Below are 56,133 nucleotides of genomic sequence, written 5' to 3'. Positions count from 1 at the left end.
CTTTTTCTCCGATATTCAGGCCGAATCGCGTGCGCAAGCGGTGCTCGAAAGAGTCCTGCGTGGTGAGCCCAGTGAGGCCAGTGCACTGATCAGCAAGCGTAATGGTCAACGGTTGTGGGTGCATATTTCGTCGACCCCGGTGTTCGATGCTCGAGGGAAGGTCGACAACATCGTCATTGTGCTGACTGACATCACCCGGTCAAAGCTGCACGAGGTGCTACAGGAGAAGGTGATAGGGGCGCTTTTGAAAGAGCAGTCTTTGGAAAGCGTATTGACCCTGATGTGTGAGGAGATCGAACGCATCGCGCCTGAAGTCATCGTTTCGATCCTGAGCGTGGACCCGGAGGGATTTCTGCACCCGCTGGCCAGTCCTGGCTTACCAACCGATTACTCGAGAGCGATCGAGGGGTTACCGATAGGTCCTGTTGCCGGGTCTTGCGGGACTGCGGCCTACAGGGGCGAACCGGTTCTGGTGACGGATATCATCCACGATCCGCTCTGGGCGGATTACAAGTCTCTGGCCGAGAAGTCAGGTATGCGAGCGTGCTGGTCTATTCCTGTGCGCAACGGTGCTGGACGGATCGCTGCCACTTTTGCACTCTATTTCAGGGAATGTCGTGGTCCCGATACCTTGCATGCTCACCTGGTGACGGCCGGAACGCACCTGTGCATGTTGGCGCTCGAGCGGGAAGAGGCGCGTGAGTCGATTCGAAGAATGGCGTTTTATGATGCGTTGACCGGCTTGCCCAATCGCAGTTTTTTGCTTGCACAAGCGGACCGGGCCATTGCCGAAGTTGCTCAGGAGCAGGCTGAACTGGCGGTACTGTTTGTCGACCTGGACCGCTTCAAGCAGGTCAATGATGCGCTGGGGCATGCATCGGGTGACGAGTTGCTGCAAGTCATGGCGCAACGGCTACGCAGCGTGCTCCGGGAGTCGGACGTTGTCGGGCGGTTATCCGGCGATGAGTTCGTTCTGGTGCTCCCAAGGATGAATGCCACGCAGGTCACGACCTTTCTCGAGCGGCTGAAGATGACCCTGAGTATTGCGGCCAATATAGCCGGCACCTCCGTGGTCCTGTCGGCCAGTATCGGTATAAGCATGTTTCCAGATGACGGGCAGGATATGGAAAACCTGCTGCATTGCGCCGATATTGCGATGTACCAGGCCAAGCGTACCGAACGTGGCAGCTTCAGCTTTTTTCTCGAAGAGATGAACAAGATCGCTCAGGGACGTTTGATACTTGAGACGGCGTTGCGTGTGACCCTGGCTGAGAATGGTCTTCAACTGGTTTATCAGCCGCAAGTCGATTTGAGGAGCGGGCGTCTTGTCGGTGTAGAGGCGCTGGCACGTTGGGAACACCCAACACTGGGCAGCATCTCGCCAACGCGATTCATACCCTTGGCCGAGGAGTGCGGGTTAATCAATGAGCTGAGCCAATGGGTGTTGCAAGAGGCCTGCGGGCAATTGGCGCAGTGGCGTCGGCAAGGATTCGCGGTCCCGTCGATGTCGATCAATCTGTCACCGATCAACTTTCACAATCTGAATCTGGTGGGGCTGATCGCCGAGCAACTGCACCGGTGTGAATTACAGCCCGCCGATTTGTGCGTGGAGGTGACGGAAGGCGTTTTGCTTTGCAACAGCCCTGGTTCAGAGCAAACCATCCAGGATCTGCATGCTTTGGGTGTGCGTCTGGCGATCGATGACTTTGGCACGGGTTATTCCAGCCTGGGGTACTTGCGGCGGTTGCCGATCAGTGAGCTGAAACTGGACAAGAGTTTTGTGGATGACCTGGAGCACGATGCTTCCTGCCGCGCATTAAGCGAGTCTGTCATCGGTATTGGTAAGGGGCTTTCCTTGCATGTTGTCGCTGAAGGCATTGAGCACGCTGCCCAGCGTGACATTCTCAGAGCGCAAGGTTATGAGGTCGGGCAGGGATATTTCTTCTCTGTCCCATTGTCTTCCGGGTCGTTCATGCAATGGATGCTGAGCGGCCCGAGCGGGCGATAAACGGTGTAGAAATAACCCTGGCCAGCCACGGCAGTCGATCAGGTCCTCATCCCAGGCATCTATACTCTTTGTCATGCATTCAGCCATGGGATCCCGATCCCGGGACCTATCCTGTTCACTCGCTGGTGATAAAGCCTTGGCATAGATTTACGAGGGCTCAACATGCGGATTTTGATAGGAGTTGCGGCCTTTTTATTCATTTCAGGGTGCATGACATCTCCAGTTCCAGCAGAAAAGGCCTCTCAGGTTCCAGGTGATCGGGTTTTTGCATTTCAGCAACCCATCGAGGGAGACAGCGGAACGATTTTTGTGACGCGTGATGGCGGTTTACTGGGTTCGGCCTGCTACATCGGTGTTTACGTGAACGGTGATTTTGTTGCGCGAGTGGGACCTGGTGAAGGAGCACGATTTTTCACTAAGCCCGGGGAAGTTTTTGTAGGCGCAGGAGAAGACCTGAAGGGTAACGGCTTGTGCTCGATAGGTATTTCCTTGCGCGAGGTCGTAACGACCATGGATGCCGGAGAGGTAAGGCATTTTCGAATTTACGGTGATGTGAGCGAGGGCATTTCAATAGCGCCAAGCTCTCATTGAAGTAGCGGCATGCTTCATCGCACCGAGCTTCTACCTTTAAAAAAGTGTGGTTATTTAAGGACTTAGGTGATTTTTTGTGTGAAAAAAAGATGTAAATATCTTGTTACATCTAGTGTGGTGAGCTATTATCACGACCGTGTTCACCTACCACGGTTTACGCATTTTTAAGCCCCAAGCGTCCATCAGCTGCTTGGGCTTTTTTTTGCCTGAAATTTGCCGCTGGCTGGTACTGGTTTTGAACATGGGTCGTTTCTAAACTTCTAATACGTATCGACCGCAGGGCGTACGAGAGGTGAGCCATGAAGACCGATCCGCAAGCACCAGGTACTAGAAAACCAGCTGAGCCAAGCCGTTCGGGTGACGCACGGCAGGACCGCGACGAGCTCCAGCCAGATAATCCGAAAAAGTGGAAGGATGTTCAAAGCGCGGTCGAGAGCGAGCTGGAAACACTGCACGATAAAGCCAGACCCCTCTAAGTGGCGCTCGCCAGCGAGTACAAGCCATGCATCTCACCGTCGGGTGAGATGCATCTTGCGAATCAGGCAATCAGATCTACTTTGCCGCTGGCCAGGCGATAGATGCCCCCGACGATTTTCAACTCGCCCTTGCTCAGCGCTTCAGTCAGTACGGGTGAGGCTTTCTTGAGGTTGTTTACCGCGTCTTTGACGTTTTGCACGGTCGCGTTCTCGAGTAGATCCCCCGGGTCCTTGAGTACTTTCTCAATAGTGGGCTTGAGTGCGTCTGTCAGTTTCTGGATCTGGCCGGGGAAGACCGCATGGTCCTTGACTGCCTTGATGCCGGCAGTGAGGGCGCCGCAGCTTTCATGCCCCAATACCAGAATCAGTGGCGCGCCGAGCGCCAGCACCGAATACTCCAGGCTTGCCAAGCCTTCTTCCGTGACGAAGTTGCCCGCGACACGCACTGCGAAAAGATCGCCGCGGGCCGTGTCAAACGCGTACTCGGGGGCGATGCGCGAATCAGCACAACTCAAAACTGCCACGAACGGGTTCTGACCAGAGACCAGGGCTTCACGCTCTGACTTGAAGTCATGTGTCTTGGAGGTGCCGTTGATGTACCGCTTATTGCCCGCGATCAGTCGTTGAAGGGCCGCGTCCGGGTTGATCGAGTTTTGTGGTTTTGGAGGTGGGGCCTTTTTCTCGGCGGCCTGGACGATGCTGTTAGGCAACACTCCACCAAGCAGCAGGGCGCCAGCCCCTAGTCCTGCAAGCCGGAGAAAACGACGACGGCCATCTGCGTCTGGCGCGGGGTTTGAATCACAGGATTCACACATAGTCTTGTGTACTCTGGGTTTGGGGGGAGTGGTTCGTTATCAAGGGGGCATTCTTGCATTTATCTCCAGCACTTCTTCGTTGGAGTCTAGATGCTTTGTAAAAGCCTGTTGCGGGCTTCGCGGCTTTACAAAGTGCGAAACAGACAGCACTTTGAGGTTAATTCGTTCGCGTTTGCCGAGGTCAGCTAACCTGTAAAGGTCAAGCAACACCCCGGCACACAATCCCCACGGACGGAATGCCATGTTTCCTCTTCTTCAGCTTTGCCAGATTGTGGAATCCGGTTTCTATCCACTCTCATGCACCTGCACGGTGAATCCCGACGGGTCGTTGAGGGTCAAAATTGTCGAACCAGAATCCGGACGGGTTGAACTGTTGATCACCGGCGTGTCGACGGCGACTCTGACCAGTGTCCGGGAGATCGCCAATTTTATCGGTGAGCTGCGTACTGAATTGAAAGCCGGGCGCAGAGCATTCGCAGACTGATGCAACGATCAAGTCAGGTCGCAGGCCGACGATCGGGCGTTTGGCCAATGATCGGGTGGCAGGCTTGATTCCCCGCGCAAGCGAGGTACCCACTCTGGGAGTTGCATCGAGTGCGCAAGAGGGTTATCAAGTCTTTTGCAGTGGAAACGATTTTCAGAGCGTCGCATCGAGTGATGCCGTGACGCGGAGGGAATTGCCATGTTACTCAACAAACCCGAACACGAACTGCGAAGCGATTTCCAGAACCTTGCATCTGATTTGCGATGGTCGGCGGTGGAGCTCAAAGCCATTGCCGAGCGGCTGAGACAGGCTGGTAATGAGGTCGATGCCCAGTCACTGCTGAAGACGTGTCAGGTGTTGGAGACCGCCGAAGAACGGCTGGCCATCTACGCGAGCGAAGTGAAGGCTCATAAAATACACCTTGAATAAGCATGGGCCGCCATTGCAGCCCGCTCAGGGCTGCCCGGTTGGCTTCTGCGGCATCATTGCGGGTTTTTCGGAGCAATGGAGATTTCCAGGCGTCTCGCATGAGGTTGCCGCAATAGAGTCGGGAGATATACCCAGTTGAAGGAAAGGTTATCGAGCCTTGCAGTTGTCACGTTAATGGCACTTGGCGGCATTTCGTTGCTGTTTGTCATTAAATACTGCATTGAGTACTTCATAGGATCCATCGCCGAGTCATGGATCGATCTCACGCTTGTCCTCTCGGGCTATATATTGTTCTTTCTCCTTGAGCCCATTCGAAAGTGGGGAAGTAAAAAATGGAGTAGAAGGGCGAGACGAAAAGGCACAGCGAGAGGGTGTCAGGGGCGTTGACAAGGTGCTGGCCTTCTTGGGGGGGCTGCGATCTTTCCGTAACCATGACAACCCTTTCACGAAGTCTTCACCCTGACCGGCCTAGATTGACCTGACTCCTTTGAGACATCCCCTTCAAGCCCGCCCGCATGCGGGCTTTTTTTCGTCCTCAATATCGTCCGAGCAATGGCTCGGCAACAACGGCAAGGCCCGCATGCGCAACGACTCATTGTCCAAGGTCTGCGGCAGCAAGGTATTTGCCCGCGACATCCGCGCCAAGGACATGCCGGGCTGGCCGCAGCAACAAGGCCACGCGATGTTGCTCAAAACCATTCGCGCCGATCGTATTTATGACGGTTTCGACCTGTCGTTGCTGGGAGCCGATCTGCAGCCGGATCGCATCGTCACCGCTGAAGACCTGGACAAGGACGGCATCGTTTTCCCTGAAGATCACGCGCCCGATCCGCTGCTGCCAACTGGCAAGGTGCCGATGTTCATCGGCCACCCGGTCCGGTGGCGCGCCTTATGGCGGCGGCCTGCTCAATGGCCACCTGCGCCAAGTTTGCTCGCCAACGATCTGGCCGTACGCGGCTGGACGCATCAGGACCTGAGCTCTTTCCTCAAGCACAGCATGAGCGCTCAAGGTACGATGTTCAACGAGATGTTCCCGGTGTTTCATAACAGCACCCAGAACCTCAATACGTTGCGCCTGGAAGATCCGCGCAACCTGTTGCGGCTGATCTGCTGATCGGCCAGATCGAGCAATTGAAGGCAGATGCTCCCGTTGAGCACAAGGCACACTGATATGCAGCATCTTGACCTGCAAGTAGTTCGGCGAGCGTTGGCCTGGTCCAGCGCTGGTCAGCGTGTATGGCTCTGCAGCGTGCTCGGCACCTACGGTTCGGCACCCCGTGCGCCGGGCTCGATGTTGGCGGTCAACGACAGCGGGCAATGGATTGGTTCGTTGTCGGGCGGCTGCGTCGAGGACGACTTTCTGGCGCGCATGGCCGAAGGGGCGTTTCTCGACGCCGTTTCGGTGGTGCGTTACGGCGAAGGCGATGACCCGCGCTCCCAGGTGAAACTGCCCTGCGGCGGGTTACTCGACGTGCTGGTGGAAAAGCTTGAACCTGAGTGCGAGGTGCAAGCCCATCTGCGCGAACTGGAGTCCGCGTTGCTCGGGCAGCGCCGCTTGATTCGTGAAGTGAATCTGGCCAGCGGCGCACGCAGCGTGCTGGTCGACCGTGAACACGGGCCGCGTATCGAACGGGAAATCGACCGGGTGCGTTTGCGCGTCGGTGCGGCCCAACGCTTGTTGCTCGCCGGTTATTCCAGCGTGGCCCAGGCGTGTGCCGAGTTCGCGGTGGGGCTGGGTTTTGAGGTGATTCTGTGCGACCCGCGTGAAGAGGTTCTCGATGGTGTGGTCCTTGAGAACGTGGAGATTCGTCGCGAGTTGCCATCGATGTTCATTGCCGATGGCGGCTGTCACAGCGATACCGCCGTGGTGGCGCTGACCCACGATCCGCGCATCGACGATCTGGCGATGATGGAAGCGGTGCGCACCGAGGCGTTTTACATCGGTGTGATGGGCTCGATGCAAACCTCGCAAAAGCGCTTTGAGCGTTTACGGCGTATCGGTGGTTTGGGCGAGGCTGAGCTGGCACGTATTCACGCGCCTATCGGGCTCAATCTGGGCAGCAAGACACCCGCGGAAATCGCCTTGGCGGTGCTCGCCGATATTCTGCGTATACGCAGCGGTATAGCTCGGGATCAGCTCTGAAAAACAGCATGTCAGTGCGCTGCCGATCCTCGGCGAGTCCCGACTTCAGCGAATGAGCCGGGACTTGCTTAGCGGAATCGAGGCAATGGCCGGTCGACAGGTTTGAGCGACGTCAGCGCATTCTGAATCAGCGGGGCATCTTTCTCGATGTCTTGCAGCCGGTCGCGGATTTTCATCGCGGTGGGGTGGCCGCCATGAATGTCGACCCAGTCGGCAATTTCCTTGCAGGCAGCCGCCAAACGCGCCTGACGCGAGTCGAGCAGAGTGAGGAGTGTGGTGATGGACTCTTTTTCGGACATGAGAAACACCTCCGTATCAGAGAAGCTTTTGATCGAGCAACAAAACGCTCGCCGGACGCGAGCGTTTGCCGATGAGGTCGCCGATCCTTCAGCTGGAATCAGTATAGACCCGCAATGCCAATGGCAGCGGAGCTACATGTAGCTTGCGTTTCAGACTTTACGCGAGACCCGCGAGCTGGCGGCATTGAGCCGTCGGCACTCCTTCATGGCATCTTCCATGTGCTCATAACCGTCGCCGATAAAACCGCCACCGGTACGCGTATCGGCGATCCGGTACCAGACCGCCGCAATCGGCTGCTGATGAGACACTTCACCTGCACGGCGACCCTGAACGGTGGTCTTGTTGCAACGTTTCACAACGAATATGTCTTCCATGGCGTCACCGACGCTCCAATTGTGTACACATCAACTATAGAAGCAAGTTGAAAAGCTGCAAAAGCGGTCTGTGCTGTTCGTCGCCTTACGCGAGGACCGCCACTGCCTTGATTTGCGCCCACAACTGCTGACCGGGGTGCAGTTGCAAGTGATCGCGGGAATAGCGAGTGATACGCGCGAGCAACGGTGTTCCGGCCGCGTCCAGGCGCACCAGTACGTGGGCGGCGTTGTCCGCGGATATTTCGCTGGTCACCGTCACTGGCAGGCGATTGAGGATGCTGCTGAGTTCACCGCCCTGAAGACTCAGGCTGACATCGCGAGCCTGGACTTTGACGCGCAACAACTTGCCAACGGCCATAGGCGAATGCGCGACCCGCACATTCAATTGGCTGCGGGGCAGTTGCAGGGTCAGCAGTTGATAATGGGCGTCGTAGTCCGTCACCTGACCCTCGATCACCACGCCGGCGTCGTCGCCCAAGGCCAGCGGCAGGTCGAGCCGCGCCAGCGTTTCGCCGACAGGCCCGCTGGCCAGGGCTTTGCCGTAGCTGAGCAGGACAATGTGGTCGGCCAGCCGAGCGACTTCATCCTGCGAATGACTGACGTACAACACCGGGATTTCCAGTTCGTCGTGGAGCCGTTCGAGGTACGGCAGGATTTCGCTTTTGCGCTGTGAGTCCAGCGCCGCCAGTGGCTCGTCCATCAACAGCAGTTTCGGGCTGGTGAGCAACGCGCGGGCGATACCGACCCGTTGGCGCTCGCCACCCGAGAGGTGTTGTGGATGACGGTCGAGCAAGTGGCTGATTCCCAGCAGTTCGGTGGCGTGGGTCATGTCGACCCGGCGTTGCTGGCGCGGAATGCGCCGCAGGCCAAACTCCAGGTTGGCCAGCACCGACAGATGAGGAAACAGGCTGGCTTCCTGAAACACGTAGCCCAGTGCCCGTTTGTGCGGGGCGACAAAGAGCTTTTTGCTGCTGTCTTGCCAGACTTCGTTGTTGATCTGGATAAAGCCTTGCTCGGCCTTTTCCAGGCCGGCGATGCAGCGCAGGCAGGTGGTTTTACCCGAACCGGAATGACCGTACAGCGCCGTCACGCCGCGACCGGGCAGGTACAGGTCGACGTCCAGGGAAAAATCCGGGTAGCTCAGTTGCAGGCGAACGTGAATCGTTGAGGTCATCGATCAGCTCCAGCCGGCTTTGGTTTTGCGGCTGGAGTACAGCGCCAGCAATACCAGGAACGAGAACACCAGCATCGCACCGGCCAGCCAGTGGGCCCGGGCGTATTCCATGGCTTCGACATGATCGTAGATCTGTACCGACACCACGCGGGTTTTGTCCGGGATATTGCCGCCGATCATCAGCACCACGCCGAACTCACCGACGGTATGGGCGAAGCCGAGAATGGCTGCGGTGATAAAGCCTGGCCTGGCCAGCGGCAAGATCACGCTGAAAAAAGTGTCCCAGGGATTGGCGCGCAAGGTGGCGGCCACTTCCAGTGGACGCGGACCAATCGCCGAGAAGGCGTTTTGCAGTGGCTGGACGACAAAGGGCATCGAGTAGATAACCGAACCGATCACCAGCCCTGCAAAACTGAACGTCAGCGTGCCCAGCCCCAGTGCTTGGGTGAACTGGCCGATGACCCCGTTAGGACCGAGGGTCAGCAGCAAATAGAAGCCGATCACTGTCGGCGGCAGCACCAGGGGCAGGGCGACGATGGCACCGATGGGCCCGCGCAACCAGGAGCGGGTACGCGACAGCCACAACGCAATCGGAGTGCCAATGACCAGCAGGATGGCCGTCGTCAGGGATGCCAGCTTGAGGGTCAGCCAGATGGCGGACAAATCGGCACTCGATAGGGTCATTTAGAGTTGGTAACCGTAGGACTTGATGACGGCAGCGGCTTTAGGCCCTTTGAGGTAAGCGACCAGTGCCTTGGCGGCGGGATTGTCTTTGCCTTTGTTGAGGATCACTGCGTCTTGTTTGATCGGGTCGTGCATGTCGGCTGGAACGATCCACGCCGAACCGCCGGTGACTTTGCCGTCTTTATAGATCTGCGACAAGGCGACGAAGCCTATTTCCGCATTGCCGGTGGAGACGAACTGGTAGGCCTGGGTAATGTTCTGGCCTTCGACGATCTTGCTCTTGACCTTGTCGGTCAGGCCCAGCCTGGCCAATACCTGGGTCGCAGCAAGGCCGTAAGGGGCGGCTTTCGGGTTGGCGATCGACAGGTGCTGATAGGTGTTGTCGCTTAGCACTTTACCTTTGGCATCAACGTAACCGTCCTTGGCCGACCACAGTGCCAGAGTGCCGATGGCGTAGGTGAAACGCGAACCTTTGACCGTGTCGCCTTCGCTCTCGAGTTTTTGTGGGGTGCTGTCGTCAGCCGACAGCAGCACTTCGAACGGCGCACCGTTTTTGATCTGGGTGTAGAACTGACCCGTTGCGCCATAGGCGGCGACCAGTTTGTGCCCGGTGTCTTTTTCGAAGTCGGCGGCAATGGCCTGGATCGGTGCGGTGAAATTGGCCGCGACCGCAACCTGGACTTCATCGGCGTGGGCTGAGCCAAACGCGAACACGGCGAGCAAGGATGCCAGGCAAGTGGGGGCAATACGTGAGGCACGAATAGTCATGAAGCGGCTCCGAGGTGCAAGTGAGTCGGGCAGTGTGTTGATATCAGTCGACTGCGCCGGGGCTGAGGCAAAACGCTATATATCGGAATATATAGCGAATGGGCGACGAACGGAACTCACGAGCTTTCTTTGAGCAAAAACTGTATACAACTTTCAGCGTTATCGGCGTGCCATCAAGGCCAACGCCTCGTCAGCCAGCCGCCGGGTCAACTCAGCGGTCGGTAATTCAATCCCAAGCCGTAGCGCTTGTCCTGCCCAGAGATTGCTGAAGTCCGCTTCATCCTTGGCACGCAGTGGCATCAGCGCACCGCCCGCCAACGGGAAGGCCGGTGCCTGCGGGCTGATCGGGCCGAGTTCGCGCATGACCCGGTTGAGAATGCCTCGCGCCGCACGCCCAGTGAAAATATTGGTCAGCGCCGTCTCGCTTTCCTTGGCGCTGCGCAAGGCCCGGTGATGGGAGGCGCTGACCTTGGCTTCCGGGGTAAACAGGTAGGCGGTGCCCGGTTGCACTGCCGAGGCACCCAAGGCGAAGGCGGCGACAATCCCGCGTGCGTCGCCGATCCCGCCAGCGGCGATCACCGGTACGCTGACGGCATCGACGATCTGTGGCACCAGCGCAAAGGTGCCGACCTGACTGTTCAGGTCATCGCTGAGAAACATCCCGCGATGGCCTCCGGCCTCGTAACCCATGGCGATAATCGCGTCGCAGCCATGCTGTTCCAGCCAGATCGCCTCATCGACGGTGGTAGCCGAAGACAGAACCTTCGCGCCGGTGGCTTTGACCCGATCGAGCAGGGATTTTTCCGGTAGGCCGAAGTGAAAACTCACCACCTCTGGACGGAACTCTTCGACCACCGCGCAGGCGGCGGCATCGAACGGCGCACGATTGGAAACCGGCGTCGGTGCGTCGAAGTCTGCACCCAATTCGCGGTAATAAGGCTCCAGCAGGTTTTTCCATTGCTGAGCGCGTTGTTCGTCGGCTACGGGTGGTTGATGGCAGAAGAAGTTCACGTTGAACGGGCGCTGGCTGTGTTGCCGGATGACCTTCAGCTCTTCGCGCAACTGTTCGACGCTGAGCATGGCCGCGGGCATTGAGCCCAGGGCGCCGGCATTGCTGGCCGCAATGACCATGGCTGATCCGGTAGCGCCGGCCATGGGAGCCTGGATGATCGGCAATTCAATGCCGAGCAGATCAAGAATACGGGTGTCAGGCCACTGGTTCATCGGAATGTCCTCTTCATGACAAGAGTGGGGTTTGTAGCAGGAGTCAGCGTCACAAGGCCAGTGGTCTTTAGGCGCAGATGCCGAGTTCGACAACGCGTATTCTAAGACTGGGTTTCACGCGCAAGCAGTTGACGCTTGCGCTCCACGCCCCAGCGATAGCCCGAGAGACCACCGTCACTGCGCACCACCCGGTGGCAGGGAATGGCCACCGCGAGGTTGTTGGCACCGCAGGCCTGGGCCACGGCACGGAAGGCTTTTGGCGCGCCGATGCGCTGGGCAATGTCGGCGTAGCTGGCGGTGCTGCCCGCCGGAATATCCCGCAGCGCCATCCACACCCGCTCCTGAAACGCCGTGCCGCGCACATCCAGCGGCAGGTCCAGGCCAAGCGCCGGGGCTTCGATGAAACCCACCACCTTGGCAATCAACTGCTCGAACTCATGGTCGGCGCCAATCAGGTTGGCCTGGCGGAACCGGTCTTGCAGGTCGCAGACCAGCGCATGGGGATCATCCCCCAACAGGATTGCGCACACCCCGCGTTGACTCTGTGCCACCAGAATCGCCCCTAATGAACATTGGCCGACGGCAAAGCGGATGTCGGTGTTCTGGCCGGCAGCGCGGTAGTCGCTGGGTTTCATGCCGAGCAGATGATCGGCGGACTCATAGAAACGGCTGTTGGAATTGAAGCCTGCCTCATACAGCGCGTCGGTCACCGAACCGGCGATTTCCAGGCGTTCACGAACCCTGCGCGAACGTTGTGCAGTGGCATAGCCCTTGGGCGTCAGGCCGGTGACAGCCTTGAACACCCGGTGAAAGTGGAACGCGCTCATTCGTGCGGTCTCTGCCAGTTCGTTCAAGCTGGGTAATGTCTCGGCAGCCTCGATCTGCCGACAGGCTGCGGCGACCAGTGCGGCGTGTTGCGCGGCGAGATGAGTCTGATCCGGTGCTGCGCGTTTGCTCGGGCGATAACCGGCAGCCTGAGCCTGTTCCTCGGTGTCGAAAAACTCGACGTTTTCCGGTTTCGGTAATCGCGCCAGGCTGCTGGGGCGGCAATAGATCCCGGTGGTTTTCACCGCGTAGACGAACTGACCGTCAGCGCGCGGGTCGCGCGCCAGCACTGCGGACCAACGGGGATCTTGCTCTATGGTGGGTTTGGCAGTGTTCATGGGACGTTACCGGTAAAAGGTTTAGTTCAGCCTAGAGAGTGTGGGCGGTGAAGACACTCCGGCGCTTGCGGTCAAATTCCGTGATTCATCCCGCCGTGCGGAAAGTGAAGTTGATCCGCTGTTCGCCCAGTTGTGGGTGATGACCCTCCTTGAGCGGCAGCACGCCGTGATAACGCAAGCGATCCACGCCGCCCCAGACCACGATGTCACCGTGAAACAGCGGCACTCGCAGGCGTTTGTCGCTACGCTCAAAGCCGCCGAACAGGAACATCGCCGGCAGGCCGAGAGACACCGAAACGATCGGTGGATCATAGGACCGCTCATCCTTGTCCTGATGCAACGACATTTTGGCGCCCGGCAGGTATCGGTTGATCAGGCAGGCATCGGGCTCAAAGTGATGGAAACCGGCTTCTCGTGCGGCGGCCTGTGCCATTTCCCGAAAGAGCTCGGGCATCGCCGGCCAAGGCTGGCCGCCGACGGGATCGATGCGGGTGTAGCGATAGCCACTGCGATCGGTGGTCCAGCCCAGCGTGCCGCAACTGCTCAAGCCGACAGACATGGTGAAACCGCCGGGGGTCACCATCTGCCGAAACGGTGCGGCCAGTAAAATCTTCTCCAGCAGCGGCAGCAATTGCTCCACCCAGGGCAGGGCGAAACCTCGGAGAACGAAAGACTGTTCGCCGATTTGTTCGTTCCTGACCGGTTGCCGGTCTTCATCGGCAAAAAGCTCGAAGGTCGCTGGAGGCATCGCTTTACTGCGCATCGTGAAAGATCACTCCAAGGGTGTGCCGTTTGCCGCTGTGCAGGCGACTGACACCATGGCGCAGGTTCACCCGGTAATCGCCGCGAACACCTTTGGCCGGGCGCTGATGCACGGCAAAGATCAGTGCGTCGCCTTTTTCCAGGCTCATTACCATGGGCCGTGATTGCATCCGTGGGCGCTGCTCGGTGAGCACGAATTCGCCGCCGGTAAAGTCTTCACCGGGAGCGGACAGCAGAGTCGCCACTTGCAGCGGGAACACATGCTCGCCATACAGATCCTGGTGCAAACAGTTGTAGTCCAGCGGACCATATTGCAGCAACAGCGGTGTAGGGCGCTCTTGTCCGGCGTCATGACAACATTGCAGGAAGGCTGCGTGCTCCGTGGGAAAGCGGCCGGGCAAGCCCATCCGTTCATTCCAGCGATTGGCCAGCGGAACAAGTCTTGAGTAGAGCGTGCTACGCAGGCAAGCAACGATATCTGGCAGCGGGTATCTGAAATACTGGTACTCGCCGCGCCCGAAACCATGCCGGGCCATTATCACTTGCGAGCGGAAAAGCGCAGGCTGAGCGTAGAGTGCGCTGAGGTCTGCACATTGTTCGGGGCTGAGCAGTCCTTTGATTGTCGCGCAGCCGTCCCGGTCTAGGTCTTGCTCCAGGGAAGGCCAATCCAGTGCATTGATACGCGAGATCAGAGGCTGTTCGCCCATTGCACGGACACCGTCGATATAACGCGCTACTGAGGTGTTGTGCGGCAAAGAAATGGACATGTCCGGCTCCTGAACTCAAGGTTGAGGTGTGCCAGTCTGGGGAGTACGAGGGTGGGCGACACTCCGGTGCTTGCGGTCGAACTCCGGAGTGGTTGTGTCAGGGGTTACAGCGCTTTGCTGACCTTTATATCGCTGATCCCGGACAAGTCACCGTGAATCGCTTCAAGTGCTGCTCTGGCTTCTTCTTCGGTGCCGGTTTCAAGCTGGGCGAACTCGAAACGGCGTTCTTCGTTGAGCTTGTATTTGATGACGTATTTAGTCGTTTGGGCCACGGTCGTACCTGTCTGTCGCAGTGCGGGCCGAGGTCTCAGCTGAGTTTCGAGCTGGACCGGCGGATGATTTTGATCGAGTGGGTCAGGGTCGGTTTGCGGGTCACACTGATCGGCCGGCGGTTGACCGTGTCGATGGTGATGTTCCAGAAACCGGTGCTTGGCGCGGTGATTTTCGCAGGGAAGGTGTCGAACGCGCCGCCGTGGTAGGTGTGGCGGCCGCCATTCTTGAAACTGCGAAAATTGGCGTCGTTCATCAGGCGGATGTTGCACATTTGGGAGCATTGAATGACGACGATGTCATCTTCATTGAGGTGCTCGCGCTGGTGGATAAATTTCATGGGGGCGCCTCCAGAAGGGCTTTTTCTACAAAATCAAAACGATAGCATGGGCGATGGCGCAGTTTATCAGCCCGAACGGTTTATTATTGGGCTACCGCGAGGCGCTTTGACAATTAAAAACAGCTATTCGGGTTTTTATGGGTGATAAAGCAGCGGTCTCCGGAGAAAAACAGTATTTGCGCTGTCGGAGGGTCTTTAAGGGAGGATTCGTATGAAGCGGGGTGTTTTGGTACTGGCGTTGGCGATGAGTGGTTGCGCGACTGTCTCGGACATTAGTCAGACGCTGCCGACCATGAATGTGATCTCGGGGAAAAAGCCTCAAGCGTATGCCGACTGCGTGGCCAAACATTTGGCCAGTACCCGAGGGGCTGTGCAAATGGAGCCCTACAACAAGGACGGTGTCCGGGTCATTGTTCCAGGAAAACTGTCTGCGAGTCCGTCTGCGGTGTTTGACATCGAAGAACGATCCAGCGGGAGTAGCATCAAGCTCCACGAAAGCATGTCCAATGTGCCAATTCGGCCTGGAGATGTGCAGGATGCGGCCAACAAATGCATTTCTGGCTCATAGTTTTTTTGGCGGTTCCCTCTCGCTCGCTGAATTTGAAATTGGCTGATTGACCGTATCGTCCGATAAACTGTCGTCAATCAGCAGGAGTGCCGTCCAGCTTCGGGCTTGGGCGGCACTGTCATTTCTGGAGTGGTCAATGAAGCGAGAGCAAGTAAGAGAGCGGCATGCAGAGGGGCACATCTCTGCGACGCATGTGATTCAAAACCCGGCAAACTCCGGGGAGTGGATTGTGTTCTTCAAGAAAAGTGCAGGGCGCAGCTATTTCCTGGTGGATGAAAACGACGAGGTCGAATCATTCGCTCGACTGGACGATTTGATTGAGACAGTACGCGGGCTCGGGATCAAATTTGCCGAAATTCACATGTGACGGCTCACAGCGTCTTGCCGGTTACTTGCACACCACTACGACGCTGCGGCTCTTGTAGTTGCCAACATCGACGCCCAGGGTCTTGTCGCTTTCCTTGGTGGCTGGCGTGCCATCGGTGCCAATGATCCGATAGCCGGTTCCAGCGCAGGAATCATCGGCCATTTGATAACATTTGGCCCAGGAGTTGGCTTCACCCGAGCAGTCGATCGACAGGCCTTGCTCGCCGTTATTCAGATAGGTTTTGGACGCAGTGGCGCAACCGCTCAAGGCCAACACCGCAATCAGAGCCAGGTATTTTTTCATGTGTGGGTCGTCAACGAGTGGAAAGGGTGTAAAGGGCACAAATCGCCCTGCAGCGAGATGCTATAGCGAACAACCATTTCGGTACAGACAAACACCAAAAAGCCCTGCACGTCGGCAGGGCTCTTTCGAGCAGTGGTGTTACTCAGGCTTGGCGCCGCGCCGCTTGGGTGCAGGCGGGGTGTCTTGAAGCACCGAGGCGACTTCAATTGCCAACGCTTCCGTAGGGAAAGGCCCGGCGATATTCTCGCCGCTGACGCTGTCGACCCACCATTGGCCATCTTTGGCCTGATTGATCAGGTAACCGTTTACGCTTTTTGCTGCCGACATCTATCTGCCTCGTTGGCTGGTTCAATCGCGCAATGATAACTGGAAAAGTGCCTGGGCGCGTTCACTGGTCTAAAGTGACGTCTTTGCGTTGTTCCGTACGCCTTGGCTTGGAGGCTAATCTGCGTCGTTGCGGAACTATCCGCCGGAATATTTCTCTATGATGGCATCGGTTAGCCAGTGCGGGGCATTGTAAGGTGCTCGCCGCCTGATTAGACTGCGCCGAAACTCGTACACACAGCCCTTTTAAGGACTTTTATGATCAAGAAATGCTTGTTCCCAGCAGCCGGTTACGGTACTCGCTTCCTGCCAGCGACTAAAGCCATGCCCAAAGAAATGCTGCCGGTGGTGAACAAGCCACTGATCCAGTACGGCGTTGAAGAAGCGCTGGACGCTGGTTTGACAGAAATCTCCATCGTGACCGGTCGTGGCAAACGGGCCCTGGAAGACCACTTCGACATCAGCTACGAGCTGGAAAACCAGATCAAAGGTACTGACAAAGAGAAGTACCTCGTCGGTATCCGCAAGCTGCTCGACGAGTGCTCGTTCTCCTACACCCGTCAAACCGAAATGAAAGGCTTGGGTCATGCAATTCTGACTGGTCGTCCATTGATCGGTGACGAACCGTTCGCGGTCGTGCTGGCGGACGACTTGTGCGTCAACCTGGAAGGCGACGGCGTACTGACCCAGATGGTCAAGCTGTACAAACAGTATCGTTGCACCATCGTCGCGATCCAGGAAGTCGACCCGCAGGAAACCAACAAATACGGCGTGATCGCAGGCGATTTGATCGGTGACGACCTGTACCGCGTCCGCAACATGGTCGAGAAGCCAAAGCCGGAAGATGCTCCATCCAACCTGGCAATCATCGGTCGTTACATCCTGACCCCGGACATCTTCAAGCTGATCGAAGAAACCGAGCCAGGCAAAGGCGGCGAGATCCAGATCACCGACGCCCTAATGAAGCAGGCGCAAGACGGTTGCGTGATTGCCTACAAGTTCAAAGGCACGCGTTTCGACTGCGGTGGCGCTGAAGGCTACATCGAAGCGACCAACTTCTGCTTCGAACACTTCTACAAGACGGGCAAGGCTTACTAAAAGCGCTTCGCTGTTTTGTTCTGGAAAGCCACCTTCGGGTGGCTTTTTCGTTTTCCGGCCCCATGTCATTCGCAGCACTGACCGAAAAAGCTGCAGCGGGTATGCTTGTGGCCTGCCGAGGAGATTGAAAAATGGCCTACGATTTTGACCTTTATGTAATTGGCGCCGGTTCCGGCGGTGTGCGTGCAGCGCGCTTCGCGGCAGGTTTTGGCGCGAAAGTCGCTGTGGCCGAGAGCCGCTATCTGGGCGGGACCTGCGTCAACGTTGGCTGCGTGCCGAAGAAGTTGTTGGTTTATGGGGCGCATTTCGCCGAAGACTTCGAGCAGTCGCAGGGCTTTGGCTGGTCGTTGGGCGAGGCGAATTTCGATTGGGCAACGCTGATCGCCAACAAGGATCGCGAGATCAATCGGCTGAACGGTATCTACCGCAATCTGCTGGTCGGCAGCGGCGTAACCTTGCATGAAGGTCACGCGAAAATCGTTGGCCCGCATGAGGTCGAGATCAACGGCGAGCGCCATACCGCCAAGCATATTCTGATTGCCACCGGCGGCTGGCCGCAGATCCCCGAGATTCCGGGGCACGAGCACGCCATCAGCTCCAACCAGGCGTTTTTCCTCAAAGAGCTGCCCAAGCGCGTTCTGGTGGTCGGTGGCGGCTATATCGCCGTAGAGTTCGCCGGGATTTTCCACGGGCTGGGCGCCGAAACCACCTTGCTGTATCGCGGTGAGCTGTTTCTGCGTGGCTTCGACGGCTCGGTGCGTAAGCATTTGCAAGAAGAGCTGACCAAGCGCGGGATGAGCCTGCAATTCAATGCCGACATCGAGCGCATCGATAAACAGGCCGACGGCAGTTTGAACGTGACCCTCAAGGATGGTCGCGAGTTGCAGGCAGATTGCGTGTTCTACGCCACGGGGCGTCGTTCAATGGTCGACAACCTGGGGTTGGAGAACACCAACGTCACGCTCGACAAGAAAGGCTTTGTCGAAGTCGACGAGCTGTATCAAACCGCTGAGTCATCGATCCTGGCGATTGGCGATGTGATCGGTCGCGTGCAATTGACGCCGGTAGCCTTGGCTGAAGGCATGGCAGTAGCGCGTCGGCTGTTCAAGCCTGAGCAGTATCGTCTGGTCGACTACAAGATGATTCCCACGGCGGTATTCAGCTTGCCGAACATCGGCACCGTTGGCCTGAGTGAAGAGCAGGCAAGGGACGAGGGTTATGAGGTGCAGATTTTCGAAAGCCGGTTCCGGCCGATGAAGCTGACCATGACCGAGTGCCAGGAGCGCACTCTGATGAAATTGGTGGTGGACGCCAAGACCGACAAGGTTTTGGGTTGCCACATGGTCGGTCCGGAAGCGGGCGAGATCGTTCAGGGCCTGGCGATTGCCTTGAAGGCTGGCGCCACCAAACGCGATTTCGACGAAACCATCGGCGTGCATCCTACCGCTGCCGAAGAGTTCGTTACCATGCGCACACCGGTAGCGGGCTAATCGTCCCCACTCTCTGAAGCGGTATCTGGCTCTGCGTTAATCGCGCAGGCCAGCCCGTTTCTCGGGATGGCCTGGATCGCTGAAAAGGCTGTTGGCGAATTGATACGGTTTTCTTCTATTGATAGTGCTGGCTAATAGCGAAAACCAATTAGCAGCATCAGGTTTGCCAATGAGCCATCCGTCGGTCGAGTGGGTAGGATTCACTCCATCAACTTCTCAACCCCTGACGGAGAGTCAACGATGCCTATCATCAACAGCCACGTAAAACCGTTCAACGCTACCGCATTCAAAAACGGCGCGTTCGTCGAAGTGTCGGACGCCGATCTGAAAGGCAAATGGTCCGTCGTGTTCTTCTACCCGGCCGACTTCACCTTCGTTTGCCCAACCGAGCTGGAAGACCTGGCTGACAACTACGATGCATTCCAGAAGCTCGGCGTAGAAATCTACAGCGTGTCGACCGACACCCACTTTGCCCACGCCGCATGGCACAACACTTCGCCTGCGATCGAAAAAATCAAGTACACCATGATTGGTGACCCGACCCACGTGATCTCCCGCAACTTCGACGTGCTGATCGAAGAAGTCGGCCTGGCAGACCGTGGCACCTTCGTGATCAACCCTGAAGGTCAGATCAAAATCGTTGAACTGAACGACGGCGGTGTAGGCCGTGACGCTTCCGAACTGCTGCGCAAAATCAAGGCTGCTCAGTACGTTGCCGCTCACCCGGGCGAAGTCTGCCCAGCCAAGTGGAAAGAAGGCGAGGCCACCCTGGCTCCGTCTCTGGACCTGGTCGGCAAGATCTGAGTCTGTGAGTCGATTGAGGGCGATGAGCTCTTAAACAAGTAAGCCGCACCGCCCTCAAAAACGCCCGGGCGAGATTCGCTCGGGCGTTGTTTTTTCTACTGTTTAAAAAATGGAAATCGCCCGTATGTTGGACGCTAATCTTAAAGCTCAGTTGAAGTCATACCTGGAACGGGTCACCCAGCCGATCGAGATCGTCGCCTCCCTCGACGACGGTGCGAAATCCCAGGAAATGCTCGCGTTACTCAAAGACGTTGCCAGTCTTTCCCAACAAATTACCTTGCTCGACAACGGTACCGATGCGCGCAAGCCATCGTTCTCGTTGAACCGCCCGGGAAGCGATATCAGCCTGCGTTTCGCCGGTATCCCCATGGGTCACGAATTCACTTCGCTGGTGCTGGCCTTGCTGCAAGTTGGCGGTCACCCTTCGAAGGCCAGCAGCGAGGTGATCGAACAGATCCGCTCGCTCAAAGGCGAGTTCAACTTCGAGACCTACTTCTCGCTGTCGTGCCAGAACTGTCCGGACGTGGTCCAGGCGCTGAATCTGATGGCGGTGCTGAACCCGAACATCCGTCACGTCGCCATTGACGGCGCGTTGTTCCAGGACGAAGTCACTGAACGTCAGATCATGGCTGTGCCAAGCATCTATCTGAACGGCGTGAACTTCGGTCAGGGCCGTATGGGGCTGGAAGAAATCATCGCCAAGATCGACACCAGCGCCGTCGAGCGTCAAGCCGAGAAGATCAGCGCCAAAGAAGCCTTTGACGTACTGGTCGTCGGCGGCGGCCCGGCCGGTGCTTCGGCAGCAATCTACGCCGCCCGTAAAGGCATTCGTACCGGCGTTGCAGCCGAGCGCTTTGGTGGTCAGGTGCTGGACACCATGGCGATCGAGAACTTCATCTCGGTACAGGAGACGCAAGGGCCGAAGCTCGCCGTTGCGCTGGAAGAACACGTCAAGCAATACGACGTCGACATCATGAACCTGCAACGGGCCGACAAGCTGCTGCCGGGCAAGAACGGTGAGCTGCACCAGATCAAGTTCGCCAGCGGTGCGTCACTGAAAGCCAGGACCGTAATCCTCGCGACCGGTGCTCGCTGGCGTGAAATGAACGTCCCGGGCGAGCAGCAATATCGCAACAAGGGCGTGGCGTACTGCCCGCACTGCGACGGCCCGCTGTTCAAAGGCAAGCGCGTTGCGGTGATTGGTGGTGGTAACTCGGGTGTCGAAGCGGCCATCGACCTGGCGGGTATCGTCGCCCATGTGACTTTGCTGGAGTTCGACGTGCAGTTGCGTGCCGATGCGGTGTTGCAGCGCAAGTTGCACAGCCTGCCCAACGTGACTGTCATCACCAGCGCGCAAACCACTGAAGTGACCGGCGACGGTCAGAAGGTCAACGGCTTGCGTTACAAGGATCGTCAGTCAGGCGAAGTGCTGAGCGTCGAACTGGAAGGGATCTTCGTGCAGATCGGTTTGTTGCCGAACACCGATTGGCTCAAGGGCACCGTCGAGCTGTCGCCGCGCGGCGAGATCATTGTCGATAACCGTGGCGAGACCTCGATACCGGGTGTGTTCGCTGCCGGCGATGTAACGACCGTGCCGTACAAGCAGATCGTGATTGCGGTAGGCGAGGGTGCCAAGGCATCGCTGAGCGCCTTCGATCACCTGATCCGCACGTCTGCCCCCGCGTAAGCAATTGCTGGCGTAAAAAACAAAAACCCATGAGTGATCGTGGGTTTTTTTGCACATGATCGTTCCCACGCTCCGCGTGGGAATGCAGCCCGGGACGCTCCGCGTCCCAAAAGCGTGACGCAGAGCGCCACAAGAGGCGTTACCACGCAGAGCGTGGGAACGATCAAACGATCAGCGTCGGTGATTTTTTACAGCGGTGCCGGCTGAATGATTTCAACCCAGTACGCGTCCGGGTCTTTGATGAACGCCAGGCTCTTCATGCGGCCATCGTTCAAGCGTTTCTGGAAATCGCAGCCCAGGGCTTCGAAACGCTCGCAAGCAGCGCGAATGTCGGGCACCGAAATGCAGATATGGCCGAAACCGCGAGGGTCGGTGTTGCCATTGTGGTAGGCGAAATCCGCATCGTTCTCGGTGCCGTGGTTGTGAGTCAGCTCAAGAATACCGGGAATCGATTTCATCCACTGGGTGCGTGCAGCGGCGTCGGCCGGGATCTGGTTCTTATCAACCAGCGCGAGGAAGTACAGGCTGAACTCTGCTTCCGGGAAGTCGCGTTTTTCCACCAGCGTAAAGCCGAGGATGCGTGTGTAGAAGTCCAGGGATTTGGTGATGTCCTTGACCCGCAACATGGTGTGGTTGAAGACAAATTGCTGTGTGGCGGTGTCAGGTTGGGCGGTAACGCCGGGGAAGGTGTTCAGTTCGTGCAGGCTCATGGGCCCTCCGGAAAATAAGTGGGGCAAACGGCGCTCAAGACAAGAGCTGTCCCTTGGCTTGCAGTTGATGAGGCTTGCTTGCAGTACGCCAATAATACGGGTGCATTGCGCCAAAGCAAAACCTTCAGCTATTGCCTGGCGGCGTGGCGGGGCTCAGACTTTAAGTTCGCCCCGTCAGTGTTGAGTGCAATGTTTCGACCGTATCGCTACCTGCTTGTTTTGACCTGCCTGTTTTCGGCTGTTGCCCGCGCCGAGACTGTGCTCCCCGAGATTACCTGGCCCAGCGGCTGGGCAGTGCAAGTGTTGCCACAAGAGGAGGCGACAACTCAGACACCGCCCAGGGTTTCAAGGCAGCGGGCGGTGAAAAACGATGCAAACGGTGATCCGGTCCTGGTAATGGAGTTGACCATGAGCCAGGTTGAGCCTGGGCATGAAGTCAATTTGCAAGGTGTGCTGCTGGAAATGCGCAAGTCCGTGCAAAAGGATTTTTTTCAGGGCGGCTATCAAAGTGTTTGCAACAAAATTCATCCCGCTACATTGAGCAGGCTGCAAGCGCTGGAAACCACCTGTACGGTCACTCAGAATGGACGACATGTGTTGTCGCAAACATTAGTCGCGGCGCTAGATGCCGATAAGGCCTATGTTTTTTCCTACGCAGGCCAAGCCGAGGCTTATGCCGCAAGTCAGGATGAAATACGCAATGCGCGAAACAGTTTGAGACTTTAGTAGTGCGCGATGTCTGCACGCTCGCCGTGCCGAGGGGTATTGTTTAATACCCAAAGGGATTAAGCAGAAAGTTGTACCGGATGCCTACGGTATTTGGCCGGCGTTTCCAACTGGATCGACGATCATCGTTGCATCAAGTATGGATGAGCATAAAAAAGCCCTGCACAGGCAGGGCTTTTGGAGGAACGCAGGAAAGCTTAAGCGCGCAGCCAGGAGTCAACGGTGCTCGCACCATATTGTTCCTTCCAGGCTTTCAGGCCGCGGTGATTGCCGCCCTTGGTTTCAATCAGTTCACCGGTGTGCGGGTTTTGATAAACCTTGACCACACGGGCGCGGCGGGTTTTCGGTGCGACGGCCTGATGCAGGCTGGATTTTGGATTCGGGTCGAGAATGGCGATGATATCGCGCAAGCTTTTGCCGTAGGTTTTCATCAGCCCCTGAAGCTTTTCTTCGAATTCGATTTCTTTCTTGAGCCCGGCGTCGTTCTTCAGCGATTCCAGCTGCGCGAGCTGTTCTTGAAGGGCCTTTTCAGCGGCACGAAATTCAGCGAGTCTGGACAATATCTTTACTCCAATAGTGTGTTTGGCTGATACCAACCGCCAACAAAGCTATAAGCCAAGAGCCTTGTAGCGACTCGGTGTTAATGGCTCACCTGTCAATCTTGTGCAGGCAAGAAAAATTGTAGTAGTTAATTCGCTCAGAGTAAATCACGTCTTTTTCATGATGTAACGCATGCTGCTGTTTGATGCAATTTGCTGCGCGGATCCATTTGTTGAGGATGTCCATGGAATGCGCAAAGTGGCTAATTAATGGCTGTTCAACGCAATAATGAAATCGGTACCCGGCATCGGTCGCCCAAATAGGTAGCCTTGCAGGAAGTTCACCCCATGACAGGCAAGATAATCACTCTGCTCGACAGTTTCGACACCTTCGGCAACGATACCAAGGTCCAGCTTGGCCGAGAGTTCGATGATGCTGTCGAGTATATGGCGGGACAAGGCATCGACACCGATCATCGCCACAAAGCTTTGATCGATCTTCAGAAAGTCCACATTGAACTGGCGCAAATACCCCAGGCTTGAATGCCCGGTGCCGAAGTCATCGATCGCAATCATCACCCCCAGCGCATGTAGCTGTTCAAACAATTGGAGGGTGATGGCGTTGGGTTCGATCAGCTCGCGCTCGGTCAACTCCAGAACCAGCGCAATCTTGTCAGGCGGGAAGGCCGCGAGAAATTCGCGGCAATCGTCTACCAGCGCAAGGTCACGGCAGTGGCTGGCGGTGATGTTGATGCCGATATGAAAGCGCTCATGGAACATAGGCGCATGTGGGGCGAGCAATGCTGCAGTCTGGCGCATCAACGAGCGGGTCATCGGCACGATCAATCCGGAATGCTCGGCGAATGGAATGAACAGGTCCGGACGTACCAGGCCTTCTTTTGGGTGTTGCCAGCGCATCAAGACCTCGACGCCTGCCCACTCTTTGCTGTCACCGTGAACCACTGGCTGGAAGTAAGGAATGAACTCATTGGCTTCCAGTGCCCGTTGCAGTTCGTGAGTCTGTGATGAGGAGCGCTTCTGCAGCCAATGACCAATGGCCCCGGCGATGACCCCAAAGAAAATCAGCAGACTGAACAGCGGTGGGTATTCGTTCTTCATATAGCGCCAGACTTCACCCACGGGAAAGCCGGCCTCGACCTCAAAGGCATACCGCGAAGACTCAAGATTGCTCCGGGCTACCGGTAATACAGGCAGGGCGCCCTCATGGACCTTGCCATCGGCCGACAGCCAGTGGGGCCCGACTTGCAGCAACAGCAGGGTCTTGCGGCCAATCAGCCGCAGGACATTGCTCAGGTGATAGCCATCAAGGGAGGTCAGGGCGCCTTGCCTGCCATTGCTGAGTCGATACACCAGCAATGCGGTGTCAGGCGTGACCGGGTTGCCGTTCATCAACCACAACGTGCCCCGGGTGTATTCGCCAGGATCAACCTCCGCCTGATAGTCGCCAAACAGCGAGCTGCAATACAGGTTGTTGTCCCACACCAGATTGGTTGAGCGCACAAAAGGTCGCCGCGTGACTTGTTCACGCAGGGCCAGTTTTACGTCAACGCAAGGTTGTCCGGCCAGAGGCAGCAGTTCTTCTGCTGCCTGCGCAGTGTTGTCGAGCATCAAATCGAATTGGCGCACCGCATCTTCGGCCGTTTGGCGGGTGCTGTGCTCCAGCACCTGTTCGGCTTGCATGTGCAGAATGACGAAGCCCAGCACCACCGGCACCAAGCCGATCAACAGCGTGATGAGGTTGCGAGTCCGTGGTGTGCGGCGGGCTTTGACGGTCAAGGGCATGTATGGAACCTGCGGCGACGAAGTACGGCTCTCAGATGGAGTAGGGCTCTCAAATGCAGGCAGGGTGACGGCTTGCCTCTCAAAAAGAGTACAGACAAGGGCCATGATAGATGGCGCACAGGCTTTGTGCTTTTCAACGGTAGTCCAGACTTTCGGCCAACTTGATAAACGCCAGGGTCGCTGGTGATGACTGGCGCTGGTGGAGTACTGCCAGGCCGACCTGACGTTTGACCAGCGGTGAAAGCGGCTTTTTCACGTAGCGCGGGTGTTCCGCGTTCGGCAGCGAAAGTTCGACCGCCAGTGAAAAGATCTCGAGTTGGGTGAGGGTCATGAGTATTTACTCATTTCACGATGATCAGACATTACGCAAAGAATACGTCATCCGACTTCCTTCGTTGCCGGCCGGTTTCTCGCTGACTCACTCAGCGCTGGGGCAGGGGTGGTCATTGTCAGTCGCAATCAGCCAGTGTTTGATGGCGGCGACGCGAACAGCTGGCCGCTGAGTGGGGCAATGTACCTGGGAGGCGGGGGCGATTCTGCTGGGGATCTACCTGTGCAACAAACCCCTTGCACCGGCGTCAAAAAGGGGGATTTTATAGAGAAGGCGGACAAACATGGTTACGCTGTGTAGAATCCGGTTACGCATATAAGAATAACGTCTTCTGGCAGCAGAAGCCTCGCCCGCAAGAGCCTTGGGTCGACAATGAAGATATTCGGGTTCCAATTGATCTACGGTGATTTTCTCGCCCGCAGTGTGCGGGGTATCTCCTGCGCGCCACCCGCCGGCCTCGGCAGTGCTTGTAACTAACGATCCGTTAATACTAGAAAGCATGATGAGGCGCCAACCATGGCAGATTTATACGAAAACCCAATGGGCCTGATGGGCTTTGAGTTCATCGAATTCGCATCACCGACCCCGAACACCCTTGAGCCGATCTTCGAGATCATGGGCTTCACCAAGGTCGCGACCCACCGCTCCAAAGACGTGCACCTGTATCGGCAGGGCCAGATCAACCTGATCCTCAATAACGAACCCCACAGCGTCGCCTCGTACTTCGCGGCTGAACACGGCCCGTCGGTGTGCGGCATGGCATTTCGGGTCAAGGATTCGCAAAAAGCCTACAAGCGTGCCCTGGAACTTGGCGCGCAGCCGATCCACATCGAAACCGGCCCGATGGAACTGCACCTTCCGGCGATCAAAGGCATCGGCGGCGCGCCGTTGTACCTGATCGATCGTTTTGGCGAAGGCAGCTCGATCTACGACATCGATTTCGTGTTCATCGAAGGCGTTGACCGCAACCCGGTCGGGGCCGGCCTGAAGATCATCGACCACCTGACCCACAACGTGTACCGCGGCCGTATGGCTTATTGGGCGAACTTCTACGAGAAGCTGTTCAACTTCCGCGAGATCCGTTACTTCGACATCAAGGGCGAATACACCGGCCTGACCTCCAAGGCCATGACCGCCCCGGATGGCATGATCCGCATCCCGCTGAACGAAGAATCGTCCAAGGGCGCCGGGCAGATCGAAGAGTTCCTGATGCAGTTCAACGGCGAGGGTATCCAGCACGTTGCCTTCCTCTCGGATGACCTGATCAAGACCTGGGATCACCTGAAAAAAATCGGCATGCGCTTCATGACCGCGCCGCCAGACACCTACTACGAGATGCTCGAGGGCCGTTTGCCGAACCACGGCGAGCCGGTCAACGAACTGCAAGCGCGGGGGATTCTGCTGGACGGTTCTTCCGAGGCGGGCGACAAGCGTCTGCTGCTGCAAATCTTCTCGGAAACCCTGATGGGCCCGGTGTTCTTCGAATTCATCCAGCGTAAAGGCGACGATGGTTTCGGCGAAGGCAACTTCAAGGCACTGTTCGAATCCATCGAACGCGACCAGGTTCGCCGTGGTGTGCTCTCGACTGAGTAATCTGCATCAGATGTGAAAAAGCCCGGTCGGCATTGCTGCTGACCGGGCTTTTTTTGCTTTTATGGCCGGCGATGCCGCATCAAATGCTTGAAGCCCTCAAACACCAGTACCAGCACCGCCAGCCAGATCGGAATGTAGGTCAGCCATTCTCCCGCCTTGATACTTTCTCCCAGCAGCAACGCAACCCCTAGCAACAGCACCGGTTCGACGTAGCTCAGCAGTCCGAACAGGCTGAACGGCAGCAAGCGGCTGGCGATGATGTACACCACCAGCGCCGAAGCGCTGATCACCCCGAGCAGCGGGATCAGCAGCGACAACCACGGGTGTTGATCGAATACTGCAAAGCCTTGTTCACCGCTGTGCACGAACCTGTACGCCACCGGCAGCATCAGCGCCATGTCCAGCCACAAGCCACCGAGGTTGTCCGACGCCAAGCGTCGGCGCAGCACGAAGTAGGTCGGGTAACCGATGGCCACCAACAAGGTCGCCCAGGAAAAACTGCCCACCTGATACAACTCGTTGAGCACGCCGAGGGTGGCGAAAAACGCGGCGACCTTTTGCAGGTACGAGAGCTGTTCGCCATAGGCGATGCGCCCGGTCAGCACCATGGTCAGTGGCAACAGGAAGTAGCCCAGCGAAACGTCAAGGCTGTGGCCGTTCAGCGGCGCCCACATGAACAACCAGAGTTGCACGCCGAGCAATGCCGAGGAAACCAGCAGGCCACCGAACAATGCCGGTTTTCTGCCCACCCGACGGAGGATCTCGACCACGCGCCGCCATTCGCCGGAAACCACCATGAACACGGTCATGCACGGCACGGTCAGCAGCATTCGCCAGCCGAAGATTTCCACGCCGCTCAGGGGCGACAGTAACGAGGTGTAGAAATACATGACGGCGAACAGCACCGAGGCTGACACCGATAGAGCAATACCTTTAGACAAACTGTCCTCGCGAGACATTGAGTGAGTGTGAAGCGGGTGCAAAGGATACGTGGTATTGGAGCCGATTGTTGTCCGACTGATCAACACAGGCCAATTGTGAGAGCAAGCTCGCTCTCACAATTGGCCTGTGTGTTCGGTTAGTTGGAGCGTGGTTTACGCCCAGAGACGAAATGGCTCACATCATTGAACCCCGGCGTCGACGAGTGCCCCGGCGTCACCAGTGAGTCAATGAAGGCTTCGTCTTCAGCCGTGATCTTCACCGCCAGGGCCTTGGTGTAGGCATCCCATTGGGCTTCGGTGCGCGGACCGACGATGGCCGAGCTGACGGCAGAATTGTTCAGCACCCAGGCGATCGCGAACTCGACGATACCGACGCCGCGCGCCTGGGTGTACGCTTGAATCTGCTGGGCAATGCGCAGCGACTCGACCCGCCATTCGGTTTCCAGAATGCGCTTGTCCTGACGACCGGCGCGGCTGTTGGCGTCCGGGGTGACGTCTGGCGCGTACTTGCCGCTCAACACGCCACGGGCCAATGGGCTGTAAGGCACCACGCCGAGGCCGTAGGCGTTGGCGGCGGTGATTTGTTCGGTTTCGGCCTGGCGATTGACGATGTTGTACAGCGGCTGGCTGATCACCGGTTTGTCGACGCCGAGTTTCTCGGCGACGCGGATCACCTCGCTGATACGCCAGCCACGGTAGTTGGACAGGCCCCAGTAACGGATCTTGCCTTGGCGAATCAGGTCGCCGATGGCCGACACCGTGACCTCCAGCGGCGTGTTGTGGTCTTCGCGGTGCAGGTAATAGATGTCCAGGTAATCGGTGCCCAGGCGGGACAGACTGGCATCGATGCCATTGAACAGGTGCTTGCGGCTCAGCCCGCTGCGATTCGGCACACCGTCCACCGGGCCAAAACCGACCTTGGAGGCCACCACCCATTCGTGACGGTGACCGGCAATCGCTTCGCCGACGATTTCCTCGGAGCGGCCGCCGGTGTATACGTCTGCCGTGTCGATGAAGTTGACGCCCTGATCCCAGGCCTTCTCGATGATCCGCAGCGAATCTTCGGTGCTGGTCTGTTCGCCGAACATCATGGTGCCGAGGGTCAACGTAGACACTTGCAGGCCGGAGTGGCCCAGTGTGCGGTAGGTCATGTGCGAAATCCTTTTACCGGTGGGAAAGGCTCAATCAAATACCAGAACAATCGCACGGGGCAAACGGAATTATCCGGCCAATGCTGAAATCAGTGTGGGAGCGAGCTTGCTCGCGATGGCGGCTTCACATACAACATTGATGTTGGCTGGAAGACCGCTATCGCGAGCAAGCTCGCTCTCACAGGGATTGGCGGTGATCAAACGCGCAACGTGCGCGTCATACGCAGCGCCAACAGGCTGCCACCGACAATCACCCCCGCCAGCAGGTACAACGCCGCATCGGTCGAGCCGGTGCTGTCCTTGACCCAACCGACCAGGTACGGGCTGAGGAAACCGGTCATCTGCCCCATGGAGTTGATCAATGCCAGGCCACCGGCAGCGGCGCCGGCGCTGAGCATGGAGGTCGGCACCGGCCGGAATATCGGCAGACCGGTGAGGGCGCCCATGGTGGCGATGGTCAGGCCAAGAATCGCAATGGCCGGGTTGGCAGCGGCGCTCTGTGACATGGCGGGACTCTCTTTATTATGATTTTTTGCGAGGCAAGGGTAACGTTGGTCGCTTGGAGAGTCTCGGTCACCCCTGAGCCGATGTCTTTGTGCCTGGGCACAGGGTTTACGCCAACAGCCTGTGCGGGTGAGCAATCAATCGCCGCACGTTCTCAAGGATTACGCCGCATGTTCGAACTCGATCACGACCTGGCGCAGGATATTGTCGACCGGGCGATGGCCATCCTGCCGTACAACGTCAATGTCATGGACAGCCAAGGGCTGATCCTCGGCAGTGGCGAGCCGGAGCGGATCAACACCCGGCACGAAGGTGCGCAACTGGTGCTGGCGAATGGGCGCGTGGTGGAAATTGATGCGCAGACCGCCGTGCACCTCAAAGGCGTGCAGCCGGGGATCAATTTGCCGTTGCTGCTCGATCAGCGTTTGATCGGCGTGTTGGGCATCACCGGCGAGCCCGAGCAACTGCGTACCTATGCGGAGTTGGTGCGCATGACTGCCGAGATGCTGGTTGGCCAGCGCAACCAGCAGGCCGAGCAGCAATGGCGTCGCCAGCGTTGCGATGACCTGTTGGCGTTGCTGCTCAGCGAGGCCGGGGATTCGCCACGGCTGATCGACGAAGCTCAGCAAATGGGCCTCAAGCCGCAGCTGTCGCGTACCCCTTATTTGTTTGAATTGGGCTTGGAACATGGCGCCGGGCAGACCGCCGAGGCCTTGAGTGCCTGGCTGATCTCGCGTTATCCCGACAGTTGGTGCGTGAGTTCCGCCAAGTCGTCGTTGCTATGGTGCCGGCCGACTACGCAAGCAGTGGACAACGAACGCTTGCTGGAAAAACTCGAAGGCCTGGGTTGGAACATTCTGCGCATCGCCGTGGGTGGCCAGGCCGACGGTTTGCAAGGCTTGCGCCGCTGCTATCGACGGGTCGGCGACTTGCTGGCCTACGGGCGCGATGTGCTGCCGAAAAGCCGTTTGCTGATGCTGAACCGCTATCGATTGCCGGTCATGCTCTGGCGTCATCGTAACGACGATGCACTGGACGAGTTACTCACGCCACTGCGCAAAGTCATCGCCAAGGACAGTAACGGTCAACTGTTGGCGACATTGCGCAGTTGGTGCGAACACGACGGCCAAAGCCAGGCCTGTGCCGATGCGTTGGGCATTCACCGCAACAGCCTGCGCTACCGCATGGAACGCATTGCCGAACTCAGCGGCGTTGATCCGCTGCGCCTCGATGGCATGCTCGCGCTGTACCTGGGCGTGCAACTGCTACCGCAAACCGAATAGCCCCCCAAAAAACCGTAGCAGCTGCCGAGCCCGCGAGGCTGCTGCTACGTCGGGCGCGCAGGTGTTTGTGAGAATGAACAATAAACCCCTGTTGCACTTGTGCAACGGACCGGCGTTATTGTTCATAGCAACTGGCAGCATGGGCTCCATTGGAACTGGAGAATTCACATGAAAATCGTCATCGCCCCCGATTCGTTCAAGGACAGTCTGAGTGCCGAAGCAGTGGCTAACGCCATTGCGCTCGGCTTGGCCGAGGTCTGGCCGGATGCGACGCTGGTCAAGTGCCCGATGGCTGACGGCGGGGAGGGGACGGTCGAGTCGATTCTTGCTGCCTGCGAAGGTGAGCTGCGCAGCGCCACCGTACAGGGGCCACTCGGCACCCAGGTCGACGCGCATTGGGGCTGGCTGCCCCACAATCACACCGCGATCATCGAAATGGCCGAAGCCAGCGGTTTGCAGTTGGTGCCGGTGGGCCAGCGCGATGCGTGCATCAGCAGCACCTTCGGCACGGGCGAACTGATCCGCGCGGCACTCGATGCGGGGGCGCAGCGGATCATCCTGGCCATCGGCGGCAGCGCCACCAACGATGCGGGTGCCGGTGCGTTGCAAGCGCTGGGTGTGCGATTGCTCGATGCCCAGGGGCAAATATTGAAACCGGGTGGCCTGGCGTTGGCGCAACTGGCGCAGATCGATCTGAGTGAAATGGACCCGCGTCTGGCCAGCGTGCGCTTCGAAATCGCCGCCGACGTCAACAATCCGTTGTGCGGCCCCCACGGTGCCTCAGCCATCTTCGGCCCGCAGAAAGGCGCCTCGGTCGAACAGGTTCAACAGCTGGATCAGGCCCTTGGGCATTTTGCCGGGCTCTGCGCCCACGCTCTGGGAAAAGACCTGCGTGACGAACCGGGCAGTGGCGCCGCGGGCGGTATGGGGTTTGCGGCCAAGGCGTTTCTGGGCGCGCAATTTCGTGCTGGCGTGGAAGTGATTGCCGATCTGGTCGGCCTGGAAGAGGCGGTACGTGATGCGGATCTGGTGATCACCGGCGAGGGCCGCTTCGACGCCCAGACCTTGCGCGGCAAAACCCCGTTTGGCGTGGCGCGTATCGCCCGGCAGCAGGGTGTGCCGGTGATCGTGATTGCCGGCACCCTCGGCGAGGGCTACCAGCAGATGTACGAACATGGCGTGAACGCGGCATTCGCTCTCGCGTCCGGGCCGATGACCCTGGAACAAGCCTGCGCCGACGCTCCGCGCCTGCTGCATGATCGCGCGCGGGACATCGGCCGTGTCTGGCGCATGGCGGCACGCAAGGGCTGATCAGAAATATATTTCGCTCAACCCTCCATAAAACCTAAAGCCCTGCCGATACAGGGTATAGGCGCACACACCCCTCAAATAAAAGTCGCCTACCTGCATGCGAGGAGCGACTTCCTGCCTGCCAGCGTTCACGGCAAGGATGCGCGAAGAATTCACTACTCCGTCCGAGAGTCATCCTATGTCCCTACGTAATATGAATATCGCACCTCGAGCATTCCTCGGATTTGCTTTCATTGCGTTGCTGGTGATCGTGCTCGGTGTCTTTGCCGTGAACCGCATGACGATCATTCGTCAGGCCTCCATCGACATGCAAACCAACCAGCTACCCAGCGTCGCTTTCCTTGGGACCATCACGGAAAACGTTCTGCGTATGCGCATTCTCTCGTTCCGCGTGCTGGTAAACCGCGACGCCGCCGGACTGCAAGACGCTGAAACTCGCATCAACGTACTCACTGACAAGGCCAGACAAGCTCAAAAGAGCTATGCAGCCTTGCCTGCCGATGGTGAGGAAGCGGCGCTTTCTAAAACCTTTGCCGCCACCCTGGACAGTTATCTGCAAGCCCAAAGCCAGATGATGGAGCTGTCGCGGCAGAACAAACTCGATGACCTGCGCAACCTGATCAATACGCGTATCAAGGACGGTACCGATCTGATGGGTGAGCAGTTGAACAAGCTGATCGCCATCAACAAGGCAGGTGCAACCCAGGCCGACGCTGTCGCAGGCGACCAATATTCTTTCGCCACCAACGGCATCATTGCGGTGTCGGTGTTTGCCGCATTGGTGACGGTGTTGCTGGCCTGGCTGCTGACCCGCAGCATCGTCACACCACTGAACCGCGCAGTCGCCGCTGCCGAGTCCATTGCTGGCGGTAACCTCACCAAACCTATCGTAATCGACGGCAACGACGAACCGGCGCGTCTGCTCGGGGCCTTGTCGACCATGCAAGCCAACCTGCGCAAAACCATCGAGCAAATCGCCGGTTCCGCGAATCAGCTGGGCGCTGCCGCAGAAGAACTCAGCGCCGTGACCTCGGAAGCGTCGCGCGGTCTGCAACAGCAAAACAACGAAATTGAACAGGCCGCGACCGCCGTCAATGAAATGACCGCCGCCGTGGAAGAGGTTGCACGCAACGCGGTGTCCACCTCCGAAGCGTCGAATCAATCAACCCAGGCCGCCCGTGAAGGTCGCGACCGCGTGGTGGAAACCGTCAACGCCATTCAGACCATGACCCATGACGTACAAAACACCTCGCTGATGATTGAAGGCCTGGCCACTCAGGGCCGCGATATCGGCAAGGTGCTGGACGTGATCCGGGCGATTGCCGAGCAGACCAACCTGCTGGCGCTTAACGCCGCCATCGAAGCGGCGCGTGCCGGTGAAGCCGGGCGCGGTTTTGCGGTGGTGGCAGACGAGGTCCGCGCCTTGGCGCATCGCACCGCGCAATCGACCCAGGAAATCGAAAAAATGGTCGCCGGGATTCAAAACGGCACCGGCGAAGCGGTCGACTCCATGCAGCAAAGCAACCAGCGCACGCACACTACGTTGGAGTTGGCCCGTGCAGCCGGCGTGGCGCTGGAGCAAATCACCCAGTCGATCCACCAGATCAACGAGCGCAACCTGGTGATCGCCAGCGCCTCGGAAGAACAGGCGCAGGTGTCGCGTGAAGTGGACCGCAACCTGGTGAACATCCGCGACCTGGCCACGCAATCGGCCGCCGGTGCCAACCAGACCAGCGCCGCCAGCCATGAGCTGTCGCGCCTGGCAGTTGATTTGAATGCGATGGTGGCGCGTTTCGTGATTTGAGATAGGGTTGAATGTGGAGTTCGCGCGACAGGAGAAGTACATGCGCTATTCAGCCTTGACCCAACGAATCGCTGGTGACGGAGCCGATGCCTGGCAGATTCACTACCGAGCGCTGGAGTTGCGCGAGCAGGGCGTCGATGTGCTGCTGCTGTCGGTCGGCGACCCGGATTTCGATACGCCGAAGCCGATCGTCCAGGCAGCCATCGACAGCTTGCTGGCTGGTGATACGCACTATTCGGAGGTGCGCGGCACCCGCTCGCTGCGCACCAGTATCGCCCGTCGTCACACCCGGCGCAGCGGTCAGGTGGTGGATGCCGATCATGTGCTGGTGCTGCCGGGCGCGCAGTGTGCGGTGTACTCGGTGGTGCAATGCCTGCTCGACCCGGGTGACGAAGTGCTGGTCGCCGAACCCATGTACGTGACTTACGAAGGTGTGTTCGGCGCCTGTGGGGCGAAGGTAGTGCCGATACCGGTACGGCCGGAGAACGGTTTTCGTGTTGACCCGGCGGACGTCGTTGCACGGATCACCCCCAAGACCCGGGCAATTTTGCTCAACAGTCCGAACAATCCTTCCGGGGCCAGCCTGTCGCTATCGATCTGGCAGGCCCTGGCGCGTTTGTGCATCCAGCATGACCTGTGGCTGATCAGCGATGAGGTCTACAGCGAACTGCTGTATGAAGGCCTGCACATCAGTCCGGCCAGCCTGCCGGGGATGGCCGAACGCACGGCGACCGTGAACAGCCTGTCGAAATCCCACGCCATGAGTGGCTGGCGAGTCGGTTGGGTGATCGGCCCGAAACCCTTGACTGAACACCTGGAAAACCTTTCGCTGTGCATGCTCTTTGGCATTCCCGACTTCGTGCAGAACGCAGCGCGTGTGGCACTGGAGGCTGATTTGCCGGAGCTTGTACTGATGCGCAACGAGTACCGTGCGCGGCGCGATCTGGTGTGTGCGCACTTGGGCGATTGCCCGGGCATCAACCCGGTGATCCCCGATGGCGGCATGTTCGTGATGGTCGATGTGCGCCAGACGGGAGTCGGTGCGCAGGCGTTCGCGGAAAAATTGCTGGAAGGTTACGCCGTGTCGGTGCTGGCCGGCGAAGCGTTCGGGCCCAGCGCGGCGGGGCATATCCGTATGGGTCTGGTACTGGACCAACAGCGGCTGGCCGAAGCCTGCCGCCGAATCGTGCGCTGTGCAGCAGAGCTGCTGAAGGCCCACCGTTAACAAATAAATCAAAAGATCGCAGTGCTGTCAGCGCCTGATGGCCTGCGTTGACCCGCGAACCACCAAGCGCGCCGCAAAATCCACGGTTCGCGCCGGCCCGTCATCGCCACGCAAGTGCTTGAGCAAACACTCGGCTCACGCCAATGTCCGCCGTTGGCTGGGCGAGAGCGGTAATACCGCTGCCCACCAGCGGGTACCAGCCCAGGTTGTCCAGGGCAATCAAACCGGTGTCTTCAAACAAACTGCAGCCCTGCTTGCGCCAAGCGTGGGTGCTCGCCAGTACGGCAATACCGTTGGCGCAAAACAGCGCGACCGCGCCAGGCGTAAGTGAACGTCAAGCTCATCGGAGAAGGAAATTGTGGGAAAAGTCGCATTAAACCGACAGACGGTCGTAAGACCTGTCAGATCTGACAGTAGCCGGTGTCGGGGATAGGGCGTTTAATTTTGAACAACGCTTGGTGAGTGACGACTCCAGAAGTCTTGCGAACGTAGTCATCCGCTTCGGTATTGCGCGGGCAATGAAATAGCGGGGGGGAAGAGTAACGTGTTCTTGGGCATGAATCGGCTTGAGCACAAAAATGGCTAATCAGTCTAATCAGTGATGGAGTACACGAAATGACGGCTAAACAAGATCTGGGCCTGCTGCGCCCTGGTAAACGGGAACTGGCGGAAAAATCCCGAGACGAACTTCGTTTTTTAAGATTGGATGATCCCGGTGTTTTTGCAGGTAAGACGACTATGGACGGTCTGCTTAACGGAAACCATGTGCCGAAAGCATTGCTCGATCTAACGGATATCACCATAAAGTTGGAGTCATATGACTCTGCTAACCCCCATGATGATGACTCGTATCAAATTCGCTTGCGTAATCCGGATACGGGTATCGCGACGACTGTCGGCAGTGGCGATCTCGGGCCAATTGCTGATCGTAAGTGGCCATTAGTGCTTACATTTCCTTCCAGTGAGTTATTGGACAATAAAATCGCTGAACCATCAACTGCGTGGGACGTGGGTGTAAGGGTTATAAATGGTGATACCGAAAATCCAACCGTTCCACAGTATTTGACGATTCGAGTCGACAGATTTGCACCCTACCAAAACAAGCAAACGGGTGATAAGAGTAATCCTGCAAGGGTTTCTTTTGTAAACCCGGCGCCCGGTAGTGATCTGGACAGCGAATGGTTGCTTGGAAATGATCACATCGAGATAGATGTTCCGACAACTTATGGGTTCTATAACCTCACTGACCAAGTAATAATTTATTTCGCCGATACCTATTCACAAACAGCGCCTCCGACAGCAGCGATTAAAGTGCCGTTGCTGTCGCACGGTCGGGTGCGAATTCCGGTAAAGGACATTCCAGAGGCATTGACTAATGGCACGTGGTATGCCTACTGCGCTATAGAAGACTACTCGGGGAATATCAGTCTGGTCTCTCTAGAACGTTCGATTACCGTGAGAATCCAGCCCGATGCCGTGCTGAGGCCCCCCAGGATCCCAAGCGCAATCAAGCCGGATGCCCTTGACCTGAAAGACCTTCAATCACACGTTTATGCCGAGGTTGATCGCCCGGTCAATGGCTTGGGTAACGATAAAGTCAGGCTTTATGTCGCCCTTAACACCCCCACGGCTACACCCATCCTGGTGGGTGAGAAGTTTCTGTCCAACCTGCGAGTAATACAGTTCGAACTGTTTTACGATCAACACCTCAAAACCTTGTTTGGTGCTTCTGATATCGACGTGGATGCGAAGGTGTACTACGAGTTCGTGCGCGGTATCGCTCCGCCACGTAAATCCCCTGAGCAAGATTTTTTGATTGATTTCAGCTATGCAGGGCCGGATACGGGTGACCTTCCGGATTTGACTAACAAAAACATGGTCAAGGTGACGGTTATCGGTAACTCCGGAGTAGCCAACGTAATTTCAGCAGAAGATCTCAAAGGGCCGATCTGGATCAGCACCCCGATGAAGGAAGCAGCTGACACCTGGACACCAGAAGGGAATGAAGAGTGCTTTCTGGTTTACGAAGGGAACAGATTCGGACCTATCGCTTTGCTGGGGGGCGAAACTGAAATCAAGCGGCAGATTCCCGCTAACATTATGGAAAAAGTCGGCCCTGGGTTTCACAACAACAACTACTGGGAAATTCAGTATGTCGACGGCCGGAACACCATGTCGTCGCAATTGCAGACGGTTGAAGTTGAAAAAACACGTATCACGTTCGAGGAACCCACATTCCCTCTCAATTCCAAAGGTGATGTCAATTGCCTGAGCCTGGAGGGTGATGAAGGAACGACCAATCTTTGGCTACCTGTGACGGTTGATATTATTAAGGCTTATATGCCGCCAACTACGATAATCACTGTGCACTCCTACTGTGCGAAAGATCTGCTTGGGCTAGAACCTATAGCAGGCACTGAGTTTTCGGAACCGTATGAGATTCAGGGGGCCGAACCGGACGACAAGTTTGTGATCAATGTCAAGCCGTATTTGACCAAAATCAAACCTGCTCAACCGACGCAAGACTCCGGGCAGGAGCCAGGAAGTATTAACGTGTGGTACGAAGTGCCCGTGGCGGGCGAGGTGATAGATTCTACTGTGAACCGGAAGAAAGTAACGCTGCTCTCTGACGATAAATACTGTGAAGGGTAGCGCGACCGTCGCAGTTGATTGATTCAATGCTTCTGAGGGCGGATAAAGCCGCCCTTTTTTTCAAGAGTGAAAAGACGAATTCCATAGAGGAAGAAGAATATTCCTACATACGATTGGCGATTGTATCCGTAGTCTGCCGGCTCTTCTTGGGTGGGCTCTTCCACCGAATCATTCAATCGTAAGGTTTGAAAAATACACTAGGTAGATATCTCATGATATTGCAGAAGTATCGGTTCCATTTGAAACCCATTGTCATTGCATTGGGCGCGCCTTCATTGGCCATGATTTCACTCGTGGCCGTCGATGCCGACGCACGGGATCTGGTGGAGGAGAACTGGACTGTTATTCCGTCAGAGGGTGCGCAAGCGTGGTCCCTGTCACGTAACTCGGTACTGAACGTCAATGGCTCCGAGGCGCTTGACATTAACGCCTTGCAATCGACGGTCAATGTCAACGGGGGGACTACTCGGCAAATTTCCGCTGAGAACGGCTCCCACGTAAATCTCGACAACGCCACAGTAAACGGCAATGGTGGTCGGGGCGCAGTGGAACTGGTCAACAGCACCGCGACCATTACCGATAGCACGATCTCCAGCATTAATACGGGCTTGCAAGTTGCCCACGATCAGGGCACCTCTACAGGCTCTACTGCCACCGTCACAGGGAGCCGCGTTACCGGGCAGACGCTCGGCGCGCGGGTCACCGCCTTCAGTACGCTCACGCTTTCGAACTCAACGGTTGAAGGGACCGGCGCTACGAGCACTGGACTGACTCTCTTTAGCGGCACCGCTTCAGCCAGCAACGGTTCTCACATCATCGGTGGCCAGAACGGTGTAATGGTCAAGGTTGAAGTGCCTGGCACAGGCAGCCAACTGGTGCTGGACAACTCGAGTGTGGAAGGCAAGACCGGCGCAGCAATCGTTGTAGACAATGCCGGAACGGGCGACACCACCACTGATATTCATGTCCTCAACGGCTCGACCCTCACGGGTGGCAATGGCACGATTCTGGACGTGCTCGGGGCGGCGTCGGTCAACATGAGCGTTGGTCATAGCGCACTGAACGGTAATGTTCAGGTGGCCGGCAACAGCACCGCCAACCTGAACTTCAACCACGCCTCGCTCACCGGTGACGTGATCGCCGAGTCAGGCAGCACGGCGAATGTTCGGTTACAACAAGGTTCTCTGTTGACCGGGCGCATGGAGAACGTCGCCGCCGTTGGCATCGATCATCAATCCGAATGGAACCTCACCGGCAACAGCCAGGTCGGTCACCTGGACATGCTGGACGGTGGCACCGTCCGGTTCGGTGCCGAGGATGCCTACTATCAACTGGATGTGAAGGACTTGTCGGGCACGGGCCTGTTTGTCATGGGCGTCAACTTCAACACGCACCAGAGCGATGTGTTGAACGTCACCGGCATCGCCAGCGGTAACCATCAACTGCTGGTCACCAGCAGCGGTGTCGATCCGGCCAGTGGCCAGCCGATCACCGTGGTGCACACGCAAGGTGGCGATGCCCGGTTTTCGCTGGCCAATGCCGATGGCGCGGTCGATCTGGGTACGTATTCCTACGGGTTGAGTCAGGATGCGGCCGGCAAAGACTGGTTCCTCGATCCGACCAAGCGTACGGTCAGCCCTTCCACTCAGGTCGTCAGCGCCTTGTTTGGCGCGCCGCTCACCGTGTTGTACGGCGAAGACGCTTCGTTGCGTACGCGCATTGGGGAAGTGCGTTTCAATACCCGGAAGTCGGGCCCCTGGAGCCGCGTGTACGGCAACAAGTACAACGTCGGCGGGGCGTTCGGCGATGGCTATCGGCAAACCCAGCAGGGCTTTGCGCTGGGTGTCGATGCACCTTTGGGCGACGGTCAATGGTTGCTGGGGGTAATGGCCGGCTACAGCCAGTCGGACCTCAGTCTGAGCCACGGTTCTTCCGGGACCGTCGACAGCTACTACCTGGGCAGCTACCTGACCTGGATGGATGATGCGAGCGGTTACTACGTCGATGGCACCGTCAAGCTCAACCGCTTCGAGAACAAGGCGGATGTTGCGATGAGTGATGGTACGAAGTCCAAGGGCGATTACGGTAATACCGGGGTGAGCGGCTCCGTAGAGTTCGGCCGCAACATCAAACTCAACGACGGCTATTTCGTCGAGCCCTTCACTCGCTGGTCGACCGGCTTCATTCAGGGCCAGGATTATGAGCTGGACAACGGTATGCAAGCCAAGGGCGACCGGACCTGGTCATTCGTGGGCAAGGCCGGGGTGACCGCAGGTCGTAATTTGCAGTTGGACAACGGTGGCACGCTGCAACCTTATGTCCGCGCGGCGCTGGCCCACGAGTTTTCCAAAGGCGATGAGTTCAAGGTCAACGACAATGCGTTCAGCCATGACCTCTCCGGGTCGCGCTTTGAAGTGGCAACGGGGGTTGCGATGAAGCTGACGGACCGCTGGAGTGCCCACGCCGAGGTCGAGTATATGAATGGCAGTAACATCGAAATGCCGATTGGCGGGACGGTAGGTGTTCAATTCAAGTGGTAATGGGTGAATAATTTTTTATCGCTGCCCCATCGTAAAAGCCCTGTTTCTATATGAAGCAGGGCTTTTTTGTTTATCGGTTTGTGCTGGTTAACAGGGTATCGAATTTACCATCCGCCACAGTGGAGACAGTCTTGACCTCTTTCTTTTCGATCTTCGCGTTAAAGTCGCCTGAGAAGTGGCTGCCTGCAACATCGAGTTGAAAATCTATATTGCCTGATTCTGCCAGCTGACTGGTCAGATCTTGTGGATCTGTGTAATCAACGAGCTCAATGGTGACGAAACCTTGTTTGTCCTCGCCAACCGGATGACTCCCGTTAGAGAGTGTCTGGGAAAACACGATCAAAAACACCCGCAGGCGTTTTTCATCGCTATCCTTTTCAGTGGCTTCTACTACCCAGGTTCTACCCCGATTCGGGCTTATGCTGCTGCGCAGACCTGTCACGCTGGCCTTGAATGGCTTGGCATCCTCCAACGTGACGTCGAAGTAGTCTTGTGTGCTGGTTTTTTTTGCGGCTACGTTCATGGTTGCTTTCTCCCTGGCAATTAACAAAGAATCCACAAATAGGTAACCATCGCTAACTTATGGATTAACGCATCAGAGCTCAGTAGAGTCATTCTGTAAACTGTCAGATGTACCAGTTTACAATTGGCGTTTTATAGGGTTGGTTAGTGGGAGGTTTTATAGGTGTGGAGTGTTATTTCAAAAACATATAACTGCTAGTTGAAAGGCATTACATCAACTGAACAACCCGGCGGCGATATTGATCGAAAAGCCAAGGATAGCGGTGTTGAACAAAAAACCGATCAGCGACTGGGCAAGCACGATCTTGCGCAAGCCACGGGTGGCGACCCCGACATCGGAAGTCTGCACCGCCACGCCGATGGTGAAGGAAAAGTACAGGAAGTCCCAATAGTTGGGGGTCAGCAGGCCTTCGGCAAAACGCAGCGCCGGCTCCTTGCCATCCCAGGTGTAGAACAGCCGGGCGTAATGCACGCTGAAGATCACCCCGACCAACAACCACGAACCGATCACCGTCATCCCGGTGAAGCCGTAATGCAATAGCCGTCGGCTGGTCTCCAGGTCCTTGCTGCCGGCCAGTTCCAGGGTGATGGTGGCGAGGCTGGCAATCGCCGCGATACAGACGATGAGCAGTACCATGCCGGCGTTTTCATCTTCGACTTCGGCGATGCGTTTTACATCATCGGCCCGTGAGCGGATGGTGAGCCAGAGCATCAGTACCAGATAGGTCCAGACGCCGGCATTCCAGCCAATAAGGATTTTGCTGATGATCGAACTGGCCGGAGCCAGAAGGCTGACCGCTACCCCCAGCAGGGCGGCGGCGGTCAGGCGAGGGTGGGTGCGCAGGAGGTGTGGCATGGTCACTCGACAGGACAGGTTTTAACCACCATAGCGCAACGCGGTCCATTGTGGCGAGGGAGCAAGCTGCCTCGCCACAAGGTTGCGCCTGGTTCAGGGTTTAGCTTGGCGTTTCCTGACCAGCCTCATCACCACTACAAAAAATACCGGCACAAACACCACCGCCAGGGTCGCGGTGATCATCCCGCCGATCACGCCGGTGCCGATCGCTTGCTGACTCGCCGAGCTGGCACCGGTGGCTATCGCCAGCGGCACCACGCCAAGGATGAACGCCAGCGAGGTCATGATGATCGGCCGCAGGCGCAAGCGTGCGGCTTGCACCGTGGCGTCGATCAGGTCATGGCCTTCGTCGTACAGGCTCTTGGCGAATTCGATGATCAGGATCGCGTTTTTCGCCGACAGACCAATGATGGTGATCAGTCCGACCTTGAAGAACACGTCGTTGGGCATCCCGCGCAAGGTCACGGCCAGCACCGCGCCGAGCACACCCAGAGGCACCACCAGCAGCACCGAAGTCGGGATCGACCAGCTCTCATACAGCGCCGCCAGACACAGGAACACGATCAACAATGACAGGCCGAGCAGCATCGGTGCCTGGCTGCCGGACAGCCGCTCCTGCAACGACAAACCGGTCCATTCCTGGCCCAATCCAGCCGGGCCTTGCGCGACCAGGCGCTCGATTTCCGCCATCGCTTCGCCGGTGCTGCGACCAGGCGCCGGCTCACCGGAAATGCTGATGGCCGGGTAACCGTTGTAACGCGTGAGCTGCGCCGGGCCCTGGGTCCATGTGGCCTGGACGAATGCTGACAACGGCACCATTTTTCCGGCGTTGTTGCGCACATGGATCTTCAGCAAATCGGCCACCTGGCTGCGTTGGTCGCCCTCGGCCTGAACCACCACCCGCTGCATCCGCCCCTGATTGGGGAAGTCGTTGATGTACGCCGACCCCACGGCGGTGGACAGCACGTTGCCGATATCGGCGAAGGAAACGCCCAAGGCATTGGCCTGTTTGCGGTCCACGATCAGTTGCACTTGTGGGGCTTCAGCCAGGGCGCTTTCGCGCACGTTCATCAGGATCGGGCTTTTTTCAGCCGCCGCCAGCAAGGCACTGCGCGCTTGCATCAACGCGGCATGACCCAGGCCACCGCGGTCTTGCAGGCGGAACTCGAAACCGCTCGACGTACCGAGGCCGTCAACCGGAGGCGGCAGTATCGAGAAGGCCACGGCGTCCTTGATCTGGCTCAGGGCAATGTTGGCGCGGTCGGCAATCGAGGCCGCCGAGTCATCGCTGCCGCGCTCAGACCAATCCTTGAGCGTGGTGAATGCCAGGGCAGCGTTCTGGCCGCTACCGGAGAAGCTGAAGCCGAGAATCACCGTGCTGTCGCCGACACCCGGTTCAGTGGCGTTGTGCGCTTCGATCTGCTCGACCACCTGCACCGTACGGTTCTTGCTGGCTCCCGGTGGCAGTTGAATGTCGGTGATGGTGTAGCCCTGGTCTTCGACCGGCAGGAAGGACGAGGGTAGGCGACTGAAACAAAACACCAGGCCGATCAACAGCACGCCATAGACCAGCAGATAACGACCACTGCGTTTCAGCGCGTAGACCACCCAGCGCTGATAACCCTCGGTCATCTGCTCGAAGCGCTGATTGAACCAGCCGAAGAAACCGCCCTTGGCGTGATGTTCACCTTTGGCAATCGGTTTGAGCAGCGTGGCGCAGAGTGCCGGGGTGAGTGTCAGGGCCAGGAACGCCGAAAACAGAATCGATGTGGCCATCGACAGCGAGAACTGCTGGTAGATCACCCCGACCGAGCCCGGCATGAACGCCATCGGGATAAACACCGCCACCAGCACCAGCGTAATACCGATGATCGCCCCGGTGATCTGGCTCATGGCTTTGCGCATTGCTTCTTTGGGCGACAGGCCTTCGTTGACCATGATCCGCTCGACGTTCTCGACCACGACGATAGCGTCGTCGACCAGAATGCCGATCGCCAGGACCATGCCGAACATGGTCAGTACGTTGATCGAGAAACCCAGCGCCAACATGGTCGCAAAGGTGCCCATCAACGCCACGGGCACCACCAACGTCGGGATCAGCGTGTAGCGGATGTTCTGCAGGAACAGGAACATCACCGCGAACACCAGCAGCATCGCCTCGCCGAGGGTGTAAACCACTTTGGTGATCGAGACTTTGACAAACGGCGAGGTGTCGTACGGAATCTTGTATTCGACGCCGGCCGGGAAGTAGCGCGCCAGTTCGTCCATCTTCTCGCGCACCAGCGTTGCGGTGCTCAAGGCGTTGGCGCCGGGCGACAGTTGCACGCTGACCGCTGTCGACGGTTTGCCGTTGAGGCGGGTGGAGAACTGGTATTCCTGGCTGCCGATTTCGACCCGTGCCACGTCCCCCACGCGCACCGTGGAGCCGTCGGGGTTGGCCCGCAGCACAATGTCGGCGAACTCTTCGGGGGTCGACAGTTGACCTTTCACCAGCACCGTCGCGGTGATTTCCTGGGTGGTGCGAGCCGGCAAGTCGCCGATGCTGCCGGCCGAGACCTGGGCGTTCTGCGCCACAATCGCGGCGTTGACGTCGGCCGGGGTCAGGTTGAAACCAATCAGTTTCTGCGGGTCGATCCAGATCCGCATGGCCCGCTCGGCGCCATACAGCTGAGCCTTGCCGACGCCGTCCAGACGCTTGATTTCGTTCATCACGTTGCGCGCCAGATAATCGCTGAGCGCCACGTCATTGAGCTTGCCGTCGCTGGAGGTCAGGGTGATCAGCAGCAGGAAGCCGGCCGAGACTTTCTCGACCTGCAAACCTTGTTGGGTCACCGCTTGCGGCAGGCGCGACTCGATCACCTTGAGCCGGTTTTGCACATCGACCTGAGCCATTTCCGGATCGGTACCGGGCTGGAAGGTGGCGGTGATGGTCGCGGTGCCAAGGCTGCTCTGGGATTCGAAATACAGCAGGTGATCGGCACCGTTGAGCTCGCCCTCGATCAGGCTGACCACGCTTTCGTCGATGGTTTGCGCCGAGGCGCCCGGGTACACCGCATAGATCTCGACCTTCGGCGGTGCAACGTTGGGGTACTGCGCGACGGGCAGCTGCGGGATAGCCAGCGCACCGGCCAACAAGATAAACAGTGCGACCACCCAGGCGAACACCGGGCGGTCGATAAAGAATTGCGGCATAAAGTCTGCGTCCTGCCTACTGCCCGGTGACCTGGGCAAGGGGAAGAGGGGTGTCGTCGATTTCTACTTTTTCGCCGGGACGGGCGTGCTGCAGGCCTTCGATGACAATGCGGTCGCCGGGCTTGAGGCCGCCGGTGACGATCCAGCGATCGTTCTGCACCTGGCCGAGCTGCACCGGTTGCTGGCTGACACGGGCGTCGGCGTCGAGCAACAGCACCTGAGCAATGCCGGCGCTGTCACGCAGGATCGCCCGTTGCGGCACGCTGATACCGTGCTGATTCACCGCTTGCTCCAGGCGCACCCGGATGAAGCTGCCCGGCAGCAAGTCGAGGTCCGGGTTGGGGAACTCGCTGCGCAGAATGATCTGGCCAGTACCCGGGTCGACACTGATGTCGGCGAACAGCAGCTTGCCGGGCAATGGGTAGAGACTGCCGTCGTCCTGAATCAGCGTGGCTTTGGCCTGATCCTGGCCGACCTGCTGCATCTGCCCGGCACGAAACGCCCGGCGCAACTCGTTGAGTTCGCGGGTCGACTGGGTCAGGTCGGCGTGGATCGGGTCCAGCTGCTGGATCAGTGCTAATGGCGTGCTTTCGTTCTGCCCGACCAGCGCGCCTTCGGTGACCAAGGCACGGCCAACCCGCCCGGAAATCGGTGCGGTGACAGTGGCGTAACCGAGGTTCAGTTTCGCCCGTTGCACAGCCGCCTGATTGGCCGCGACATCGGCGGCGGTCTGCCGGACGGCGGCGCGGGCGTTGTCGTAATCCTGGCCGCTGATGGCATTGCCTTCGATCAACTGCGCGTAACGCTGCTCTTGCAAGCGCGCCTGAAAGGCGTTGGCCTCGGCTTTGCGCAGCGCCGCCTGGGCGCTGTCCAGATCAGCCTTGAACGGTGCCGGATCGATGCGAAACAGCACGTCGCCCTGTTTGACGTCGCTGCCTTCGCGGAAGGTCCGTTGCAGGACCACGCCGGCCACCCGGGCGCGGACTTCGGCGATCCGCGGCGCGGCGATCCGCCCACTCAGTTCGCTGCTGATCGACAGTGGACGGGCTGAGAGGGTTTCGATCCGCACCGTGGCCAGCGGCGCTGTTTCTTCGGCAGTGGAGGACTTGTCGCACGCGCTCAGCGTCATTGCCAAGGCAATCAGGCCGAGCTTCGCAAACAGGTTCTTTGACATGTGAATACCTCAATAATGACCCCGACATGCTACGGGGAGGGGACGAGGGTAGCGGTGAAGCTTTGTAGGTGCTGTGTGAAATTGTGTAAGGGTTTTACTCGCGAGTGCGTGAGGGCGTATATCCTTGGGCGCTTGATTCCTTTTGCGACTGACCGGCCGCCATCGCGAGCAAGCTCGCTCCCACAGTTGATCGGGGTATCCACAAAATCTGTGATCACATCAAACCCCTGTGGGAGCGAGCTTGCTCGCGATGGCGGTGTATCAAACGCCACTGCACTTTCTGGAAACACCCATGCCCAACATCCTCCTGGTCGAAGACGACTCCGCACTCTCTGAATTGATTGCCAGCTACCTTGAACGCAATGGCTATCAGGTCAGCGTGATCAGCCGTGGCGACCATGTGCGCGAACGGGCACGGGTCGATCCGCCGGATCTGGTGATCCTCGACCTGATGCTGCCGGGCCTCGATGGCCTGCAGGTCTGTCGCTTGCTGCGCGCCGATTCGGCGACTCTGCCGATCCTGATGCTGACGGCCCGCGACGACAGTCACGACCAGGTGCTGGGGCTGGAGATGGGGGCCGACGATTACGTCACCAAACCGTGCGAGCCACGGGTATTGCTGGCGCGGGTGCGGACCTTGCTGCGGCGCAGCAGCCTGAACGAACCGCAGACCGCCAGTGACCGGATCCTCATGGGCAACCTCTGCATCGATCTGTCGGAGCGCACCGTGACCTGGCGCGAGCAGTTGGTCGAACTGTCCAGTGGCGAATACAACCTGTTGGTGGTGCTGGCTCGCCACGCCGGCGAAGTGCTCAGCCGCGACCAGATCCTGCAACGCTTGCGCGGCATCGAATTCAACGGCACCGACCGCTCGGTGGACGTGGCGATTTCCAAGCTGCGGCGCAAATTCGACGACCATGCCGGCGAAGCGCGCAAGATTAAAACCGTGTGGGGCAAGGGCTATCTGTTCAGCCGCTCCGAGTGGGAATGCTGAACATGCTGCGCATTCTGATTCGCCTCTATCTGATCACCATCGTCACCTTCAGCGCGGCGATCTATTTCATCCCGGATCTGGTGATCAAGGCATTTCATGAGCGATTCGTGAACTACAACCTTGATCAGTCGCGAGGCTTGCAGAAGCTGATCACCCAACAGTTTCACGGGGTGCCGACCGAGCAATGGACCCATCTGGCGGCGCAGCTGGACCAGGACTTCAGCCCGCTGAACGTGGCACTGGTGCGCAATGACGATGCGGATTTCACGCCCTACGAGCGTGAGCGACTGGAGCGCGGTGAAAACGTCATCCGCATCGGCGACTGGGGCTGGCGCACGCTGGCGGTGTCACCGCTGGATCAGCAACTGTCGGTGAAACTGGTGGTGCCGCCGGATCCACTGGACGTCAATTTGTTGTACTGGAGCATCAACGTACTGATCGGCGGCGCGCTGCTGGCATGTCTGTTGATCTGGCTGCGGCCACACTGGCGCGATCTGGAACGCCTGAAAAATACCGCCGAGCGCTTTGGCAAGGGGCACTTGAGCGAGCGCACACAGATCCCGCCGAGTTCGAACATTGGCAGCCTGGCCAACGTTTTCGACACCATGGCCGGTGATATCGAAAACCTCCTGAACCAGCAACGTGATTTGCTCAATGCGGTGTCTCACGAATTGCGCACGCCGTTGACCCGACTGGACTTTGGCCTGGCACTGGCATTGTCCGACGACTTGCCGGCCGCCAGCCGCGAGCGTTTGCAGGGGTTGGTTGCACACATTCGTGAACTGGATGAGCTGGTGCTGGAGTTGCTTTCCTACAGCCGTCTGCAGAATCCGGCACGGGTGCCGGAGCAGGTGGATGTGTCGCTGGATGAGTTTATCGACAGCATTCTGGGCAGCGTCGATGAAGAACTGGAGTCGCCGGACATCGTCATCGACGTCTTACTGCACGGCCAGCTCGAACGCTTCAGCCTCGACCCGCGCCTGACCGCCCGAGCGATCCAGAACCTGCTGCGCAACGCCATGCGCTACTGCGAAAAACGCATTCAGATCGGCGTGCAGGTTTGCCCGAAAGGCTGTGAAATCTGCGTCGACGATGATGGCATCGGCATTCCGGAAGACGAACGCGAGCGTATCTTCGAACCGTTCTATCGCCTGGACCGCAGCCGCGACCGCGCCACGGGCGGGTTTGGCCTGGGGCTGGCAATCAGCCGTCGGGCGCTGGAAGCCCAGGCCGGCACGCTGACAGCCGAAACCTCGCCGCTAGGCGGGGCGAGGTTCCGGTTGTGGTTGCCGACACTGGTTTGAGCGCCTGAAGACTGATCGTTCCCACGCAGAGCATGGGAGCGATAAATTCACCGTATGTCTGTAGTCGCCTTAATCCGCAGGCAACAAACGCTGGCGGCAATCGAGCGTCAGGCGGGCGCCGCCGAGTTCGCTGCTGCCGACGTCCATAGCGAATCCGTGAAGGTTCACGATAGCCGCGACAATCGATAAGCCGAGGCCGAAGCCCCCATTTTTGGCGTTGTCGTCGACGCGATAGAAACGCTGAAACACCGCCGTGCGTTTGTCCGCCGGGATGCCTGGCCCGGAGTCGAGGACCTCGATGCGTGTGCTGCCGGCGTTGTTGCCCGCTCGCACAATGACCTGACCGCCCGCCGGGGTGAACTTGATCGAGTTGCTCAGCAAGTTCGACAAGGCTTCAAACAACAACGCCCGGTCGCCGGTCAGCGCTGGCAAGGTTAGCGGTGCTTGCAGGCTCAAGGTCAGTTGACCTTCTTCGGCCAGCGGCAGGTAAAAATCGTGCAGCTCCTGCAGCAACGGCAACGGATCGAACAGCACAAAGCCCGAACGCCGTTGCTGATCCTCCAGCTCGGAAATCCGCAGTAGCCCGCGAAAGCGCGCCATCAGGGTGTCGGTCTCGGCGATCACCTGATCCAGCTGCAACGCCTCGGCAGAACCTTCGACGGCCTGCTGTTGAATGCGGTAAAGCTGCGCGCGCAGCCGGGTGAGCGGGGTGCGCAGGTCGTGGGCGATGTTGTCGCAAACGCCCTTGACCTCGTTCACCAGGCGCTCGATGCGTTCGAGCATGGCGTTGACGATGGCCGCGAGCATGTCCAGCTCATCGCGGCGGCTGGACAGCGGCAAACGGTGGTTCAGGTTGCCGGCGACGATGGCTTCGGCGCTCGCCTGCAAGGCGCGAATCCGTTGTAACGGCCGACGGCGCAACAAGTGCCAACCGGCGATGCCGGGGATGATGGTCAGCGAGACTCCCCAGAACAGGGCATGCAGGATGATCCGCGTGACCGCGAACAACGAACCGTTGTCACGCACCAGGACCAGCCAGCGGCCATCCTGCGTGTGGGTCGCCACCGCGTCGCAACTGTCGGACGGCAGGCTGGCGTCATCCGGGTCGGCGCAGTCGCCCAGTGAATGGATCTTGCCGTCCAGCGGCAGGCCGGAGGGGATCTTGCGGATCAGCCCGTGCAGAGGCCGATGCTGTTCGTCGAACAGCCCGTAGGCGTCGATACCGCGCTGGTCGAAGGTGATGCTGGCGATCAGTGCCTCATCCAGCTGGTCGCCGTGGAAGCGTGAAAACAGGTGCTGGCGTTGCATCAGCGAATGTTTGGCAAGGTTCTCCAGATAGCTGGAAACCTCGTAATACATCACCCCCATGAGCAGACAGCTCCAGACCACGAACAGCGCACTGTAGAGCGCCAGCAAACGGCTGCTGGAGGAGCGCCAGCCTTTAGACGGGTTCAGCAATGACATAACCCGAGCCTCGCACAGTCCGTATCAGCGGCAGTTGGCCCGGTGGGTCGATTTTTTTGCGCAGACGTCCGATGTGCACATCGATCAGGTTGGTGCCAGGGTCGAAGTGATAGCCCCAGACCTCTTCGAAAATCATCATTCGCGAGAGGATCTGCCCGGTATTGCGCAACAGAAACTCCAGCAATTTGTATTCGGTCGGCAGCAGGCTCAGCAACTGTCCGCCGCGACTGGCTTCGCGGCTGATCAGGTTGAGCTCGAGGTCGGCCACGCGCAGCGTCGTGGTGTGGTCCTTGACGGTGTTTTGGCGTCGCAGCAGGACTTCGACGCGGGCGGCCATTTCATCGGTGGCAAAGGGTTTGGTCAGGTAATCGTCGCCGCCGGCGCGCAAGCCGCGAACACGCTCATCGACGTCAGACAGGGCGCTGATCATCAGAATCGGCGTCGACACGCCCATGGTTCGCAAGGTAGTGACAATCGCCAGGCCATCGAGCTCCGGCAGCATGCGGTCAAGGGTGATCAGGTCGTAATCACCGCTGACCGCCCGCGCCAGGCCTTCTCGACCATTGGCAACCCAGTCCACCTGCAAGCCATGGCTGCTCAGCTCGGCAACGATCTCCCGTGCGGTGACGGCGTCGTCTTCAATGGTCAGGATTCGGGTCATGGGGCTTGCCTGAGAATAAGTGAAATGCACAAGTGGCAGTGTGCCAAGAAATGTCGGCGAAGGTTCTAAAAAAACTTTCATGCAGGGTAGATCGACTTCAGACAGACACGAATTTTCATCGCCTGTGACAGAAGGAGGCGCGGTACGGTTCACTGGCCTGGATCAATATTCCGCTCTGGCATATCACGTAACGTAAAAGATCAAGGGCCTTGTAGCGCCGTCAGCTACATTGCCTCGGCGCAGCGATGTTGCGTCATTGCACGACTGCAACGTGATGCTGACTGACACCCTTCAATGACTTTTCACGGATGAAACATGCCATGCAACGCCTAGACCGTACCTTTGATATCCAGCCGCTTGTGCGGGCAGATATGACCATCGAACTCAATGGCCAGCCGGTCAGCGCCGCGATCGGCGAAACCGTGTTGACGGTCATTCAAGCCCTTGGCATGCGTCAGGTCGCACGTAACGATCACGATCAGATCGGCGGGGCCTATTGCGGCATGGGCGTATGCCAATGCTGCCTGGTGAAAATCAACGGTCGGCACAAACGCCGCGCCTGCCAGACGCTGGTGCAGCCGGGCATGCGGGTCGAAACGGCGGTCAACCGCATTGCCGAGCAGGAGGCATTATGAGCCTGCATCCAGTCATCGTCGGCGGTGGCCCGGCGGGTATGTCGGCGGCCATTGAACTGGCCAGACACGGCGTGCACTGCACCTTGCTCGAAGAAGCTTCCCGATTGGGCGGCGTCGTTTATCGCGGGCCGTTGCGCGACGGCGTACAGCTGGATTATCTGGGGCCGCGTTACGCCGAGGCTCTGGCCAAGTTGCATGGCGACTTTCAGGACCGTTGTGCGCTGATCGATGTGTGTTTGAACACTCGGGTCATCGGTGCGCAAGGTACTCGGGCATTGGTCATGCTGGACGCTGATGAGCGCGTGCAGGAAATCACCTACCCGCAATTGTTGCTCGCCGCCGGATGCCATGAGCGCAGCGTGCCGTTCCCCGGCTGGACGTTGCCGGGGGTGATACTGCTGGGCGGTCTGCAACTGCAAATCAAGAGCGGCGTGGTCAAGCCGCAAAGCCCGGCGGTGATCGCCGGCACCGGTCCGTTGTTGCCGCTGGTTGCCTGTCAATTACACGCCAGCGGGGTGAAGGTCGCCGGTGTGTTCGAGGCCTGCGCGTTCGGCAAGATTGCCAAGGAAAGCCTGGCACTGCTGAACAAACCGCAGCTGTTCCTCGACGGGCTGAGCATGCTCGCCTATCTGAAACTGCACCGAATTCCGATGCGTTACGGTTGGGGCGTGGTCGAGGCGCAAGGCGAGGGCGAGTTACGCAGCGTGACAGTCGCACCATATTCCAGCAACTGGCAGCCAGACCTGAGTCGCGCCGAACAGGTGCCGGCGCTCACCCTGGCGGTGGGCTATGGCTTTATTCCGCGTACCCAGCTCAGTCAGCAAATGGGCCTGGAACATGGTTTCAGCGATGACGGTTATCTGCGCGCCACAGCCAATATCTGGCAGCAAAGCAGCGAACCGCACGTTCACCTGGCCGGTGACATGGGCGGGATTCGCGGTGGTGAGGCGGCGATGCTCAGCGGTCGAATCGCTGCGCTGTCGATCCTTGTGCAGCGCGATGTGCTGAGCACCGAAAAGGCGCTGCACTTGCGCGAGCGCTATCTGGCGAAACTCAAGTCCATCGTGCGCTTTCGCGCGGCGGTGGATCGCTATACCGAGCGCGGTGCCGGGCAGACGGCGTTGCCGGCTGCCGATACGGTGATCTGCCGTTGTGAAAACGCCACCCGGGCGGACATCGATCGGGCGCTGTCCCAAGGCGTTCAAGACATGGCCAGCCTGAAAATGCGCACGCGGGTGAGCATGGGCGATTGTCAGGGGCGGATGTGTGTCGGTTATTGCAGCGACCGCTTGCGGGAAGCCACCGGGCACCAGGATGTAGGTTGGTTGCGGCCGCGTTTCCCCATCGAGCCGATTCCTTTTTCGGCTTTCCAGAACCTCGGCACGGATGCGTTGAATCATGACTAAGTTCTACGATGTGGTGATTGCCGGTGGCGGCGTGATCGGGGCTTCTTGTGCCTATCAACTGTCGAAACGCAAAAATCTGAAAGTCGCGCTGATCGACGCCAAGCGCCCCGGCAACGCGACCCGCGCGTCGGCCGGCGGCCTGTGGGCGATTGGCGAGTCGGTGGGGCTGGGCTGCGGGGTGATCTTCTTTCGCATGATGTCGGCCAACCGCAAGCGCGAAACCCAGGGCACGGCGGTGGCGGTCGACTCCAGTACGCCGCACATCCTGCCGGACTCGTTCTTTGACTTTGCCCTGCAATCGAATGCGATGTACCCGGACCTGCACCGCGAATTGCAGGAGAACCACGGTATGGACTTCAAGTTCGAAAAAACCGGGCTGAAGTTCGTGATCTATGACGATGAGGACCGCTTGTACGCCGAGCACATCGTTGCCTGCATCCCACACCTCGCCGATCAGGTACGCTGGCTTGACCAGGCCGCGTTGCGTGAGACCGAGCCGAGCGTCAGCCATGAGGCGCGTGGGGCGCTGGAGTTTCTCTGCGACCATCAGGTCAGCCCGTTTCGTCTGGCGGACGCTTATACCGAAGGTGCCCGGCAGAATGGTGTCGACCTGTACTTCAACACCAATGTCACAGAGGTGTTGCGCCAAGGGTCGCGGGTGGTCGGGGTGCAGACTGCCGAGGCCGGCAAGTTCCGTTGCGACACCTTGATCAACGCCGCCGGTGCCTGGGCCGCAGAGCTCAGCCTGAAAGCCACGGGCATCAGCATTCCGGTGAATCCGGTCAAGGGCCAGATTTTGCTGACCGAGCGCATGCCGAAGATCTTGCGCGGTTGCCTGACCACCAGTGATTGCTACCTGGCGCAGAAGGACAGCGGCGAGATTCTGATCGGCAGCACCACCGAAGACAAAGGCTTCGACGTGACCACCACCTACCCGGAAATCCATGGGTTGGTGCAAGGTGCAATCCGCTGCATTCCAGAGCTTGAACACATCAATCTCAAGCGCTGCTGGGCGGGGTTGCGGCCGGGCTCGCCGGATGAACTGCCGATTCTCGGGCCGATGAAAGGGGTGCAGGGTTATCTCAATGCCTGCGGGCATTTCCGCACCGGCATCCTGACTTCGGCGATCACCGGTGTGTTGCTCGACAAACTGGTGAACAACGAAGCGTTGCCGCTGGACATCACACCGTTCCTGGCGGATCGGTTTGAAGTGCAGAAACCGGCCGTGGTCAAACAGGCAGAAATGGCCTGAATTGGCTCAGGCGTTCTGCGAGCACTGGCAACAGCTGTTCGCAGGACGCTTCTATTTTCATGTCCAGCAACTCATCGGCGCGGGTCTTGCCCAGATTGATGGCGATCAACGGTTTGCCGCGGTCGGCGATCACCCGACACAGGCGAAACGCCGAAAACGCCATCAACGACGAGCCCACCACCAGCATACCCGCTGCCTGTTCGGCAGCGGCCATGGCCTTGGCGGCGGTGGTCTGCGCGACATTTTCACCGAAAAACACCACGTCCGGTTTCATTCGCTCACCTTCGCAGTTTGGGCAACGGGGGACTTGAAAGTGCGACTCGAAGGCCGGGTCGAGCAGGGCGTCACCATCGGGTGCCTGAACTGCATCGACACCCGCCAGATAGGGGTTCTGTGCTTCCATGAGGCGCTGGATCGAGTCCCGGTCACTGCGTTGGCCGCAATCCAGGCACAACACCCGGTGCAAGCTGCCATGTAATTCGATCACGTCCGGGCTGCCAGCCTGATCGTGCAAGGTGTCGACATTCTTGGTGATCAGCCCGGCAATCTGCCGCTGCGCTTGCAACGTGGCCAAGGCTTCGTGGGCGGTATTCGGCCGTGCTTGCCGAACCCGTGGCCAACCGAGCATCGCCCGTGCCCAGTAACGCTGGCGCGACTCGGGCGCTTTGAGGAACTCCTGATACATCATCGGCTGCCGGCCGCGCCGCACCCCATCGGTATCGCGGTAATCGGGAATGCCCGACGCCGTACTGATACCGGCGCCCGTGAGCACCAGCAATGGCTGCTCGACCATCAGGTTCTGAAGGTGGTCAAGCTGTTTGCGGATGGGGCTGTCGAACATGGTCAGCGCTCCGGTTGCCGGGTTTCACAACACGATGCAGGATAGTTGTTATTCGGTCTACTGCGAGGGGGGGGTGGCAGTTGAGCGAAAAACTGTGCTCTGACGTGCGTCTGTGACGTCTAGCGTCTGTGTCCCCGCGGTGGTACGGGGCGTGAATTCGGAAGCCGGCATGCAAGCGTTGTTGAACGAGATTCTTGACACGGTTCGCCCCCTGATCGGACAGGGCAAGGTGGCTAATTACATTCCTGCGCTGGGCAGTGTGCCGGCCGATCAGTTGGGCATTGCGGTGTATGGCAATGACGGCGAGCTGTATTGCGCTGGCGATGCCCACACACCGTTTTCAGTGCAGAGCATTTCCAAAGTGTTCAGCCTGGTGCAGGCCATTGAACATTCCGGTGAAGCGATCTGGGAGCGACTCGGTCACGAGCCTTCCGGTCAGCCGTTCAACTCGCTGGTGCAGCTGGAGTTCGAACGCGGTCGACCGCGCAATCCGTTCATCAATGCCGGGGCGCTGGTGATCTGTGACATCAACCAGTCACGCTTTGCCGCGCCAGCGCTGTCGATGCGCGATTTTGTGCGTCGGTTGTCCGGCAATCCGCAAGTGATGGTCGACGGTAAAGTCGCCGAGTCGGAATACCAGCATCGTGCGCGTAATGCGGCCATGGCCTACCTGATGCAGTCGTTCGGCAACTTTCATAACGATGTGGAAGCAGTGCTGCGCAGCTATTTCAGCCATTGTGCGCTTCGCATGAGCTGTGTCGATTTGGCTCGTGCCTTCTGTTTCCTGGCCAATGACGGGTTCTGCAAGCACAGCGGCGCACAGATCCTCACGGCGCGTCAGACCAAACAAGTCAACTCGATCATGGCCACCAGCGGTCTGTATGACGAGGCTGGCAATTTCGCCTATCGCGTTGGTCTACCGGGCAAGAGTGGCGTGGGCGGTGGCATCGTGGCCGTGGTGCCGGGGCGCTTTACCGTGTGTGTCTGGTCACCGGAACTGAACCCGGCAGGTAACTCGCTGGCCGGCATGGCGGCGCTGGAGTTGCTGAGTGAGCGCATTGGCTGGTCGGTGTTCTAGTGCTCGGGTTGCTCGTTCCCACACTCTGCGTGGGAACGAGCAGCGTGTTGACGTATTACTGCGGTGAATCAGGTGGATCGAGGTGGTCCAGCGCGCGATTCACCGCTAACTCGGCCAGGGAAATCATCTGCTGAATCGCCAGTGCGGTATTGCGCTTGGGGCCGTCGAGGTCGAACGCCAGGTCGCTGGCCATGACATTGGCCGAGGCGAGGGTTTCGCAGGCGTGGG

At 58.4% G+C, this 56,133-nt stretch carries 53 protein-coding genes and 6 pseudogenes (1 of these 59 only partly in view); 29 read left to right on the top strand and 30 right to left on the bottom strand.

Annotated elements, in window-relative coordinates:
• From FPT12_RS23535 to FPT12_RS27730, 3 genes are all read left to right on the top strand, one after another.
• Window positions 1-2,008, top strand: the 3' portion of a protein-coding gene (locus FPT12_RS23535) for an EAL domain-containing protein (protein ID WP_145020707.1). The gene continues 560 nt to the left of window position 1, outside the view; the window shows 2,008 of its 2,568 coding nt (coding positions 561-2,568); its start codon lies beyond the left edge, outside the window; its stop codon occupies window positions 2,006-2,008.
• A gap of 162 nt (window positions 2,009-2,170) precedes the next feature.
• Window positions 2,171-2,599: a hypothetical protein gene (locus FPT12_RS23530; protein ID WP_145020705.1), complete on the top strand. Its 429-nt coding sequence runs from the start codon at window positions 2,171-2,173 to the stop codon at window positions 2,597-2,599.
• Window positions 2,600-2,898: 299 nt separating this feature from the next.
• Window positions 2,899-3,075, top strand: a complete 177-nt coding sequence (locus FPT12_RS27730) for a hypothetical protein (protein ID WP_178098863.1) — start codon at window positions 2,899-2,901, stop codon at window positions 3,073-3,075.
• A 62-nt stretch (window positions 3,076-3,137) separates the two neighbouring features.
• Here the strand turns inward: FPT12_RS27730 and FPT12_RS23525 are convergent, their stop codons facing one another.
• Window positions 3,138-3,890 carry a carbonic anhydrase gene (locus FPT12_RS23525; RefSeq protein WP_145020702.1) on the bottom strand — a complete coding sequence of 251 codons (753 nt, stop codon included), beginning with the start codon at window positions 3,888-3,890 and terminating at the stop codon, window positions 3,138-3,140.
• Window positions 3,891-4,131: 241 nt separating this feature from the next.
• On the opposite strand from FPT12_RS23525, the gene FPT12_RS23520 reads away from it, so the two are divergent.
• From FPT12_RS23520 to FPT12_RS23505, 5 genes and pseudogenes are all read left to right on the top strand, one after another.
• Entirely contained in the window at window positions 4,132-4,374 is a 243-nt protein-coding gene (locus tag FPT12_RS23520) for a DUF1652 domain-containing protein (RefSeq protein WP_145020698.1), read from the top strand.
• 198 nt (window positions 4,375-4,572) lie between these two features.
• Window positions 4,573-4,803: a hypothetical protein gene (locus FPT12_RS23515; protein ID WP_145020695.1), complete on the top strand. Its 231-nt coding sequence runs from the start codon at window positions 4,573-4,575 to the stop codon at window positions 4,801-4,803.
• Window positions 4,804-5,290: 487 nt separating this feature from the next.
• A pseudogene (locus FPT12_RS23510) lies at window positions 5,291-5,680 on the top strand (xanthine dehydrogenase family protein molybdopterin-binding subunit); the annotation flags it as partial.
• A gap of 19 nt (window positions 5,681-5,699) precedes the next feature.
• A pseudogene (locus FPT12_RS27725) lies at window positions 5,700-5,869 on the top strand (cytochrome c); the annotation flags it as partial.
• 105 nt (window positions 5,870-5,974) lie between these two features.
• A complete protein-coding gene (locus tag FPT12_RS23505) occupies window positions 5,975-6,946 on the top strand; it encodes an XdhC family protein (protein WP_145020692.1) in 972 nt (323 codons plus the stop codon).
• A 68-nt stretch (window positions 6,947-7,014) separates the two neighbouring features.
• Here FPT12_RS23505 and FPT12_RS23500 read toward each other — a convergent pair whose 3' ends face one another.
• From FPT12_RS23500 to FPT12_RS23455, 11 genes are all read right to left on the bottom strand, one after another.
• Window positions 7,015-7,245, bottom strand: coding sequence for a hypothetical protein (locus FPT12_RS23500; RefSeq protein ID WP_054597737.1), 231 nt, complete (start codon window positions 7,243-7,245; stop codon window positions 7,015-7,017).
• Window positions 7,246-7,395: 150 nt separating this feature from the next.
• A complete protein-coding gene (locus FPT12_RS23495; protein ID WP_145020688.1) occupies window positions 7,396-7,620 on the bottom strand; it encodes a hypothetical protein in 225 nt (74 codons plus the stop codon).
• Window positions 7,621-7,705: 85 nt separating this feature from the next.
• Complete coding sequence (gene modC / locus FPT12_RS23490; protein WP_145020684.1) at window positions 7,706-8,794, bottom strand: molybdenum ABC transporter ATP-binding protein; 1,089 nt, start codon at window positions 8,792-8,794, stop codon at window positions 7,706-7,708.
• Window positions 8,795-8,797: 3 nt separating this feature from the next.
• Window positions 8,798-9,478, bottom strand: a complete 681-nt coding sequence (modB, locus tag FPT12_RS23485) for a molybdate ABC transporter permease subunit (protein ID WP_145020680.1) — start codon at window positions 9,476-9,478, stop codon at window positions 8,798-8,800.
• Entirely contained in the window at window positions 9,479-10,246 is a 768-nt protein-coding gene (gene modA / locus FPT12_RS23480; protein WP_145020677.1) for a molybdate ABC transporter substrate-binding protein, read from the bottom strand.
• A 159-nt stretch (window positions 10,247-10,405) separates the two neighbouring features.
• On the bottom strand, window positions 10,406-11,470 hold the full coding sequence (locus FPT12_RS23475; RefSeq protein ID WP_145020674.1) for a nitronate monooxygenase family protein: 1,065 nt from the start codon (window positions 11,468-11,470) through the stop codon (window positions 10,406-10,408).
• 101 nt (window positions 11,471-11,571) lie between these two features.
• Entirely contained in the window at window positions 11,572-12,633 is a 1,062-nt protein-coding gene (gene ada / locus FPT12_RS23470) for a bifunctional DNA-binding transcriptional regulator/O6-methylguanine-DNA methyltransferase Ada (protein WP_145020671.1), read from the bottom strand.
• Between the two features lie 85 nt (window positions 12,634-12,718).
• Window positions 12,719-13,381 carry a DNA oxidative demethylase AlkB gene (gene alkB / locus FPT12_RS23465; protein WP_371922607.1) on the bottom strand — a complete coding sequence of 221 codons (663 nt, stop codon included), beginning with the start codon at window positions 13,379-13,381 and terminating at the stop codon, window positions 12,719-12,721.
• Between the two features lie 4 nt (window positions 13,382-13,385).
• A complete protein-coding gene (locus FPT12_RS23460) occupies window positions 13,386-14,102 on the bottom strand; it encodes a 2OG-Fe(II) oxygenase (protein WP_145020755.1) in 717 nt (238 codons plus the stop codon).
• A gap of 164 nt (window positions 14,103-14,266) precedes the next feature.
• Window positions 14,267-14,434, bottom strand: coding sequence for a hypothetical protein (locus FPT12_RS27720; RefSeq protein WP_019690028.1), 168 nt, complete (start codon window positions 14,432-14,434; stop codon window positions 14,267-14,269).
• Window positions 14,435-14,469: 35 nt separating this feature from the next.
• On the bottom strand, window positions 14,470-14,772 hold the full coding sequence (locus FPT12_RS23455) for a DUF1883 domain-containing protein (RefSeq protein ID WP_019690029.1): 303 nt from the start codon (window positions 14,770-14,772) through the stop codon (window positions 14,470-14,472).
• 211 nt (window positions 14,773-14,983) lie between these two features.
• Between FPT12_RS23455 and FPT12_RS23450 the strand changes: the two genes are divergently transcribed.
• Together FPT12_RS23450 and FPT12_RS23445 are read left to right on the top strand one after the other, a co-directional pair.
• Window positions 14,984-15,340: a hypothetical protein gene (locus FPT12_RS23450; protein WP_123583482.1), complete on the top strand. Its 357-nt coding sequence runs from the start codon at window positions 14,984-14,986 to the stop codon at window positions 15,338-15,340.
• A 136-nt stretch (window positions 15,341-15,476) separates the two neighbouring features.
• Entirely contained in the window at window positions 15,477-15,707 is a 231-nt protein-coding gene (locus FPT12_RS23445; RefSeq protein ID WP_145020665.1) for a hypothetical protein, read from the top strand.
• Window positions 15,708-15,728: 21 nt separating this feature from the next.
• On the opposite strand, the gene FPT12_RS23440 is transcribed toward FPT12_RS23445, so the two are convergent.
• On the bottom strand, window positions 15,729-16,010 hold the full coding sequence (locus FPT12_RS23440) for a hypothetical protein (protein ID WP_054597726.1): 282 nt from the start codon (window positions 16,008-16,010) through the stop codon (window positions 15,729-15,731).
• A gap of 138 nt (window positions 16,011-16,148) precedes the next feature.
• On the bottom strand, window positions 16,149-16,337 hold the full coding sequence (locus FPT12_RS23435) for a hypothetical protein (RefSeq protein ID WP_145020662.1): 189 nt from the start codon (window positions 16,335-16,337) through the stop codon (window positions 16,149-16,151).
• 255 nt (window positions 16,338-16,592) lie between these two features.
• Between FPT12_RS23435 and galU the strand changes: the two genes are divergently transcribed.
• The 4 genes from galU to ahpF all read left to right on the top strand — a co-directional run bounded on the left by galU (window position 16,593) and on the right by ahpF (window position 21,413).
• Window positions 16,593-17,432, top strand: a complete 840-nt coding sequence (galU, locus tag FPT12_RS23430; RefSeq protein WP_145020659.1) for a UTP--glucose-1-phosphate uridylyltransferase GalU — start codon at window positions 16,593-16,595, stop codon at window positions 17,430-17,432.
• Window positions 17,433-17,563: 131 nt separating this feature from the next.
• Complete coding sequence (gene gorA, locus FPT12_RS23425) at window positions 17,564-18,922, top strand: glutathione-disulfide reductase (protein ID WP_145020656.1); 1,359 nt, start codon at window positions 17,564-17,566, stop codon at window positions 18,920-18,922.
• Window positions 18,923-19,162: 240 nt separating this feature from the next.
• On the top strand, window positions 19,163-19,726 hold the full coding sequence (ahpC, locus tag FPT12_RS23420) for an alkyl hydroperoxide reductase subunit C (RefSeq protein WP_054597722.1): 564 nt from the start codon (window positions 19,163-19,165) through the stop codon (window positions 19,724-19,726).
• Between the two features lie 124 nt (window positions 19,727-19,850).
• Window positions 19,851-21,413: an alkyl hydroperoxide reductase subunit F gene (gene ahpF, locus FPT12_RS23415; RefSeq protein WP_145020654.1), complete on the top strand. Its 1,563-nt coding sequence runs from the start codon at window positions 19,851-19,853 to the stop codon at window positions 21,411-21,413.
• A gap of 188 nt (window positions 21,414-21,601) precedes the next feature.
• On the opposite strand, the gene gloA is transcribed toward ahpF, so the two are convergent.
• Window positions 21,602-22,123: a lactoylglutathione lyase gene (gene gloA / locus FPT12_RS23410; RefSeq protein ID WP_103316383.1), complete on the bottom strand. Its 522-nt coding sequence runs from the start codon at window positions 22,121-22,123 to the stop codon at window positions 21,602-21,604.
• Between the two features lie 189 nt (window positions 22,124-22,312).
• Between gloA and FPT12_RS23405 the strand changes: the two genes are divergently transcribed.
• Window positions 22,313-22,849 (top strand): DUF4946 domain-containing protein, encoded by a 537-nt coding sequence (locus FPT12_RS23405; RefSeq protein WP_256676846.1) that lies wholly within the window; start codon window positions 22,313-22,315, stop codon window positions 22,847-22,849.
• 197 nt (window positions 22,850-23,046) lie between these two features.
• Here FPT12_RS23405 and FPT12_RS23400 read toward each other — a convergent pair whose 3' ends face one another.
• From FPT12_RS23400 to FPT12_RS23390, 3 genes and pseudogenes are all read right to left on the bottom strand, one after another.
• Window positions 23,047-23,409, bottom strand: a complete 363-nt coding sequence (locus FPT12_RS23400) for a histone-like nucleoid-structuring protein, MvaT/MvaU family (protein WP_145020651.1) — start codon at window positions 23,407-23,409, stop codon at window positions 23,047-23,049.
• 246 nt (window positions 23,410-23,655) lie between these two features.
• Window positions 23,656-25,191 (bottom strand): EAL domain-containing protein, encoded by a 1,536-nt coding sequence (locus FPT12_RS23395; RefSeq protein WP_145020648.1) that lies wholly within the window; start codon window positions 25,189-25,191, stop codon window positions 23,656-23,658.
• Window positions 25,192-25,324: 133 nt separating this feature from the next.
• Window positions 25,325-25,456: pseudogene (locus tag FPT12_RS23390) on the bottom strand (LysR family transcriptional regulator); the annotation flags it as partial.
• Between the two features lie 582 nt (window positions 25,457-26,038).
• Here FPT12_RS23390 and hppD point away from each other — a divergent pair.
• Window positions 26,039-27,115 (top strand): 4-hydroxyphenylpyruvate dioxygenase, encoded by a 1,077-nt coding sequence (gene hppD / locus FPT12_RS23380; RefSeq protein ID WP_145020645.1) that lies wholly within the window; start codon window positions 26,039-26,041, stop codon window positions 27,113-27,115.
• A gap of 59 nt (window positions 27,116-27,174) precedes the next feature.
• Here the strand turns inward: hppD and rarD are convergent, their stop codons facing one another.
• The 3 genes and pseudogenes from rarD to FPT12_RS23360 all read right to left on the bottom strand — a co-directional run.
• The gene (rarD, locus tag FPT12_RS23375) at window positions 27,175-28,056 is read right to left on the bottom strand and encodes an EamA family transporter RarD (protein ID WP_145020641.1); all 882 of its coding nucleotides are present in this window, start codon (window positions 28,054-28,056) and stop codon (window positions 27,175-27,177) included.
• A gap of 137 nt (window positions 28,057-28,193) precedes the next feature.
• On the bottom strand, window positions 28,194-29,207 hold the full coding sequence (locus tag FPT12_RS23370; RefSeq protein WP_145020639.1) for an aldo/keto reductase: 1,014 nt from the start codon (window positions 29,205-29,207) through the stop codon (window positions 28,194-28,196).
• Window positions 29,208-29,404: 197 nt separating this feature from the next.
• Window positions 29,405-29,698: pseudogene (locus FPT12_RS23360) on the bottom strand (MFS transporter); the annotation flags it as partial.
• A gap of 183 nt (window positions 29,699-29,881) precedes the next feature.
• Here FPT12_RS23360 and FPT12_RS23355 point away from each other — a divergent pair.
• The 5 genes and pseudogenes from FPT12_RS23355 to FPT12_RS23340 all read left to right on the top strand — a co-directional run bounded on the left by FPT12_RS23355 (window position 29,882) and on the right by FPT12_RS23340 (window position 35,334).
• A complete protein-coding gene (locus tag FPT12_RS23355) occupies window positions 29,882-30,994 on the top strand; it encodes a sugar diacid recognition domain-containing protein (protein ID WP_145020637.1) in 1,113 nt (370 codons plus the stop codon).
• A gap of 168 nt (window positions 30,995-31,162) precedes the next feature.
• Window positions 31,163-32,305, top strand: coding sequence for a glycerate kinase (locus tag FPT12_RS23350; RefSeq protein WP_145020634.1), 1,143 nt, complete (start codon window positions 31,163-31,165; stop codon window positions 32,303-32,305).
• Window positions 32,306-32,402: 97 nt separating this feature from the next.
• Window positions 32,403-33,251: pseudogene (locus FPT12_RS28455) on the top strand (MCP four helix bundle domain-containing protein); the annotation flags it as partial.
• Window positions 33,246-34,109: a methyl-accepting chemotaxis protein gene (locus FPT12_RS28450; protein WP_371922606.1), complete on the top strand. Its 864-nt coding sequence runs from the start codon at window positions 33,246-33,248 to the stop codon at window positions 34,107-34,109. The pseudogene FPT12_RS28455 and the gene FPT12_RS28450, both read left to right, overlap by 6 nt.
• Window positions 34,110-34,149: 40 nt before the next feature.
• A complete protein-coding gene (locus FPT12_RS23340; protein WP_145020628.1) occupies window positions 34,150-35,334 on the top strand; it encodes a pyridoxal phosphate-dependent aminotransferase in 1,185 nt (394 codons plus the stop codon).
• Between the two features lie 27 nt (window positions 35,335-35,361).
• Here FPT12_RS23340 and FPT12_RS23335 read toward each other — a convergent pair.
• A pseudogene (locus FPT12_RS23335) lies at window positions 35,362-35,656 on the bottom strand (transcriptional regulator); the annotation flags it as partial.
• A 293-nt stretch (window positions 35,657-35,949) separates the two neighbouring features.
• Here FPT12_RS23335 and FPT12_RS23330 point away from each other — a divergent pair.
• Together FPT12_RS23330 and FPT12_RS23325 are read left to right on the top strand one after the other, a co-directional pair.
• On the top strand, window positions 35,950-37,986 hold the full coding sequence (locus FPT12_RS23330) for a hypothetical protein (protein WP_145020625.1): 2,037 nt from the start codon (window positions 35,950-35,952) through the stop codon (window positions 37,984-37,986).
• Window positions 37,987-38,198: 212 nt separating this feature from the next.
• Window positions 38,199-40,526: an autotransporter outer membrane beta-barrel domain-containing protein gene (locus FPT12_RS23325; protein ID WP_145020622.1), complete on the top strand. Its 2,328-nt coding sequence runs from the start codon at window positions 38,199-38,201 to the stop codon at window positions 40,524-40,526.
• A 70-nt stretch (window positions 40,527-40,596) separates the two neighbouring features.
• Here FPT12_RS23325 and FPT12_RS23320 read toward each other — a convergent pair whose 3' ends face one another.
• The 4 genes from FPT12_RS23320 to FPT12_RS23305 form a co-directional block, all read right to left on the bottom strand.
• Window positions 40,597-41,049 (bottom strand): hypothetical protein, encoded by a 453-nt coding sequence (locus tag FPT12_RS23320; protein WP_145020618.1) that lies wholly within the window; start codon window positions 41,047-41,049, stop codon window positions 40,597-40,599.
• A 213-nt stretch (window positions 41,050-41,262) separates the two neighbouring features.
• Window positions 41,263-41,904 carry a DUF1345 domain-containing protein gene (locus FPT12_RS23315; protein WP_145020615.1) on the bottom strand — a complete coding sequence of 214 codons (642 nt, stop codon included), beginning with the start codon at window positions 41,902-41,904 and terminating at the stop codon, window positions 41,263-41,265.
• A 93-nt stretch (window positions 41,905-41,997) separates the two neighbouring features.
• Window positions 41,998-45,096 carry an efflux RND transporter permease subunit gene (locus FPT12_RS23310; protein ID WP_145020612.1) on the bottom strand — a complete coding sequence of 1,033 codons (3,099 nt, stop codon included), beginning with the start codon at window positions 45,094-45,096 and terminating at the stop codon, window positions 41,998-42,000.
• Between the two features lie 16 nt (window positions 45,097-45,112).
• Entirely contained in the window at window positions 45,113-46,270 is a 1,158-nt protein-coding gene (locus FPT12_RS23305; protein ID WP_145020610.1) for an efflux RND transporter periplasmic adaptor subunit, read from the bottom strand.
• A gap of 292 nt (window positions 46,271-46,562) precedes the next feature.
• Between FPT12_RS23305 and FPT12_RS23300 the strand changes: the two genes are divergently transcribed.
• Window positions 46,563-47,264, top strand: a complete 702-nt coding sequence (locus tag FPT12_RS23300; protein WP_071550451.1) for a response regulator transcription factor — start codon at window positions 46,563-46,565, stop codon at window positions 47,262-47,264.
• A 2-nt stretch (window positions 47,265-47,266) separates the two neighbouring features.
• Window positions 47,267-48,568: an ATP-binding protein gene (locus FPT12_RS23295; protein WP_145020607.1), complete on the top strand. Its 1,302-nt coding sequence runs from the start codon at window positions 47,267-47,269 to the stop codon at window positions 48,566-48,568.
• Window positions 48,569-48,637: 69 nt separating this feature from the next.
• Here the strand turns inward: FPT12_RS23295 and FPT12_RS23290 are convergent, their stop codons facing one another.
• Window positions 48,638-50,032, bottom strand: coding sequence for a HAMP domain-containing sensor histidine kinase (locus tag FPT12_RS23290; protein ID WP_145020604.1), 1,395 nt, complete (start codon window positions 50,030-50,032; stop codon window positions 48,638-48,640).
• Entirely contained in the window at window positions 50,010-50,693 is a 684-nt protein-coding gene (locus tag FPT12_RS23285; RefSeq protein ID WP_145020600.1) for a response regulator transcription factor, read from the bottom strand. Before FPT12_RS23285 ends, FPT12_RS23290 begins: the two co-directional genes overlap by 23 nt.
• Window positions 50,694-51,013: 320 nt before the next feature.
• On the opposite strand from FPT12_RS23285, the gene hcnA reads away from it, so the two are divergent.
• Genes hcnA through hcnC form a run of 3 tightly spaced genes read left to right on the top strand, consistent with a single transcriptional unit; the run spans window position 51,014 to window position 53,986 of the window.
• Window positions 51,014-51,328, top strand: a complete 315-nt coding sequence (gene hcnA, locus FPT12_RS23280; protein ID WP_145020597.1) for a cyanide-forming glycine dehydrogenase subunit HcnA — start codon at window positions 51,014-51,016, stop codon at window positions 51,326-51,328.
• Entirely contained in the window at window positions 51,325-52,734 is a 1,410-nt protein-coding gene (gene hcnB, locus FPT12_RS23275) for a cyanide-forming glycine dehydrogenase subunit HcnB (protein WP_145020594.1), read from the top strand. Before hcnA ends, hcnB begins: the two co-directional genes overlap by 4 nt.
• Window positions 52,727-53,986, top strand: coding sequence for a cyanide-forming glycine dehydrogenase subunit HcnC (gene hcnC / locus FPT12_RS23270; protein ID WP_145020590.1), 1,260 nt, complete (start codon window positions 52,727-52,729; stop codon window positions 53,984-53,986). Before hcnB ends, hcnC begins: the two co-directional genes overlap by 8 nt.
• Here hcnC and FPT12_RS23265 read toward each other — a convergent pair.
• Window positions 53,964-54,827, bottom strand: a complete 864-nt coding sequence (locus FPT12_RS23265; protein WP_145020588.1) for an NAD-dependent protein deacetylase — start codon at window positions 54,825-54,827, stop codon at window positions 53,964-53,966. The genes hcnC and FPT12_RS23265 overlap by 23 nt on opposite strands.
• Before the next feature lie 169 nt (window positions 54,828-54,996).
• Between FPT12_RS23265 and glsB the strand changes: the two genes are divergently transcribed.
• Window positions 54,997-55,905 carry a glutaminase B gene (glsB, locus tag FPT12_RS23260; protein ID WP_145020585.1) on the top strand — a complete coding sequence of 303 codons (909 nt, stop codon included), beginning with the start codon at window positions 54,997-54,999 and terminating at the stop codon, window positions 55,903-55,905.
• 55 nt (window positions 55,906-55,960) lie between these two features.
• On the opposite strand, the gene FPT12_RS28080 is transcribed toward glsB, so the two are convergent.
• Window positions 55,961-56,133 (bottom strand): DUF6124 family protein (locus FPT12_RS28080; RefSeq protein ID WP_256676845.1); only part of this gene is annotated, 173 nt, incomplete at its 5' end.

Source organism: Pseudomonas sp. H3(2019), assembly GCF_007713465.1.
In the GTDB taxonomy this organism is placed as follows: domain Bacteria; phylum Pseudomonadota; class Gammaproteobacteria; order Pseudomonadales; family Pseudomonadaceae; genus Aquipseudomonas.
This window is presented reverse-complemented; position numbering and strand designations above follow the sequence as displayed.

What these genes read in the sequence shown, in the direction of transcription:
- FPT12_RS23285 (WP_145020600.1), bottom strand. Translation starts at nt 50,693, where the DNA reads ATGACCCGAATCCTGACCATTGAAGACGACGCCGTCACCGCACGGGAG.
- FPT12_RS23475 (WP_145020674.1), bottom strand. Translation starts at nt 11,470, where the DNA reads ATGAACCAGTGGCCTGACACCCGTATTCTTGATCTGCTCGGCATTGAA.
- FPT12_RS27730 (WP_178098863.1), top strand. Translation starts at nt 2,899, where the DNA reads ATGAAGACCGATCCGCAAGCACCAGGTACTAGAAAACCAGCTGAGCCA.
- hcnB (WP_145020594.1), top strand. Translation starts at nt 51,325, where the DNA reads ATGAGCCTGCATCCAGTCATCGTCGGCGGTGGCCCGGCGGGTATGTCG.
- FPT12_RS23515 (WP_145020695.1), top strand. Translation starts at nt 4,573, where the DNA reads ATGTTACTCAACAAACCCGAACACGAACTGCGAAGCGATTTCCAGAAC.
- FPT12_RS23295 (WP_145020607.1), top strand. Translation starts at nt 47,267, where the DNA reads ATGCTGCGCATTCTGATTCGCCTCTATCTGATCACCATCGTCACCTTC.
- FPT12_RS23525 (WP_145020702.1), bottom strand. Translation starts at nt 3,890, where the DNA reads ATGTGTGAATCCTGTGATTCAAACCCCGCGCCAGACGCAGATGGCCGT.
- FPT12_RS23520 (WP_145020698.1), top strand. Translation starts at nt 4,132, where the DNA reads ATGTTTCCTCTTCTTCAGCTTTGCCAGATTGTGGAATCCGGTTTCTAT.
- hcnA (WP_145020597.1), top strand. Translation starts at nt 51,014, where the DNA reads ATGCAACGCCTAGACCGTACCTTTGATATCCAGCCGCTTGTGCGGGCA.
- FPT12_RS23300 (WP_071550451.1), top strand. Translation starts at nt 46,563, where the DNA reads ATGCCCAACATCCTCCTGGTCGAAGACGACTCCGCACTCTCTGAATTG.
- FPT12_RS23325 (WP_145020622.1), top strand. Translation starts at nt 38,199, where the DNA reads ATGATATTGCAGAAGTATCGGTTCCATTTGAAACCCATTGTCATTGCA.
- modB (WP_145020680.1), bottom strand. Translation starts at nt 9,478, where the DNA reads ATGACCCTATCGAGTGCCGATTTGTCCGCCATCTGGCTGACCCTCAAG.
- modC (WP_145020684.1), bottom strand. Translation starts at nt 8,794, where the DNA reads ATGACCTCAACGATTCACGTTCGCCTGCAACTGAGCTACCCGGATTTT.
- FPT12_RS28450 (WP_371922606.1), top strand. Translation starts at nt 33,246, where the DNA reads ATGCAAGCCAACCTGCGCAAAACCATCGAGCAAATCGCCGGTTCCGCG.
- FPT12_RS23530 (WP_145020705.1), top strand. Translation starts at nt 2,171, where the DNA reads ATGCGGATTTTGATAGGAGTTGCGGCCTTTTTATTCATTTCAGGGTGC.
- hppD (WP_145020645.1), top strand. Translation starts at nt 26,039, where the DNA reads ATGGCAGATTTATACGAAAACCCAATGGGCCTGATGGGCTTTGAGTTC.
- ahpC (WP_054597722.1), top strand. Translation starts at nt 19,163, where the DNA reads ATGCCTATCATCAACAGCCACGTAAAACCGTTCAACGCTACCGCATTC.
- gloA (WP_103316383.1), bottom strand. Translation starts at nt 22,123, where the DNA reads ATGAGCCTGCACGAACTGAACACCTTCCCCGGCGTTACCGCCCAACCT.
- FPT12_RS23370 (WP_145020639.1), bottom strand. Translation starts at nt 29,207, where the DNA reads ATGACCTACCGCACACTGGGCCACTCCGGCCTGCAAGTGTCTACGTTG.
- FPT12_RS23495 (WP_145020688.1), bottom strand. Translation starts at nt 7,620, where the DNA reads ATGGAAGACATATTCGTTGTGAAACGTTGCAACAAGACCACCGTTCAG.
- modA (WP_145020677.1), bottom strand. Translation starts at nt 10,246, where the DNA reads ATGACTATTCGTGCCTCACGTATTGCCCCCACTTGCCTGGCATCCTTG.
- FPT12_RS23405 (WP_256676846.1), top strand. Translation starts at nt 22,313, where the DNA reads ATGTTTCGACCGTATCGCTACCTGCTTGTTTTGACCTGCCTGTTTTCG.
- ahpF (WP_145020654.1), top strand. Translation starts at nt 19,851, where the DNA reads ATGTTGGACGCTAATCTTAAAGCTCAGTTGAAGTCATACCTGGAACGG.
- FPT12_RS23445 (WP_145020665.1), top strand. Translation starts at nt 15,477, where the DNA reads ATGAAGCGAGAGCAAGTAAGAGAGCGGCATGCAGAGGGGCACATCTCT.
- glsB (WP_145020585.1), top strand. Translation starts at nt 54,997, where the DNA reads ATGCAAGCGTTGTTGAACGAGATTCTTGACACGGTTCGCCCCCTGATC.
- FPT12_RS23450 (WP_123583482.1), top strand. Translation starts at nt 14,984, where the DNA reads ATGAAGCGGGGTGTTTTGGTACTGGCGTTGGCGATGAGTGGTTGCGCG.
- FPT12_RS23320 (WP_145020618.1), bottom strand. Translation starts at nt 41,049, where the DNA reads ATGAACGTAGCCGCAAAAAAAACCAGCACACAAGACTACTTCGACGTC.
- hcnC (WP_145020590.1), top strand. Translation starts at nt 52,727, where the DNA reads ATGACTAAGTTCTACGATGTGGTGATTGCCGGTGGCGGCGTGATCGGG.
- FPT12_RS23350 (WP_145020634.1), top strand. Translation starts at nt 31,163, where the DNA reads ATGAAAATCGTCATCGCCCCCGATTCGTTCAAGGACAGTCTGAGTGCC.
- FPT12_RS23355 (WP_145020637.1), top strand. Translation starts at nt 29,882, where the DNA reads ATGTTCGAACTCGATCACGACCTGGCGCAGGATATTGTCGACCGGGCG.
- FPT12_RS23455 (WP_019690029.1), bottom strand. Translation starts at nt 14,772, where the DNA reads ATGAAATTTATCCACCAGCGCGAGCACCTCAATGAAGATGACATCGTC.
- FPT12_RS23500 (WP_054597737.1), bottom strand. Translation starts at nt 7,245, where the DNA reads ATGTCCGAAAAAGAGTCCATCACCACACTCCTCACTCTGCTCGACTCG.
- FPT12_RS23460 (WP_145020755.1), bottom strand. Translation starts at nt 14,102, where the DNA reads ATGGGCGAACAGCCTCTGATCTCGCGTATCAATGCACTGGATTGGCCT.
- FPT12_RS23290 (WP_145020604.1), bottom strand. Translation starts at nt 50,032, where the DNA reads ATGTCATTGCTGAACCCGTCTAAAGGCTGGCGCTCCTCCAGCAGCCGT.
- alkB (WP_371922607.1), bottom strand. Translation starts at nt 13,381, where the DNA reads ATGCCTCCAGCGACCTTCGAGCTTTTTGCCGATGAAGACCGGCAACCG.
- FPT12_RS23330 (WP_145020625.1), top strand. Translation starts at nt 35,950, where the DNA reads ATGACGGCTAAACAAGATCTGGGCCTGCTGCGCCCTGGTAAACGGGAA.
- FPT12_RS23395 (WP_145020648.1), bottom strand. Translation starts at nt 25,191, where the DNA reads ATGCCCTTGACCGTCAAAGCCCGCCGCACACCACGGACTCGCAACCTC.
- FPT12_RS23340 (WP_145020628.1), top strand. Translation starts at nt 34,150, where the DNA reads ATGCGCTATTCAGCCTTGACCCAACGAATCGCTGGTGACGGAGCCGAT.
- FPT12_RS23435 (WP_145020662.1), bottom strand. Translation starts at nt 16,337, where the DNA reads ATGTCGGCAGCAAAAAGCGTAAACGGTTACCTGATCAATCAGGCCAAA.
- FPT12_RS23440 (WP_054597726.1), bottom strand. Translation starts at nt 16,010, where the DNA reads ATGAAAAAATACCTGGCTCTGATTGCGGTGTTGGCCTTGAGCGGTTGC.
- FPT12_RS23305 (WP_145020610.1), bottom strand. Translation starts at nt 46,270, where the DNA reads ATGTCAAAGAACCTGTTTGCGAAGCTCGGCCTGATTGCCTTGGCAATG.
- ada (WP_145020671.1), bottom strand. Translation starts at nt 12,633, where the DNA reads ATGAACACTGCCAAACCCACCATAGAGCAAGATCCCCGTTGGTCCGCA.
- gorA (WP_145020656.1), top strand. Translation starts at nt 17,564, where the DNA reads ATGGCCTACGATTTTGACCTTTATGTAATTGGCGCCGGTTCCGGCGGT.
- FPT12_RS23315 (WP_145020615.1), bottom strand. Translation starts at nt 41,904, where the DNA reads ATGCCACACCTCCTGCGCACCCACCCTCGCCTGACCGCCGCCGCCCTG.
- FPT12_RS23310 (WP_145020612.1), bottom strand. Translation starts at nt 45,096, where the DNA reads ATGCCGCAATTCTTTATCGACCGCCCGGTGTTCGCCTGGGTGGTCGCA.
- FPT12_RS23505 (WP_145020692.1), top strand. Translation starts at nt 5,975, where the DNA reads ATGCAGCATCTTGACCTGCAAGTAGTTCGGCGAGCGTTGGCCTGGTCC.
- galU (WP_145020659.1), top strand. Translation starts at nt 16,593, where the DNA reads ATGATCAAGAAATGCTTGTTCCCAGCAGCCGGTTACGGTACTCGCTTC.
- FPT12_RS23265 (WP_145020588.1), bottom strand. Translation starts at nt 54,827, where the DNA reads ATGTTCGACAGCCCCATCCGCAAACAGCTTGACCACCTTCAGAACCTG.